This window comes from Streptomyces sp. NPDC048415 (assembly GCF_040651675.1).
GTDB lineage: Bacteria > Actinomycetota > Actinomycetes > Streptomycetales > Streptomycetaceae > Streptomyces.
Map to the genome: position 1 here is coordinate 54459 of NZ_JBEZKJ010000024.1, position 57499 is coordinate 111957.

General features: G+C 71.2%; 49 protein-coding genes and 1 pseudogene (1 of these 50 running past the window's edge). 18 read left to right on the top strand and 32 right to left on the bottom strand.

Going from position 1 to position 57499, the window contains the following annotated elements; all coding sequences use genetic code 11:
• Window positions 1-10: 10 nt before the first annotated feature.
• Complete coding sequence (locus tag AB0D27_RS18320; RefSeq protein ID WP_362509257.1) at window positions 11-643, bottom strand: LysE family transporter; 633 nt, start codon at window positions 641-643, stop codon at window positions 11-13.
• 357 nt (window positions 644-1000) lie between these two features.
• Between AB0D27_RS18320 and AB0D27_RS18325 the strand changes: the two genes are divergently transcribed.
• A complete protein-coding gene (locus AB0D27_RS18325; protein WP_362509260.1) occupies window positions 1001-2203 on the top strand; it encodes a cytochrome P450 in 1203 nt (400 codons plus the stop codon).
• A gap of 18 nt (window positions 2204-2221) precedes the next feature.
• On the top strand, window positions 2222-2416 hold the full coding sequence (locus tag AB0D27_RS18330) for a ferredoxin (RefSeq protein ID WP_362509399.1): 195 nt from the start codon (window positions 2222-2224) through the stop codon (window positions 2414-2416).
• 19 nt (window positions 2417-2435) lie between these two features.
• Here the strand turns inward: AB0D27_RS18330 and AB0D27_RS18335 are convergent, their stop codons facing one another.
• Both AB0D27_RS18335 and AB0D27_RS18340 read right to left on the bottom strand, forming a co-directional pair.
• Window positions 2436-2576 carry a hypothetical protein gene (locus AB0D27_RS18335; RefSeq protein WP_362509263.1) on the bottom strand — a complete coding sequence of 47 codons (141 nt, stop codon included), beginning with the start codon at window positions 2574-2576 and terminating at the stop codon, window positions 2436-2438.
• A 530-nt stretch (window positions 2577-3106) separates the two neighbouring features.
• Window positions 3107-3679, bottom strand: coding sequence for a TetR/AcrR family transcriptional regulator (locus tag AB0D27_RS18340; RefSeq protein WP_362509266.1), 573 nt, complete (start codon window positions 3677-3679; stop codon window positions 3107-3109).
• Window positions 3680-3786: 107 nt separating this feature from the next.
• On the opposite strand from AB0D27_RS18340, the gene AB0D27_RS18345 reads away from it, so the two are divergent.
• Window positions 3787-4245: a nuclear transport factor 2 family protein gene (locus AB0D27_RS18345; RefSeq protein WP_362509268.1), complete on the top strand. Its 459-nt coding sequence runs from the start codon at window positions 3787-3789 to the stop codon at window positions 4243-4245.
• Between the two features lie 10 nt (window positions 4246-4255).
• Window positions 4256-4831: a flavoprotein gene (locus AB0D27_RS18350; protein ID WP_362509270.1), complete on the top strand. Its 576-nt coding sequence runs from the start codon at window positions 4256-4258 to the stop codon at window positions 4829-4831.
• On the opposite strand, the gene AB0D27_RS18355 is transcribed toward AB0D27_RS18350, so the two are convergent.
• The 6 genes from AB0D27_RS18355 to AB0D27_RS18380 all read right to left on the bottom strand — a co-directional run bounded on the left by AB0D27_RS18355 (window position 4809) and on the right by AB0D27_RS18380 (window position 13192).
• Window positions 4809-6410, bottom strand: a complete 1602-nt coding sequence (locus AB0D27_RS18355; protein ID WP_362509401.1) for a phospholipid carrier-dependent glycosyltransferase — start codon at window positions 6408-6410, stop codon at window positions 4809-4811. The two genes, AB0D27_RS18350 and AB0D27_RS18355, sit on opposite strands and share 23 nt — an antisense overlap.
• A 414-nt stretch (window positions 6411-6824) precedes the next feature.
• The gene (locus AB0D27_RS18360; protein WP_362509272.1) at window positions 6825-7751 is read right to left on the bottom strand and encodes an endo alpha-1,4 polygalactosaminidase; all 927 of its coding nucleotides are present in this window, start codon (window positions 7749-7751) and stop codon (window positions 6825-6827) included.
• Between the two features lie 180 nt (window positions 7752-7931).
• Window positions 7932-8783 carry a phytanoyl-CoA dioxygenase family protein gene (locus AB0D27_RS18365; RefSeq protein WP_362509274.1) on the bottom strand — a complete coding sequence of 284 codons (852 nt, stop codon included), beginning with the start codon at window positions 8781-8783 and terminating at the stop codon, window positions 7932-7934.
• Window positions 8784-8849: 66 nt separating this feature from the next.
• Complete coding sequence (locus AB0D27_RS18370) at window positions 8850-9338, bottom strand: universal stress protein (RefSeq protein WP_362509276.1); 489 nt, start codon at window positions 9336-9338, stop codon at window positions 8850-8852.
• 5 nt (window positions 9339-9343) lie between these two features.
• Entirely contained in the window at window positions 9344-10564 is a 1221-nt protein-coding gene (locus tag AB0D27_RS18375) for an arsenic transporter (protein ID WP_362509404.1), read from the bottom strand.
• A gap of 252 nt (window positions 10565-10816) precedes the next feature.
• Window positions 10817-13192 carry a SpoIIE family protein phosphatase gene (locus tag AB0D27_RS18380; RefSeq protein WP_362509279.1) on the bottom strand — a complete coding sequence of 792 codons (2376 nt, stop codon included), beginning with the start codon at window positions 13190-13192 and terminating at the stop codon, window positions 10817-10819.
• Window positions 13193-13448: 256 nt separating this feature from the next.
• Here AB0D27_RS18380 and AB0D27_RS18385 point away from each other — a divergent pair, with 256 nt between their 5' ends.
• Window positions 13449-16544, top strand: a complete 3096-nt coding sequence (locus tag AB0D27_RS18385) for a glycoside hydrolase family 2 TIM barrel-domain containing protein (RefSeq protein ID WP_362509282.1) — start codon at window positions 13449-13451, stop codon at window positions 16542-16544.
• Here AB0D27_RS18385 and AB0D27_RS18390 read toward each other — a convergent pair.
• The gene (locus tag AB0D27_RS18390) at window positions 16455-18002 is read right to left on the bottom strand and encodes a ubiquinol-cytochrome c reductase cytochrome b subunit (protein ID WP_362509285.1); all 1548 of its coding nucleotides are present in this window, start codon (window positions 18000-18002) and stop codon (window positions 16455-16457) included. The genes AB0D27_RS18385 and AB0D27_RS18390 overlap by 90 nt on opposite strands.
• Complete coding sequence (sigJ, locus tag AB0D27_RS18395) at window positions 17999-18943, bottom strand: RNA polymerase sigma factor SigJ (RefSeq protein WP_362509288.1); 945 nt, start codon at window positions 18941-18943, stop codon at window positions 17999-18001. Before sigJ ends, AB0D27_RS18390 begins: the two co-directional genes overlap by 4 nt.
• A gap of 162 nt (window positions 18944-19105) precedes the next feature.
• Here sigJ and AB0D27_RS18400 point away from each other — a divergent pair, with 162 nt between their 5' ends.
• Entirely contained in the window at window positions 19106-20728 is a 1623-nt protein-coding gene (locus AB0D27_RS18400) for a DHA2 family efflux MFS transporter permease subunit (RefSeq protein WP_362509291.1), read from the top strand.
• The gene (locus tag AB0D27_RS18405; protein WP_362509294.1) at window positions 20725-21333 is read left to right on the top strand and encodes a hemerythrin domain-containing protein; all 609 of its coding nucleotides are present in this window, start codon (window positions 20725-20727) and stop codon (window positions 21331-21333) included. The genes AB0D27_RS18400 and AB0D27_RS18405 overlap by 4 nt, the downstream gene beginning before the upstream one ends.
• Before the next feature lie 15 nt (window positions 21334-21348).
• Here the strand turns inward: AB0D27_RS18405 and AB0D27_RS18410 are convergent, their stop codons facing one another.
• Entirely contained in the window at window positions 21349-21807 is a 459-nt protein-coding gene (locus tag AB0D27_RS18410; RefSeq protein ID WP_362509297.1) for an SRPBCC family protein, read from the bottom strand.
• Window positions 21804-22115, bottom strand: a complete 312-nt coding sequence (locus AB0D27_RS18415; RefSeq protein ID WP_362509300.1) for a metalloregulator ArsR/SmtB family transcription factor — start codon at window positions 22113-22115, stop codon at window positions 21804-21806. Before AB0D27_RS18415 ends, AB0D27_RS18410 begins: the two co-directional genes overlap by 4 nt.
• A 119-nt stretch (window positions 22116-22234) precedes the next feature.
• On the opposite strand from AB0D27_RS18415, the gene AB0D27_RS18420 reads away from it, so the two are divergent.
• From AB0D27_RS18420 to AB0D27_RS18435, 4 genes are all read left to right on the top strand, one after another.
• A complete protein-coding gene (locus AB0D27_RS18420) occupies window positions 22235-22651 on the top strand; it encodes an SRPBCC domain-containing protein (RefSeq protein WP_362509303.1) in 417 nt (138 codons plus the stop codon).
• Between the two features lie 69 nt (window positions 22652-22720).
• On the top strand, window positions 22721-23284 hold the full coding sequence (locus tag AB0D27_RS18425; RefSeq protein WP_362509306.1) for a TIGR03086 family metal-binding protein: 564 nt from the start codon (window positions 22721-22723) through the stop codon (window positions 23282-23284).
• A gap of 106 nt (window positions 23285-23390) precedes the next feature.
• Complete coding sequence (locus tag AB0D27_RS18430; RefSeq protein ID WP_362509309.1) at window positions 23391-23636, top strand: hypothetical protein; 246 nt, start codon at window positions 23391-23393, stop codon at window positions 23634-23636.
• 3 nt (window positions 23637-23639) lie between these two features.
• Window positions 23640-24017, top strand: coding sequence for a toxin Doc (locus AB0D27_RS18435; RefSeq protein ID WP_362509312.1), 378 nt, complete (start codon window positions 23640-23642; stop codon window positions 24015-24017).
• A 32-nt stretch (window positions 24018-24049) separates the two neighbouring features.
• Here the strand turns inward: AB0D27_RS18435 and AB0D27_RS18440 are convergent, their stop codons facing one another.
• Entirely contained in the window at window positions 24050-25969 is a 1920-nt protein-coding gene (locus tag AB0D27_RS18440; protein ID WP_362509315.1) for an exo-alpha-sialidase, read from the bottom strand.
• A gap of 942 nt (window positions 25970-26911) precedes the next feature.
• Between AB0D27_RS18440 and AB0D27_RS18445 the strand changes: the two genes are divergently transcribed.
• Window positions 26912-28789, top strand: coding sequence for a ricin-type beta-trefoil lectin domain protein (locus AB0D27_RS18445; RefSeq protein ID WP_362509318.1), 1878 nt, complete (start codon window positions 26912-26914; stop codon window positions 28787-28789).
• Between the two features lie 2 nt (window positions 28790-28791).
• Here AB0D27_RS18445 and AB0D27_RS18450 read toward each other — a convergent pair whose 3' ends face one another.
• On the bottom strand, window positions 28792-29769 hold the full coding sequence (locus AB0D27_RS18450; protein ID WP_362509321.1) for an NAD(P)-dependent oxidoreductase: 978 nt from the start codon (window positions 29767-29769) through the stop codon (window positions 28792-28794).
• Window positions 29766-30935: a lactate 2-monooxygenase gene (locus tag AB0D27_RS18455; protein ID WP_362509324.1), complete on the bottom strand. Its 1170-nt coding sequence runs from the start codon at window positions 30933-30935 to the stop codon at window positions 29766-29768. The genes AB0D27_RS18450 and AB0D27_RS18455 overlap by 4 nt, the downstream gene beginning before the upstream one ends.
• Window positions 30936-31048: 113 nt before the next feature.
• Between AB0D27_RS18455 and AB0D27_RS18460 the strand changes: the two genes are divergently transcribed.
• On the top strand, window positions 31049-32239 hold the full coding sequence (locus AB0D27_RS18460) for a helix-turn-helix domain-containing protein (RefSeq protein ID WP_362509327.1): 1191 nt from the start codon (window positions 31049-31051) through the stop codon (window positions 32237-32239).
• 157 nt (window positions 32240-32396) lie between these two features.
• Here AB0D27_RS18460 and AB0D27_RS18465 read toward each other — a convergent pair whose 3' ends face one another.
• The 6 genes from AB0D27_RS18465 to AB0D27_RS18490 all read right to left on the bottom strand — a co-directional run bounded on the left by AB0D27_RS18465 (window position 32397) and on the right by AB0D27_RS18490 (window position 37427).
• A complete protein-coding gene (locus AB0D27_RS18465) occupies window positions 32397-32918 on the bottom strand; it encodes a hypothetical protein (RefSeq protein WP_362509330.1) in 522 nt (173 codons plus the stop codon).
• A gap of 62 nt (window positions 32919-32980) precedes the next feature.
• Complete coding sequence (locus tag AB0D27_RS18470) at window positions 32981-33661, bottom strand: cyclase family protein (RefSeq protein WP_362509332.1); 681 nt, start codon at window positions 33659-33661, stop codon at window positions 32981-32983.
• Window positions 33661-35244 carry a cytosine permease gene (locus tag AB0D27_RS18475; protein WP_362509335.1) on the bottom strand — a complete coding sequence of 528 codons (1584 nt, stop codon included), beginning with the start codon at window positions 35242-35244 and terminating at the stop codon, window positions 33661-33663. The genes AB0D27_RS18470 and AB0D27_RS18475 overlap by 1 nt, the downstream gene beginning before the upstream one ends.
• 225 nt (window positions 35245-35469) lie before the next feature.
• Entirely contained in the window at window positions 35470-35946 is a 477-nt protein-coding gene (locus AB0D27_RS18480) for a TIGR03668 family PPOX class F420-dependent oxidoreductase (protein WP_362509337.1), read from the bottom strand.
• A 16-nt stretch (window positions 35947-35962) separates the two neighbouring features.
• Window positions 35963-36790 (bottom strand): LLM class F420-dependent oxidoreductase, encoded by an 828-nt coding sequence (locus tag AB0D27_RS18485; RefSeq protein WP_362509340.1) that lies wholly within the window; start codon window positions 36788-36790, stop codon window positions 35963-35965.
• An 85-nt stretch (window positions 36791-36875) separates the two neighbouring features.
• Complete coding sequence (locus AB0D27_RS18490; RefSeq protein WP_362509342.1) at window positions 36876-37427, bottom strand: hypothetical protein; 552 nt, start codon at window positions 37425-37427, stop codon at window positions 36876-36878.
• Between the two features lie 344 nt (window positions 37428-37771).
• On the opposite strand from AB0D27_RS18490, the gene AB0D27_RS18495 reads away from it, so the two are divergent.
• Window positions 37772-38206 (top strand): protease inhibitor, encoded by a 435-nt coding sequence (locus tag AB0D27_RS18495; RefSeq protein WP_362509345.1) that lies wholly within the window; start codon window positions 37772-37774, stop codon window positions 38204-38206.
• 167 nt (window positions 38207-38373) lie between these two features.
• Here the strand turns inward: AB0D27_RS18495 and AB0D27_RS18500 are convergent, their stop codons facing one another.
• The gene (locus AB0D27_RS18500) at window positions 38374-39381 is read right to left on the bottom strand and encodes a Ppx/GppA family phosphatase (protein WP_362509348.1); all 1008 of its coding nucleotides are present in this window, start codon (window positions 39379-39381) and stop codon (window positions 38374-38376) included.
• A 204-nt stretch (window positions 39382-39585) separates the two neighbouring features.
• On the opposite strand from AB0D27_RS18500, the gene AB0D27_RS18505 reads away from it, so the two are divergent.
• Window positions 39586-41163, top strand: coding sequence for a phosphatase PAP2 family protein (locus AB0D27_RS18505; protein ID WP_362509351.1), 1578 nt, complete (start codon window positions 39586-39588; stop codon window positions 41161-41163).
• Window positions 41164-41179: 16 nt separating this feature from the next.
• On the opposite strand, the gene AB0D27_RS18510 is transcribed toward AB0D27_RS18505, so the two are convergent.
• Window positions 41180-42682 (bottom strand): MFS transporter, encoded by a 1503-nt coding sequence (locus AB0D27_RS18510; protein WP_362509354.1) that lies wholly within the window; start codon window positions 42680-42682, stop codon window positions 41180-41182.
• 157 nt (window positions 42683-42839) lie between these two features.
• Here AB0D27_RS18510 and AB0D27_RS18515 point away from each other — a divergent pair, with 157 nt between their 5' ends.
• Window positions 42840-43376 carry an SRPBCC family protein gene (locus AB0D27_RS18515; protein ID WP_362509357.1) on the top strand — a complete coding sequence of 179 codons (537 nt, stop codon included), beginning with the start codon at window positions 42840-42842 and terminating at the stop codon, window positions 43374-43376.
• 4 nt (window positions 43377-43380) lie between these two features.
• Here AB0D27_RS18515 and AB0D27_RS18520 read toward each other — a convergent pair whose 3' ends face one another.
• The 5 genes from AB0D27_RS18520 to AB0D27_RS18540 all read right to left on the bottom strand — a co-directional run bounded on the left by AB0D27_RS18520 (window position 43381) and on the right by AB0D27_RS18540 (window position 50436).
• Window positions 43381-46209, bottom strand: coding sequence for an NHLP bacteriocin export ABC transporter permease/ATPase subunit (locus AB0D27_RS18520; RefSeq protein ID WP_362509360.1), 2829 nt, complete (start codon window positions 46207-46209; stop codon window positions 43381-43383).
• Window position 46210: 1 nt separating this feature from the next.
• Window positions 46211-48433, bottom strand: a complete 2223-nt coding sequence (locus AB0D27_RS18525; RefSeq protein ID WP_362509363.1) for an NHLP family bacteriocin export ABC transporter peptidase/permease/ATPase subunit — start codon at window positions 48431-48433, stop codon at window positions 46211-46213.
• Window positions 48430-49239: an HlyD family efflux transporter periplasmic adaptor subunit gene (locus AB0D27_RS18530; RefSeq protein WP_362509366.1), complete on the bottom strand. Its 810-nt coding sequence runs from the start codon at window positions 49237-49239 to the stop codon at window positions 48430-48432. The genes AB0D27_RS18525 and AB0D27_RS18530 overlap by 4 nt, the downstream gene beginning before the upstream one ends.
• Window positions 49240-49329: 90 nt before the next feature.
• Window positions 49330-49545 carry a type A2 lantipeptide gene (locus AB0D27_RS18535; RefSeq protein ID WP_362509369.1) on the bottom strand — a complete coding sequence of 72 codons (216 nt, stop codon included), beginning with the start codon at window positions 49543-49545 and terminating at the stop codon, window positions 49330-49332.
• A 477-nt stretch (window positions 49546-50022) separates the two neighbouring features.
• Complete coding sequence (locus tag AB0D27_RS18540; RefSeq protein ID WP_362509372.1) at window positions 50023-50436, bottom strand: PaaI family thioesterase; 414 nt, start codon at window positions 50434-50436, stop codon at window positions 50023-50025.
• A gap of 198 nt (window positions 50437-50634) precedes the next feature.
• Between AB0D27_RS18540 and AB0D27_RS18545 the strand changes: the two genes are divergently transcribed.
• A complete protein-coding gene (locus tag AB0D27_RS18545; RefSeq protein WP_362509375.1) occupies window positions 50635-51939 on the top strand; it encodes a S1 family peptidase in 1305 nt (434 codons plus the stop codon).
• Window positions 51940-52046: 107 nt separating this feature from the next.
• Here AB0D27_RS18545 and AB0D27_RS18550 read toward each other — a convergent pair whose 3' ends face one another.
• Complete coding sequence (locus AB0D27_RS18550) at window positions 52047-54197, bottom strand: SpoIIE family protein phosphatase (protein ID WP_362509378.1); 2151 nt, start codon at window positions 54195-54197, stop codon at window positions 52047-52049.
• Between the two features lie 277 nt (window positions 54198-54474).
• On the opposite strand from AB0D27_RS18550, the gene AB0D27_RS18555 reads away from it, so the two are divergent.
• Entirely contained in the window at window positions 54475-55083 is a 609-nt protein-coding gene (locus tag AB0D27_RS18555; RefSeq protein ID WP_362509381.1) for a response regulator transcription factor, read from the top strand.
• 231 nt (window positions 55084-55314) lie between these two features.
• On the opposite strand, the pseudogene AB0D27_RS18560 reads toward AB0D27_RS18555, so the two are convergent.
• Window positions 55315-56823, bottom strand: a pseudogene (locus AB0D27_RS18560) (ABC transporter ATP-binding protein/permease); the annotation flags it as partial.
• A protein-coding gene (locus AB0D27_RS18565) for an ABC transporter ATP-binding protein (RefSeq protein ID WP_362509384.1) crosses the window boundary here: on the bottom strand, window positions 56820-57499 show its final stretch. The gene runs 1090 nt beyond the window's last position; the window shows 680 of its 1770 coding nt (coding positions 1091-1770); the start codon falls outside the window, past its right edge — the gene reads right to left on this strand; its stop codon occupies window positions 56820-56822. The pseudogene AB0D27_RS18560 and the gene AB0D27_RS18565, both read right to left, overlap by 4 nt.

Consider the following 57499-nt stretch of genomic DNA (forward strand, 5'->3'; position numbering starts at 1 on the left):
GGGAGCGTGCTCATGAGTGGGGCACGAGCATCCGAACGGCCAGCACCGTGGTCACCGCGCTCGACGCGAGCGCCGTCACCAGCCGCCCCCGGTGCCCCGTCAGGACCCGGCCGAGCAGGGCGCCGCCCCCGGCGACCAGGAGCTGCCAGCTCGCGGAGGCGGCGAACGCGGCGAGGACGAACATTCCCTGCTCCAGGGGCCGCACCGCCTCGGCCGTACGGCTGCCCAGCACCAGCGCGGCGAAGTAGATGACGGTGGTGGGGTTGAGCAGCGTGACCCCGAGCAGCGTCAGATAGGCACGAGCGGGATGCGGGGAATCCTGCTCGGCCCGGGTGGCGAGCCGTCGCTCGCGGTACTGGCGGAACGCGGTCACCGCGCCCCGCACGGCCAGCGCGGCCAGCACCAGCGCCGAGGCCCAGCGCAGCGGGGGCAGCACCGGCGTCAGCGTGGCCGCGAGCGCGGAGCCTGCGAGTGCGGCGACCAGGGCGTACAGTCCGTCGGCGGTCGCGACGCCCAGCGCGGCGTAGGCGCCGATCCGCAGGGACGTACGAGCGGTGAGGGAGACGAGGTAGGTCGCGACCGCTCCGACGGGCATGGCGATGCCATAGCCCGCGAGAAGCCCCGCGACGAGCGCGGCGGTCACGACCGGGGAAGCGTGGGCTTCCCCGGTCGTCCGGACTGCTGCCGGCCCCGCACCCGACGAGCGGCGGCGGAGGTTGGCGGCAGGAAGGCTTCGATCGTGGACATGCGCAGATCCTGGGGCTACGGATCTGCGCATGCAACCGAATTACGCGGGGGCCATCCTGGAGGAGATCAGGCCATACCCGGGCCACCGGGGCAGCGCTGAGGCGGCGAAGCCCGAGGACCTGGGCGGGGCTCCCCACGTGCTTCGGCCAGATCGGGCGTCCAGCGCATCTGGCCGAACTTCGTGTGGCCGTGTAGGTGCCTGGGGCATCTAATGAAGATCGGCAAGAGGGAACCAGCGCTTGCGAGGTCATCCATGACAAAGCCCCTCACCACAGAACCGATTGCCTTCCCCCAGGACCGTACGTGTCCCTACCACCCACCCACCGCCTACGACCCGCTGCGCGAGGCGCGCCCGCTCACCAGGATCACCCTGTTCGACGGGCGTGGCGTATGGGTGGTCACCGGCCACAGCGCCGCCCGCGCACTCCTGTCCGACCCGCGGCTGTCGTCCGACCGCACCCGCCCGGCCTTCCCCGCCACCACGGAGCGGTTCGCGGCGGCCCGCGCACGCCGCGTCGCGCTGCTCGGCGTCGACGATCCGGAGCACCGCACCCAGCGCCGCGTGCTGGTCCCGAGCTTCACCCTCAAACGGGTCGCCGCGCTGCGCCCGCGCATCCAGGAGACCGTCGACCGGCTCCTCGACCGGATGGAAGACCAGGGCCCACCGGCCGAGCTGGTGAACGCGTTCGCGCTTCCCGTGCCCTCCATGGTGATCTGCGCCCTGCTCGGCGTCCCCTACACCGACCACGACTTCTTCGAGGAACAGTCCCGCAGGCTGCTGCGCGGCCCCGCCGCGGCCGACACGGAGGCGGCGCGCGCGCAACTGGACGCGTACTTCGGCTCGTTGATCGACCGCAAGCGGAAGGATCCCGGGGACGGACTCCTCGACGAGCTCATCCAGGATCAGCTTCGCGAGGGGGCGATGGACCGCCAGGACCTCGTCTCGCTGGCGACGATCCTGCTCGTCGCCGGGCACGAGACGACCGCCAACATGATCTCGCTCGGTACCTTCACCCTGCTCAGGCATCCCGAGCAGCTCGCCGAACTGCGGGCCGACCCGACGCTGATGGCCGCCGCCGTAGAGGAGTTGCTGCGCTTCCTCTCCATCGCCGACGGGCTGCTGCGGGTCGCCACCGAGGACATCGAGGTGGCCGGGAAGACGATCCGTGCCGACGAGGGCGTGGTCTTCGCGACCTCCGTCATCAACCGCGACGCGCACACCTTCACCGAACCGGACGCCCTGGACTGGCACCGCCCGGCCCGTCATCACGTCGCCTTCGGCTTCGGCATCCACCAGTGTCTCGGCCAGAACCTGGCCCGCGCCGAGATGGAGATCGCGCTCCTGTCACTCTTCGACCGGTTCCCCGGACTGCGCCTGGCCGCACCCGCGGACGCCATCGCGTTCAAACCCGGGGACACGATCCAGGGGATGCTGGAACTCCCCGTGACCTGGTAAGAGGCTGCAGGCATGAGCATCGACATCACCATCGACAAGGACGTCTGCATCGGCGCGGGCCAGTGCGCCCTCGCCGCCCCAGGCGTCTTCACCCAGGACGACGACGGATTCAGCGAGCTGCTGCCGGGCCGCGAGGACGGCGGCGGCGACCCGATGGTCCGGGAGGCGGCGCGGGCCTGCCCGGTCTCCGCCATCACGGTGTCCGAGACCTGACGGCCACCAGTCAAGCGGGTCACTTCTCCAAGGCCGCCGGATCGAGCCCACGCAGGCGTACGGGGTCGGCGATCACCTCGTACGCCGTGATCCGTTCGCCCTCGACCGTGAGGGTGAGGGCGATGAGCAGCCGTCCGCGCGGGGCGACGACCAGTCCCACGGTTCCATCGACCGGCGCCAGGTCCGCGTGGCGCGACCGCTCGCGCGGGAGCACGGTCTCCCGCGCCGCGCACCCCTGTCGCCGTGCCCACCGGCACGGCGACGGGATCCGCCCGGCGTACGACATCGGGGTTCAGGACGGCGAGCAGGGCCGAGGTCGCCGCCCCGCGCGGCGCTGAGGAAGGCGTCGATGACATGCCGGTGCCGGCCGAGTTCGGTGCCGGACACCACCGGCGCCCCGCACCTTGAGGCGCGCGCGGCTGGCCGGCTTCTTGGCGGCCACTCGGTTGCGGCCGCCGACGACGGCGATCTCGGCGAAGGGCACCGCGAACAGGTCGTGGAGCACGAACGCGTTCCGCTCGGCCGGACTCGACGTGCCGAGGACAACCAGCAGAGCGAGTCCACGGAGTCGGCCAGTCGGGCCTCATACGCGGGATCGCTCGTGTCGTCGCCTCACCGAACCGGTCCGGAACCCGCTCCCCGACGAACTCCTCCCCGCGCGCGGCGCGGGAGCCGCCTGAGCGCCCGCCCCTATCGCCGGGCTTCCACCAGCAGTCGCGCCGCCTCGGCCGCCTGCTCGGCGGGCTCAGTGCTCCGCGTGATGCCCGCGGTGACCATGGCACCCTCGGCCAGCAGATACAGCTGGTCCGCGACGGAGGAGGGGAGCCCGGCGTTGGCCACCAGGCTCCGCAGATAGTCCTTGAACGCGGCTTTGTGCGCGCTGACCTGGGCGGTGACGCGGGGCGAGGTGGTGCCGAGCTCCCCGTACGCGTTGATCCAGGCGCAGCCGCGGAAGCCGGGCTCCGCGAACCACCGCCGAAGCCAGTCGAAGACCGCCAGGATCCGCTCACCCGGTTCCTCGTGCCGGTCGACATGCTCGGCCAGCCGCTGCCGCCAGCGGATGTCGCGCCGCTCGAGGTACGCCTCGACGAGCCGCTCCTTGGCGGGGAAGAGCTGGTAGAGCCGCTTGAGCGAGACCCCTGACGCTCCGCGGATGTCATCCATGCCGACGCTCTGGATGCCGCGTCCGTAGAACAGCTCCTCCGCGGCGTCGAGCGCCTGGTCCCGGGCGAGGGCCTGGCGCCGGGCGGCCGTGCTGTCCATGCGGGGGGCTCCTTGACGTGAGAACGGTCGTTCTCTACGTTAGCAGTCGGGTGTGAGAACGTCCGTTCTCTCACTGTGGGACCCCGCCCGCGAGATTGAGGAACCTCATGACCGACCGCCCGCCCCTGCCGCCCTTCACCCGTGAGACAGCCGTCCAGAAGGTCCAGGCCGCCGAGGACGCCTGGAACACCCGCGATCCCCACAAGGTCTCGCTCGCCTACTCCGAGGACTCGGTCTGGCGCAACCGCGACACCTTCGTGACGGGCCGCGCCGAGATCGTCGAACTCCTGACGGCGAAGTGGGCGCGCGAGCGGGAGTACGCCCTGCGCAAGGACCTCTGGGCGTTCGACGGCAACCGCATCGCCGTCCGCTTCCAGTACGAGTCGCACGACGCCGACGGGCAGTGGTGGCGCTCGTACGGCAATGAGCTGTGGGAGTTCGACGAGCACGGTCTGATGACGCGGCGCGAGGCAAGCATCAACGACGTACCGATCGAGGAGAAGGAACGCCGGATCCTCGGCCCGCGCCCGGAGGCGGAGCGCGGGGCCTCCTTCCCGGTTCAATAGGGTTGGGCGGGTGAGCGAACGCCCAGAGCAGCCCTTCCTCTACGTCGTCGTCTGCGCGGCGGGCATCGCCGAGGACATCGGCGAACTGATCACCGCGGCACAGGAGCGGAACTGGGAGGTCGGCGTCATCGCCACACCTCAGGGCCTCGGGTTCATCGACGCGACGGACGTCGAGGCGCGGACGGGCCGCCCTATCCGGTCGGCCTGGCGCTCCCCGGGCGACCCGCGCCCTTTCCCTGCCCCCGACGCGGTGGCCGTCGCACCGGCCACCTTCAACACCGTCAACAAGTGGGCGGCCGGCATATCGGACACCCTCGCCCTGGGAACCCTGTGCGAGGCGTACGGCCTCGGTGTCCCCATCGCCGTACTGCCGTGTGTGAACGATGCGTTGGCGGCCCACCCCGCCTACCGCGCGAGCGTCGAGCGGCTGCGCGGGATGGGGGTCCGCTTCGGCGACCCGTACGCCGGGGAGCCGCGACCCGACGGCGGGCGCCCGGAGTTCCGCTGGGGGAGTGTGCTGGACCTGCTGACCCCGCAAGCCACGCCGGCCGTCGAGACTGCACCTAGGGCCGACGGTAGATCGTGATCGAGTGGCCGACGTCGTCGATCGGCCGGCTGGTCCTGAGCAGGGCCTTCAGCCGGTCGTCGGCCTTGGCGACCGAAGTGTCGGACACGACGAGCAGCCCGTGCACCTCGCTCGGCGGTGCCGTGCGCGGATCAGCCGCGTCGATGCCGTAGTACGACGGCACACCGGCGCCCTTGTAGACGAGCCAGACCTTCTGGTGCGGGTAACGCCGGTCCAGGCGGTCGGCGAGGCGGCCGAGGTCCTGTCCCCAGTCGACGTTCGAGTCGTGCAGGCGCAGACGGGTCTTGGACGGCCCGCCGAACGCCTCGTTCGAGTACGGCAGGTAGTACGGGTACGTGCGCAGCGAACTGACGGCCACGAACACGAGCAGCGCCGCCACGGCCACCTGGGCCCATCGCCGTCGCAGGGCCACGGCACCGCCCGCCGCGACCGCCAGGAACACCGGTACGAACAGTGCGTAGCGCACTCCGAGATCGCGGGAGCCGCTCATGGCCACGGCCAGCAGCAGCGCCGGGGGAATGAGGACGTACGGGGCGGCGGGCCGCAGCCGGGGCAGGGCGGTCATCGCCGCGGCTCCGGCCGACCACAGCGCCGGCATGCCCAGCGGTGTCTTCACCAGCAGCGCGGCCGGCAGGTAGTACCAGAGCGAGCCGCGATAGAGCCGGCCGAACAGAAAGCCCTGCCAGGTCGCGTGCTCGAAGCCGAACTGGACGCGCATCCCGTCCCGGTACGGCTGCGGGAAGGGCAGCCAGTCGATCAGCAGCCCGCGCAGTCCGTGGACGGCCGGGAGATCCGCGGGCGCCGTCCAGCGCAGCCGCGGATCGACGGCGAGATACGTGGCCCACACCACGGCGAGGGCCACCAGCGCCATACCGGCCGCGGCCGCCGCGCCAAGCCAAAGGAGCTGCCGCTTCGCGGGGCGCGGTGTCTCTCCGCCCGTGCCGAGATGCGGTGTCCCCGCGCCCCTGCCGAGGCCGCGCGCGTGCCACACCGACGCCACCGCCAGGGCCAGCAGCAGCGGAACAGCGGGCAGCATGCTCATCTTCGTGGCCACCGCCGCCCCGAGCGCCACCCCGGCGAGCGGAAGGTGAGGGAGCGGACGCCGCCGCGCCCGCCACAGCAGCCACACCGACGTCAGCAGGAAACCCGACGCCGGTACGTCGAGGGTGGCCAGTGAGCCGTGCGCGATGACATCGGGCGAGAAGGCGTACAGGGCGAGTGCCACCAGCCCGCCCACGCGTCCGACGAGTTCCCGGGCGAACGCGAGGACGACGAGCCCGAACAGCAGCGTCAGCACGATCACCGGCAGCCGCGCCCACAGCATCAACCGCCCCGGGTCGTTGCCCGACTCGTACAGCAGGCGCCGCCCGAGCGCCGTCTGATCACCCGCGAAGCCGGCGTCGAGGTGCGGGTGGGCGAACACCAGCCCGCTCGCGATGATCAGCTTGCCCAGCGGCGGATGCTCGGGGTTGTAGCGCAGGCTGTGCTGCTGGACGTAGACCACCGCGGTGCCCGCGTACACGGGCTCGTCGATCGTCGGGGTCTGCTCCACGGCCGTCGTGACCATGGCGAACGCCATCTGGGCCAGCAGCGCGGTCACGGCCACCACGAACACCCACCGCCGGTGCCGCCGAAGCCACTCGAATCGCCTGGGCGGCTCCGCACCGCTCACCGGCACGCGGTCCCCGTGCCTGCCGGCCATGAATGTCGCCATGCCCTTTGTTACGTCCGCTCCGTACGAGCCTGCTCATCCGGTGGCACCCGGATTCAGGTGGGGAGTCATGAGTATGCACCGCCACAGCTCCGGATCCGGGTGAGCCACGGCGTCGGTGGCCGCGCGGTAGACGCCGTGGCGTGGCAGAGCCCGGCACGGTGGACGAGGCGGCCTCCCTCCTCGCCGCCCGCCTCTTCCACGGCGGCCCGCCGAACCCGGGCCAGACCGGGCGCCGGTCAACTGGCACGCGTGGCAGTCGCGTGTCGGTGGTGGTCCCGGTCAACGGGTCCTGCGGACATAGTCCGCGCTGCCGGGCGTCGACACCATCACATCGCGGCGCACGATGCTCAGCCGGTTGCCGAAGCCCGAACGGGCCTTGCGCAGACCGCTGTCGGTGTACTCGACGACCACCACCCGGTCGTGGAACGCCTTCGCGTACGCCTCGCACTCGTCGTACTCGCCGCACTCCTCCGCCACCGCGAAATCGAGCCCGGTGCGGGACCTGAGTCCCGCCAGCTCCACGGTGTTCTTCTGCCCGATGGCCAGATGCCGGGCGTGCGCGTGCGCCGACAGCAGGGTGATGAACGCGGTGGCGTCGTCGGCGGTCAGCAGGTGCCGGGAGCGCGTGTAGCTGTCGTAGTTGTCCGGCTCGACCGCGTCGAAGCCCTTGTCGGCGCAGCCGTCGATCCATCGGTCGACGCGCGCGGCCACCCGCTCGCGCTTGGCCGGTGTACGGATGTCGAGCAGCGCCTCGTCCCAGTCCTTGTCGACCACGACCTTGCCGCGCGTGTCCCGCAACAGCAGGTCGGCGGGCCACTTGTCGCGCTCCTCGGGCTGTACCTGGAAGGCGTTCACGTAGCAGATGTTGTAGAGGCCGGGCGCGGGGGACGCCGAACGGTCGCGCGACACGATGCGGACGCCGGAGGGCGGCGGATAGGCGCCGCCGATCTGGTAGTCGAAGCCCGCGTGGAGCGGGGGGAGGCGGACGGCGGTCGGTCTCGGCGTCGGGTCGGGATGCGGCGTCGGCTCCGACGACGTCCCGGGGGCTTTGGTGGACGCCGAGGACGCGGCTCCGGGATGCCCGGACGGGCGGTGCGGCGAGGCCCTGGTGTCCCGCCCCGAGCCACAGCCCACAAGCGTCAGGAGTGCCGTCAGGGCAGCGGCTGCCCCCACACCTCCGACGCGGAGAACCCGCCTGCGGGGCATGTCCGCTCCATCAGTCGCGAGTGCGACCCCGCCTCGGACGCTTCCCGCGATCCTGGCGACTTTGGCCGGACTTGAACCGAGTCCGCTACCGGCTGGGCGCACCTCTGCGTGCCGGGACGCACCACGGCACGCGAGGATCAAATCGTGCGGGCACGCCCGCGTCAAGGCGCCCTGTTGAGGTCAGTGGGGAGTCCGAGGTGCGAACTCCGTGCCGCACGGGCCCGCGCCCTCGCTCTCGGGCAGGGCGACGGGTTCGCCGCTCATCGTGAGCGTCCGGTAGAAGCCGCCGATGCGGTGCGTGGAGCGGCCGACGTAGTGACCGATGAAGGAGCGGCGGAAGCGGTCGGGGCTGCGGTTGGGGCCGGAGCCATGGACGAGGCTGCCGTTGAAGAACAGCACGTCGCCGGGTGCCATGTCGACGGGTACGGCCGTCAGGCCGGGCGGTGGGGGAACGTACTCGCGTGCGAAGGACAGCGCCGCGTCCGCCTCCTCCGGACAGAACAGGTCCATGCGGTGGGTGCCCGGCACGACCTCCAGACCGCCGTTCACGCGGTCGATCGCGTCGCAGGCGATCCAGGCGGCCACACAGGTGCCCGGCTCGACCCGCAGATAGAAGTTGTCCTGGTGCAGCGCCTGACCGCGGGCGCCTGGCGGCTTGAAGTAGAACATGCTCTGCGCGGCCAGGACTTCCTCACCCAGCAGGGTCTCCAGGACGCTCCGTAGCCGGGGCTCGAGAAGAAAGCGCAGTGACAGGGCGTTGATCCGGTGCGGGTGCAGGACGCGGGGGTGGGCGTGCAGCGGGTCGGCCGGACCGTCGCTCTTCGTGGCGCGCGGTTCGAAGTGCCCCGGGATCGGGCCCGCCGCGCGCAGCGCCGTGAACTCCGCGCACAGCTCGTCGATTTCGGCCGCGCTGAACAGGCCGCGTACCACCACGAAGCCGTTGTCCTGGAATTCGGACTCGACACTTGACGCCGACGCCGACGCGGGCCCGGAGTCGGTCCGCCCCGGCCCGCTCTCCTCCGTGACTGTCATACGACCGCGCCTCCTCACCGGTGTCCCGCCTGCCTGTCTCACGCCAGACCGATGCCCCTTTCGCCGCTAAGGATGCGCGGGAGGCGGCGGCAACGTCGTGACGTCCGGTGCCGGCTCGGGCCAGACCAGCAGGACGGGGCAGGGCGCGTGGTCGACGACGAAGCGTCCGGCAGGGCCCAGGCTGCGCGGGCCGAGACGCGCCCGGTCGCCGTCGCGGGCCAGCACGAGCAGATCGGCGCCCTCGGCGGCGGCGACCACCTCCCGCTCGGCACGCCCGGCACGCTCCAGCCTCGTGGCGGGGCGCCCCAGGCGCTCGGCTGCCGTGTCGAGGAGCCGCGCCGCCGACGTGGCACCGAGGGTTTCCAGGCGGTCACCCGGGTCGGGCTCGCCGCGCCCGCGGCCGAGCAGGCCGGCGAAGGCGCCGTGCGCCAGATCGGGCACGCCGGGTTCGGTGACGTGCAGCAGCACCACGTCCGTCGCGTGCGGGACATGACCGCTTACGGCGTCCACACACGCCGGCCACGTTCCTTCGACCACCCAGACGATCACCCGCATACCCATCAGCCTCCGATGACGTGGAGCGAGACCCACAGGGCCAGCACGGCGGGGACCAGTGCCGCGGGCACGGCGATCAGACCGAGCCGGGTGAACTCCCTGAGGTCCACGCCGTGTTCGTGCTGGTGCACGATACGCCGCCACAGCAGGGTCGCCAGGGAACCCGCGTAGGTCAGGTTGGGCCCGATGTTGACCCCGAGCAGGACGGCCAGCACCGCGCCGGGCCCGGACCCGGCGGCCAGCGGCAGCAGGACGAGGACCGCGGGCAGATTGTTGATGAGGTTGGCCAGCACGGCGGCGAGCGCGGCGGTGCCGAGCAGCGCGGGCAGAGCGCTGCCGTCCGGCAGGAGCCGGCCCAGGGCGTCGGCCAGCCCGTTGTCGACCACCGCCCGTACGACGATGCCGAGCGCGAGGACGAAGGCGAGAAAGGACGGTGCGGCGGCCCGCAGCACGGTGAGCGGGGTGGCGCGGCGCCGGACGAGCGCGCGGACGGCGAGCACGAGTGCCCCCGCCGCAGCCGACCACGCCGGATCGATGCCGAGCGCGGAGGCGACGACAAAACCCGCCAGCGTGCAGCCCACGGTGACCAGCGCGAACAGTGGTACATCCGGCGGCTCCTCGGCACTCGGCGCGGGCGCCGCCGCACCCAGGTCGCGGGCGAAGAAATGCCGGAAGACCACGTACTCGGCGCCGATCGCCACCAGCCACGGCAGGACCATCAGCGCGGCGAACCTGGTGAAGCTCAGTCCGCTGGCCGTGAACGCGAGCAGATTGGTGAGGTTGGAGACCGGCAGGAGCAGCGAGGCCGTGTTCGAGAGGTGGGTGCAGGCGTACACATGCGGCTTCGGGCGGGCGCCCATCCGCGCCGCCGTCGCGAACACGACGGGAGTGAGCAGCACGATCGTCGCGTCCAGGCTGAGCACCGCCGTGATCGCGGAGGCGAGCGCGAAGACCGCGGTCAGCAGGCGGCCCGGCCGCCCCGCCGCCCAGCGGGCCATCCACGCGCCACAGGCCCGGAAGAGCCCCTCGTCGTCGCAGAACCGGGCCAGCACGAGAACCGCCGCCAGAAAACCGATCACCGGCCCGAGATGCCCGCTCTCCGCGCGGACGTGGTCCCAGGAGATCGCGCCGGTGGCGACGACCAGCCCCGACGCCGGGACCGCCACGACTGCCTCGGGCCAGTTGAAGGGCCGGATCACCGCGCAGACGAGGACCGCGACGAGCAGGACGACGGAGAGGGCCTCGGCAAAGGGCGAGCCGAGAGCGGCGGCGAGGGTTTCGGCGAGAGGCGTGGAGTGCGAGGCGGGGAGAGTGTCGGCGAGCGGGGTGTTCCGGGCGACGGAGAGCCCTTGGGCGAGCGGGGTGTTCCAGGCGACGGAGAGGCCTTGGGTGAGCGGGGTGTTCAGGGTTCGGTCCTCCGGGGTGAGCGTGGCGCCCGTCCATCACATCAGACGCGGCCGACGGGCCCGATGAGGGCGTCACTCCTCGTCGACGAGCGTCAGCTCCGCCCAGATCGTCTTTCCCTCGGTCGTGTGCCGGCTGCCCCAGCGCTGGGTGAGCTGGGCGACGAGCAGCAGCCCGCGGCCGCCCTCGTCGAAGATCTTCGCCCGGCGCAGATGCGGGGCGGTGTGGCTGCCGTCGGACACCTCGCAGATGAGGGTGGTGGCGTCGTGGATGAGACGCAGCCGGATGGGCGGCTCGCCGTACCGGATGGCGTTGGTGACCAGTTCGCTCACCACGAGCTCGGTCGTGAACGTCGCCTCGCTCAGCCCCCAGGTGTCCAGCTGGTCCACCACCTGCTTGCGGATCGGCGCGACGAGGGCAGGGTCGGCGGGAATGTGCCAGGTGGCCACCTGGGAGGGAGGCAGGCCGTGCGTACGGGCGACCAGCAGGGCAACGTCGTCCGTGGCGCCGCCCACCGGAAGCAGCGCCTGCAGGATCGCGTGACACGCCCATTCCAGGGACTGGGACGATTGTTCCAGGGCTCGTGACAACAGCTGGTGGCCGACGTCGAGATCTCGCCCCGGGCTCTCGACCAGCCCGTTGGTGTACAGCGCCAGCACCGTGCCCTCGCGCAGCTCGAGTTCCACGCACTCGAACGGCAGTCCGCCCAGGCCCAGCGACGGTCCGGCCGGGAGGTCGATCTGCCGGGGGGGACCGTCCGGAGGGACGATGTACGGCGGCGGATGCCCAGCCCGGGCGAGAGTGCAGCGGCGGGAGACCGGGTCGTACACCGCGTACAGGCAGGTGGCGCCGACCTCACCGGTGGTGCCTTCGGGCCCGGCATCCTCGGACAGCCGCACGACGAGGTCGTCGAGGTGGGTGAGCAGCTCGTCCGGGGCCAGGTCGATGTCGGCGAGCGTGCGGACGGCGGTGCGCAGCCGCCCCATGGTCGCCGACGCCTGGATACCGTGGCCGACGACGTCGCCGACGACCATGGCGACCCGCATCCCGGACAGCGGGATCACGTCGAACCAGTCGCCGCCCACCCCGGCACGCGCCGCGGGAAGGTAGCGCGAGGCCGCCTCCAGGGCTGCCGTCCGGGGCAGTGACTGGGGGAGCAGGCTGCGCTGCAGGGCCAGCGCAGTCTCACGCTCGCGGGAGAAGCGCCGGGCGTTGTCGATGCAGACGGCGGCCCTCGCCGTGACCTCCTCGGCGAGCAGGACGTCGTCGGGGGTGAAGGGGTCGGGGCGTCGGAACCGGGTGAGCACCGCGACGCCCAGGGTCTGGCCCCGGGCCCGGATGGGCACCGACATGGTGCCGTGGATGCCGTACTTCGCGACGCGCTCGCGCCGCCGTTTGTCCCAGGCCAACCACTCCTCCAGCGTGGTGGTCGCGTCCGGCGCCACGATCGTCCGGCCGGCGATCAGGGAGTCGGTCTGCGGTGAGGCGACGGGATAGACGTCGACCGCCCCGAGCGTGACGACCGCCTCGGGCGAGCCCGGGGTCACCGATCGATGGGCTGTGCGGCGGAGTGTGATCGGGGCGCTCGGCGGCTCGGAGTGCGGCTCGCCCCCGTGCAGCGGCGGGTCGAGCAGGTCGACGCTGACGAAGTCGGCCAGTGCGGGCACGCAGACGTCGGCGAGCTCCTGAGCCGTCCGGGTGACGTCGAGGGTGCTGCCGATGCGGCGGCTCGCCTCGTTGACCAGCTGCAGTCGCTCCCGGCCCCGGTACTGCTCGGTGAAGTCGTGCGCGGCCAGGCACACGCCGCGCACCCGCCCGTCGCCATCGGTCAGCGGCGCGATCCGAATCAGCCAGGCATGCGCGTGGTCCTCGCCGCCCGACCGCATGTACGTCTCCACATCGCGTCCCTCGCCGGAGACGAGCACGCCGGACATCTCCTCCTCGAGTTTCTCGCTCGCCCGCTTGCCGCCGATCTCGGAGATCCGCAGGCCCCGGATGCGGGCCTCGGGCAGGCCGATCACCTTGGCCATCGCGTCGTTGACCCCGTACAGCCGCAGCCGTTCGTCGTAGATGGCCATGGCGCAGGGCGACTGGGTGAGCACCGCTCTGATCAGCGGATCGTCCTGAACGCAGGGCTCCGCGCCTTCCAGCGGGGTGACCAGAAACCACTCGCCGTCCTGCTCGGCGCGATGGGCGAGCAGCCACACGGACAGAACACGCCCGTCGCGGTGGCGCAGGGGGAGGGTGCCGCTCCAGCGGTTGCCGGGGGGCGCGGACGGCGGCGGGTCACCCGCCCGGTCCAGCAGGTCCGCCGCCGGGCGGCCCTCGACCTCCTCGGGCGTGTAGCCCAGCAGTCGGCGGGCCCCCTCGCTCCAGCGGATCAAGGTGCCGTTCTCGTCGACGACTGCCCGTGCCGTGGCGGCCTCGTCGAGTGGATGGACCGGGCTCATCGTCGCCACTCCATTGCGCACACTCACAGTGAACAAGCGCGTCACTCGCGCTCCAGCCTAGTGCGTGGGCGCCCCACGCACCCCGGAACCACGGAGCGCGGAGCGAAACGATCCGCAAGGTGGATTTCCGGCCGATGTGAGGCGCGGGGCGGAAGTGAGTGCCGGACCCTTGACGGCCGTGTGTGTCATCCCGTCAGAATCTGTTTGTTCACGATCAGTTGTGATGACTTATGGGCCCCGATGAGGGAGAGCCGCCATGACGGTCACTCGAAGATCGGTATTGATCGCAGGAACGGCCGTCCCCGCGGCCGGTGCGCTCACGGGCGCCGCCGACGCCTGGGCGGCGTCCGCCGACCGCGCTCCGGGCCGACGCACCCTCGCCCTGCGCGACGGCTGGCGCTTCGCGCTGGTCAACCCGGGCGGCATCACCGACCCCACGGGCGCGTACGGGGAAGCCGCGCAGCCCGGCTACGACGATTCGGCGTGGCGGGAGGTCGCCGTGCCGCACGACTGGAGCATCGAGCAGACCCCGACCACGGAGCACGGCACCACCAGCGGCACCGGATTCTTCCTCGGGGGCCTCGGCTGGTACCGCACCACCTTCACGCTGCCGCCCGCCCTCGCGGGCAAGCGGATCTCGGTGGAGTTCGACGGTGTCTACATGGACTCGTACGTCTACTGCAACGGCAAGGAGGTCGGCCGCCATCCGTACGGATACACCGGCTTCGCCTTCGACCTCACCGGGCTGCTGCACACCGACGGCACCACCCCCGATGTCATCGCCGTGAAGGTCCACAACCGACTCCCCAGCAGCCGTTGGTACTCGGGCAGCGGCATCTACCGCGAAGCCCGCCTGGTCGTCACCGAGCCGGTGCATGTCCCGCGATGGGGCACGTATGTCACGACTCCGGAGATCACAGCCCAGCGGGCGGTCGTCCGGGCGCGGACGACCGTCGTCAACCAGACCGGCGCCTCGGCCGACGTCCAGGTGATTTCCCGGATCCTCGACCCGGACGGCCGCACGGCAGCGCATACGGCCACGACCGTCACGATCGCCGACCGGACGGACGAGACACACGAACTCACCGTCGATCAGCCCAAGTTGTGGGACTTCGCGACCCCGGGGCACCGCTACACCCTGGCGACCGAGCTGCGTGTCGGCGGCGCGACCGTCGACACCTGCCGCACCCCGTTCGGCATCCGGCAGTTCCGCTTCGACCCGGACGAGGGTTTCCACCTCAACGGCGCCCACGCCAAGATCAAGGGTGTCGACCTGCACCACGACCAGGGCGCGCTGGGCGCGGCGATCAGCATCGACGCCGTACGCCGGCAGATGACCATCATGAAGTCGATGGGCGTCAACGCCTTCCGCACGTCCCACAATCCGCCCTCACCGCAGATGATCCAGGTCTGCGAGGAGCTGGGCATCGTGATGATGGTGGAGGCGTTCGACTGCTGGCGGACCGGCAAGACGGCCTACGACTACGGACGGTTCTTCGACGAGTGGTGCGAGAAGGACGCCACCGAGATGGTCCTCGCGGCCCGCAACTCACCGGCCGTCGTCCTGTGGTCCATCGGCAACGAGATACCCGACTCCACCTCCACCGCCGGGCTCGCCATGGCCGACCGGATCATCGGCGCCGTCAAGGCCGCGGACGACACCCGCCCGCTGGTCATCGGCTCCGACAAGTACCGCCGCGTGCCCACGAAGGGCTCCGCGGCCGACCTCATGCTCGCCAAGCTGGACGGGCTCGGCCTCAACTACAACATCGCCAAGTCGGTGGACGCCCTGCACGCCGCCTACCCGCACCTCTTCCTCTTCGAGTCCGAGTCGTCGTCGCAGACCTCGACCCGCTCCACGTACCAGGAACCGGAGCACCTCAATACCGGCGAGAACCACACCCCCGGCGGGCGCGCCACCTCCTCGTACGACAACAACCTCGCCTCCTGGACGATGAGCGGCGAGTACGGGCACAAGAAGGACCGGGACCGGAAATGGTTCGCGGGCGAGTTCCTGTGGTCGGGCATCGACTACATCGGGGAACCGACGCCGTACGACGTCTTCCCGGTGAAGGCCTCCTTCTTCGGCGCGGTCGACACCGCGGGCTTCCCGAAGGACATGTACCACCTGTTCAGGAGCCAGTGGTCGAGCGAGCCCATGGTCCATCTGCTGCCCATGAGCTGGAACCACGAGACGGGGGACACGGTCGAGGTCTGGGCCTACGCGAACGTCGACACCGTCGAGCTGTTCCTCAACGGAAAGTCCCTCGGCACGCGGGTCTTCGACACCAAGAAGACCACCGACGGGCGTACGTACCTGGAGACCACGGAGGCGACCGGCGACGACAAGACCTTCACCGACGGTCCCTGTCCCGGAAGTTACACCAGCCCGAACGGCAGCGCGGGCAAGCTGCACCTCAGCTGGAAAGTCCCGTACGAACCGGGCGAGTTGAAGGCGGTCGCCCGGCAAGGTGGCAGGACGGTCGCGACGGACGTCCTGCGCACCGCCGGTGCCCCGCACGCGATACGCCTCACCCCGGACCGCACCTCGCTCGCCGCCGACGGGCGTTCGCTCGTGTTCGTGAGCGCGGACGTGGTCGACGCCCGCAGTGTGGTCGTGCCGGACGCCGAGCATCTGATCGCCTTCGACGTAGACGGCGGGTCGATCGCCGGTCTCGACAACGGCAGGGAGGAGAGCGCCGAGCGCTACCAGGCGAGCACCCGAACCGCCTTCCACGGCAGAGCACTCGCCATCGTCCGCTCCGGGACCGAGGCAGGCGCCCTGAAGGTGACCGCACGTGCAGAAGGCCTGCGCACGGGTTCCACGACCGTGCGGACCACTCCCGCCCGGTCCAGGGCGACCACTGCGGCGACGGCGTTCGAGCCCGACTACCCGGCGGCCCCGAACTACCCGTACGCGGACGCCAGTTATTCCGGCCGCTTCGACACCCTCCCCGCCGCCATGCTCGATGGCGACGCGGCCACCGGCTGGTCCAACGCCTTCTACAAGTCGGCGACGGCCCTGCTGCCCGCGTTCAGCGGAGCCCGTCCCGGCGACTGGGTCTCGGTCACCTGGGCGCGCCCCCGCGCCGTCGACCGCGTCGAGGTCTCCTTCACGGTCGACGCCACCCACACCCTGCCCGTCTCGGTCGAGGTCTCGGTGTGGGACGGCAAGCGGTACGTACCGGTGACGGGGGCGGCGGTCGACTGGGCCACCGCGTCCGACACACCGACCGTGATCACCTTCCACGCGACACGGGGCTCACGGCTGCGTCTCGTCCTGACCAGCGGCCACCCGGGAGCCGCCGACGGCGTGGTGCGCATCAGTCGTCTCGAGGTCCCGGCGGGCTGACGGCAGCCGGTGCTCGTGCTCGGTCAGCGTGTGCAGTTCGGCCGGCCCCAGCGGGGTGTGCACCTCGACGTACTCGCCGTGCGGCAGGCGTTTGACGACGCCGGTCGCACGGCCGTGCGCGACCAGTTCGCGGTCCCGCTGCCGCAGCCCCAGACAGACGCGGCGGGTCACCACGAAGACGACGGCGGGCACGACGAACAGCGCGATCCGCACCGTCCAGGTCACGGTGTTGATCGACAGATGGAAGCGTGTCGCCACGATGTCGTTGCCGCCGCCCGCGAGCAGAATCAGATAGAGGCTGATCCACGCCGCCCCGAGCGATGTACGGACCGGCCGGTTGCGCGGGCGGTCCAGCAGATGGTGTTCACGTCGGTCTTGGGTGATCCAGGATTCGACGAACGGGTAGACGCCGATGAGGACCAGGAGCAGCGGGAAGACAAGGACGGGAATGAGTACGCCGAGGACGAGTGTGTGGCCCCAGAGAGTGATCTCCCAGCCCGGCATGACGCGCACGAGCCCTTCCGCGAAGCCCAGGTACCAGTCCGGCTGGGCGCCCGTCGACACCTGGTCGGCGCGGTAAGGGCCGTACGCCCAGATCGGGTTGATGGTCGCGACCGCCGAGATCAGCGCGATGACACCGAACACCAGGAAGAAGAAGCCGCCCGCCTTCGCCAGGTAGACCGGCATGAACGGCGTGCCCACGACGTTGCGTTCGGTCTTGCCCGGCCCGCCGAACTGGGTGTGCTTGTGGTACACGACCAGGATCAGATGGGCCACGACGAGGGCCGCCATGACGCCCGGGATCAGCAGGACGTGGAGCGAGTAGAAGCGGGACACGATGTCATGGCCCGGGAACTCGCCGCCGAACAGGAACATCGAGAGATACGTGCCGACGATCGGCGTCGACAGGAGCGCCCCGTTCACGAAGCGCAGGCCGGTCCCCGACAGCAGATCGTCCGGCAGCGAGTAGCCGAAGAGTCCCTCGAACATGCCGAGGAGCAGCAGCGTCCAGCCCAGCAGCCAGTTCACCTCGCGTGGCCTGCGGAAAGACCCCGTGAAGAAGTGCCGCATCATGTGCGTCAGCATCCCGGCGAGGAAGATCAGCGCGGCCCAGTGATGGATCTGCCGGATCAGCAGTCCGCCGCGTACGTCGAAGCTGATGTCGAGCGTCGAGGCGTACGCCTCGGACATGCGGATGCCGTTCAGGGGGACGTAACTGCCGTGGTAGACCACCTCGTTCATCGACGGATGGAAGAACAGGGTCAGGTATACGCCGGTGAGGACGAGGACGACGAAGCTGTAGAGGCATATCTCGCCGAGCAGGAAGGACCAGTGGTCCGGGAAGACCTTGCGCAGGTACCGCCTGCCGAGGGAATAGACGCCGAGGCGGCCGTCGAACCAGTCGGCGACGCGCTCGCCGGAGGACGCCTGCTCGGCCGGCCGCTCCGTGGTCGTCACGAGCCCTCCTCCTCGGTCTCCTCGTCCCGTCGTACGTGGGCGAGCTTGTCGGGATTGGTGACGATGTAGACGTCGGACACCTGCTCGCCGTCCTGGGTGAGGTCCATGACCATGACGGCGTACGGCGACTCGCCCTCGAACACCACGGCGGAGTCGTCCCCGTTGACCCGCCGGTAGCGGACGTCGAAGCCCGTCCCGCGACGCGTGGCGTAGCCGGCGAGCAGCCGGGCCGCCTTGTCCCTGCCGTGCACCGGCCGCAACCCCGTCCGGTGTGCCTTGCCGCCGCCGTCCGTCCACACCGTGACGTCCGGCGCGAGGATCTCCATCAGCGCCGCGATGTCACCGCCGAGCGCGGCCTCCACGAAGCGTTCGGTCGCCTGCCGGCGTACGCGGGGATGGGCCCGGTAGAGCGGACGGCGGGCGTGCACGTGCTGCCGGGCGCGGTGCGCGAGCTGGCGCACGGCGGCGGGGCTGCGGTCGATGACCTCCGCGATCTCGGTGTGCGCGTAGCCGAACACCTCGTTCAGGACGAACACCGCGCGCTCCAGCGGGGTGAGCGACTCCAGGACCACGAGCATCGCCAGCGACACGGACTCGGAGCGCATGCTGCGGTCGTCGGCGGAGTCGTCGGGGGCGGCCTCGTCCAGCAGGGGTTCGGGAAGCCAGGGGCCGATGTACGTCTCGCGGCGGCGGGTGATGGCGGCGCGGCGGGCCAGCGCGTGGTTGACCGCGATGCGTACGAGGTAGGCGCGCGGGTTGTTGATGCCGTCGAGGGGGGAGCGGTGGGCGCGGCCCGTCCAGGACAGCCAGGTCTCCTGGAGCACGTCCTCCGTGTCGGCGACGGTACCGAGGATGTTGTAGACGATCGCGAAGAGCAGCTCGCGGTGGTCGACGAACACCTGCGTGGCCGCGTCGGTGCCCGGCGCGGTGCTTTGGGACATGCCTTGCCTCCCTTGGTGCGCTCACTACTGCGAGGGCCTGAGGGGGCCCGAATGTGACAGCTGACGGCGAAATGTGACGTACATCTCATGCGGCTTGCCCGGCGTCACACCGGCTCCGACGGCCGCCCTCTTGAACGCGAGTCCGACACAAGGAGAAACATCGTGTTCAAGAAATGGCACGGCCACCCATGGGCGATCCTCATCACGCTCTCTCTGGGGTTCTTCATGACGCTCCTCGACCTGACGATCGTGAACATCGCGATCCCCGACATGGGCCAGGACCTGGACGCCTCCCTCGACGAGATCCTGTGGGTCGTCAACGCCTACACCCTCGCCCTGGCCGTACTGCTGATCACCGCGGGCCGCCTCGGTGACCTGCGCGGCAAACGGAACCTCTTCCTCGCGGGCGTCGCGCTGTTCACACTCGCCAGCCTGGCCTGCGGCCTCGCGCAGGACCCGGCCCAGCTGATCGCCTTCCGCGCGGTCCAGGGCCTGGGCGCGGCGCTGCTCATGCCGCAAACCCTGTCGATCATCGCCGAGGTGTTCCCGGCCGACCGGCGGGGCGCGGCGATGGGCGTCTGGGGCGCGGTCGCGGGGATCTCCGGCGCCCTCGGCCCGATCATCGGGGGCGCGCTGATCACCCATCTCGACTGGCGGTGGATCTTCTTCGTCAATCTGCCGCTCGGCGTACTGGTGCTGGTTCTCGCCGCGGCGATCATTCCTGGTTCGCGGCGCACGGTACGGCACCGCTTCGACACCCTGGGTGTGCTGCTCGCCTCAGGTGCCCTGTTCTGCCTGGCCTTCGGTCTGACGGAGGGGCAGCGCTACGACTGGAACGGCTGGATCTGGTCGCTCTTCGGCGCGGCGGCGGTGCTCTTCGCCGGGTTCCTGGTGCACGAGCGTGGCCAGCAGGCGAAGGATCCGCTGGTCCCGTTCTCGCTCTTCAAGGACCGCGACTTCACCCTGATCAACTTCGTCGGCATCACCGTGTCCTTCGGCGTCATCGGGATGTTCCTGCCGCTGACGATCTACCTCCAGTCCGTGCAGGGCTTCAGCGCGCTCAAGTCCGGCCTTGTGCTGCTGCCCCTCGCCCTCGGCTCGTTCGTGATGGCCGGGCCCGCCGGGATCCTCGCGGACAAGATCGGCGGCAAGTTCATCCTGATGACCGGGCTGCTCGCCTGGGCGGCCGCGCTGATCTGGATCGTGGCCGCCGTCGACGTCGGTTCGAGCTGGACGGCGGTCGCCTTCCCGCTGTTCCTCGCGGGCCTGGGCGCCGGCTGCACCTTCGCGCCGATGGCCACGGAGGTCATGCGCAACGTACCCGCGCGCCTGTCGGGCGCGGCCGCCGGCGTCAACAACGCGCTGCGGCAGGTCGGTTCGGTGCTCGCGGGCGCAGTCGTCGGCGCGGTACTGCAGGCCCAGCTCGCCTCGTCGCTCACCGACCAGGCCCGCCGGCACGCCGTACAGCTCCCCGCCGCCTACCGCGACGGTTTCGTCGGCGCCTTCTCCAAGGCGGAGTCCGACGTCAACGCGCAGCAGTCGGTCGGCGCTCCGTCGGGTCTCCCGCACGACGTCGCCGACCGCATGCGCGACCTCGGCGGCCAGGTCTTCGGCCACGGCTTCGTGGACGCGATGGGGCCCGCCGTCCTGGTTTCCGCCGCGGTCCTGCTGACCGGCGCGCTCGCCTGCCTAGCCGTACGCCGTCACCGCGGCCCGTCCGCCAACCCGCACGCCCTGCCCGTGTACGAACCCGAGCCGACCGAAATGGAGGACGCCACCTCATGAGTATCGACCTCACCGTCATGTACGCCGCCCACGACGCCTTCCGGCGCGACCTCGAACGCCTCGGCAAGGCCGCGGCCGACGGCACCGCCTTCACCCCCCAAGTCCGCGCCGGCTGGGACAACTTCACCCGCCAGCTGCACATCCACCACACCGCCGAGGACAGTGACCTGTGGCCGCGCGTGCAGCGCAAGGTCGAGGGGCGCCCGGCGGACCTCGCCCTCCTCGCGGAGATGGAGGCGGAGCACGCCCTCCTCGACCCGCGGCTCACCGCCGTCGACGCGGCCCTGAAGGACCGGTCTGCCGAACTCCATGCGCTCGTCCAGGCGTTGGCCTCCACTCTCGACGACCACCTCGCCCACGAGGAGGGCAGTGCCCTGCCGCTCATAAAGGAGGTGCTGACGCCCGCGGACTGGGGCGCCTTCACCGGACGTATCCGCGAGACACAGGGGATGCGCGGCGCCGCCGTCTTCGTACCGTGGATCGTCGACGGCATCCCGCCCGCCGACCGTGACGCGTTCCTCCGCGCGCTGCCCCCGCCCGTCCGTGTGCTCAACCGTCTGTTCTGGGAGGGGAGTTACCGCAGGCGCGGACTGTGGAGGGCCTGAGAGTCCGTGGGCGCCTCAGGCGGGCGACTGCTCCATCCAGCTGTCCGGGCCGGGGTCGCCGCCGGGTGCCCGTACGGCGAGCCGGTCGAGGTAGTGCTCCCAGCCCTCCTGGTGCGGCTCGCGGGCCGGCTCGGGCAGCGCGGAGTGGGTGAGCGTGAGCAGGGTGCCGTCCGGTTCCGGGGCGAGCGTGATCTCGACCCGGCTGCTGCCGGGCGGCACCGGGTCGCCCTCGTTCTCCCAGCCCCAGGTGAAGACGATCCGTGTGTACGGCTCGACCTCCTCGAAGCGCCCGGAGGCGGTGGCGTCACCGACGACCCGCATCCGGTACGCGCCACCGGGCGTCGGGTCGAACACGCCCTCGATGCCCTGCCAGGACAGCCAGCGCTGCGAGTCGGTGAAGAAGGAGAACACCGTCTCCGGGCGGGCCTTGATACGCCGCTGTACGACGACGGAGCCGTCGGGGGTGATCGTCACTTCTGCTCCTCCTCCCGCTCGGCCTGTTCGGCGAGCGCGGCCAGGGCGTCCAGCGAGTCGCCCCACATGGACTCCAGATAGGCGGCCAGCGGTCCCATCCCAGCACGGTCCGCCCGGTAGTACCGCTTGGTGCCGTCCTTTCGGACGACGACGAGGCCGGCCTCACGGAGCACCTTCAGATGCTGGGAGACCGCGCCGAAGGTGACGTCGAAGCGCTCGGCGATGTCTCCGGCCGAGAGCTCCTCCTGCCACACGAGCCGCAGAATCGCCCGCCGCCGAGGCTCACTGATCGCCTTCACCTGATCCACGCTGCCTATTTTAGTCATGGCTTGAACTTGCGCCGTTCAGGATTCTATTTTAGTGTCGACTAAAGAAAGAGGTTCGGGGCAATACCGGACACTCGCGACAGACTCCGAGGGGACATCCGATGGCCGACATCGCGATGCAGCTGACCATCGAGGCCGAGGCGGACACCGTCCGCGAAGCCATCGCCACCCAGACCGGCGTACGCGGCTGGTTCACGGCGGAGGCCGAGATAGGGGAGGGCGTCGGCGCGGAGCACGCGCTGAGCTTCCCCGGTGTGCCGGAGCCCTGGCGGCTTCGGATCACCGAGTCCGACGAGCGGCGCCTGGCCCTCACGGGGGAGAACGGCCCGTGGGCCGGCACCACGCAGACGTACGAGATCCTCGACGTCCCCGAGGGTGGCGTCCTGCTGCGCTTCACGCACGCCGGATTCCCGGCCCAGGACGACGCGTACCGCAACTTCACCTACGGCTGGGCGACCAAGTTCACGGCGCTCAAGTCGTACGTGGAGACGGGCAAGACCGCACCCTTTTTCGGCTGAGCCGAGTCTGTCCTTGCTGAGCCGTCCCCTGCCTCGACGGATCAACCCTTCTGAACAGGAGCACCTCCCATGAGTGCTGAAATCGCCGACCAACTCGCCCGCGCCGCCCGCAACCTGCAGGCGCACGCCCAGCAGTCCGCCCTCGCCGGCAAGCGTGAACTTCCCACCCCCTGCGCCGACTTCGACGTCCACCGGCTCAGCGAGCACCTGCTCGGCATACTCGTCATGAGCGGTTACGCCGCCGAGAAGGAACCGCTCCCCGCCGACGCTCCGAAGGCGCTGACCGAGCCGCCCTGGGTGGCGTTCCCGCCGCTCGTCGACCGGCTCGTCGCCGCGTGGGCCGAGCCGCGCGCCTGGGAGGGCCAAACGACCTTCGGGACGGACACCTTCCCCGCGCCGTTCGCCGGGATGATCACCGTCATGGAGCTGACGGTGCACGGCTGGGACCTGGCCACCGCCACGGGCCAGCCGTTCACGGCGGACGACGACGTGGTCGCCACCGCAACGACCGTCGCCGGGCAGATCACCGAGGGCACTCGCGCGGGCGGCGCCTTCGGACCCGAGGTGGAGGCCGCCCCCGACGCCACCCCCCTGGAGCGGCTGCTCGCCCTCACGGGCCGGAAGGCCGCCTGACCGCAGACGCCGACCAGCGCCCGGCCCCGGTGCAGGAGGTACCGGCAGCCGGGCGTGCTGACCTGGTCATATTTACGAGTAAGTACCCTCGCGGTACCGTGAGGACATGCCAGCTCTCAATGTGGAGTTCAGCGACCGCGAGCTAGAGGATCTGCGGCAGATCGCCAAGGAGCGCGGTACGTCGATGAAGGCCCTGGTGCGTGAGGCCGCCGCGGCCGACATCGTGCGCCACCGGGCGCTGCAGGAAGGCGCGGAGGTGTTCCGCCGGTTCTTCGCGGCCCACGCGGAGGAGTTCGCCGCCGCCTTCCCCGAGGACGAATCCCCCGCCAGAGGCGAGGGGCGGGCCGCCTGACCGATGGCTCCCGTCATCCATGTCGACGTGCCCTGGCTGCTCCAGCGCCACGAAGAGGTACTGCCCGACCAGCCCACGGTCAACGACTTCTCGGCGCTCGTCGCCGCCGTGGCCCGCCACCGCGTCGACCCGCCCCGTCTCGGCGTCGACTCCGACCCGGCCTGGCGTGCCGCGGCCCTCCTGCACACCCTGGCCCTGCTGAAACCGTTACCGGCCGCCAACGCCCGCTTCGCCTGCTCGGCGGCGGTCGCGTACATGTTCGTCAGCGGTGTCGGCATCGACCCGCCGTACGGAGCCCTCGTGGACCTTGCCCGCGATCTGATCTCGGGCAAGACGGACGTGTACGGCGCGGCCGACCGACTGCGGTCCTGGCAGATCTGAAAGAACGTCCCGCCTCCCGCAGGGAGGTGTTGTCACCTGGCCCTTCTCGCCGGATTACCCGTGGTACCCGAGCTGCGGACAGTGGCAGGGCCCGCTTGCGTGCGGACGGTGCCGCCGGTGACGGGCAGGGGCCCGGCCGTGAACAAGGCCTCGTTGAACGCCTGGTCACCGGTGGGTGCTCGGCCGACCGGGAATGCCGACACGGCCCGGCCACCGACGATCGACGTGGAGATGTAGTCGCCGACCATGCGCCCTTGGTCAGTGTTCGCGATCTGCGCGAGAGGGAACGGCCCGGTCAGCGTGGTGGCTGTGCTCCAGGAGGATCCGCCGTTGGCGGAGGAAATGTATCCGGCTTGCAAGCGGCACGTGGATGAGGAGCAGTTGGCGACCGGATAGAAGTAGTAGTACAGGCCGATCCTGGTGGTGGTCCCGGAGGTGGTGCGGTCGACGCCGAGGCCGGGGAGGAAATGGTCGACACCGCTCGTGGTGGAGTCGATGGGGACCCGGGTCACCGCTGTCCACGTCGTGCCGTTCGTCGAGGTGGAATAGACGATGTCATTGGCCGAACAGTTGGTGCGGAAGCGGCAGTCGTGCCAGGCGACGTAGATCCGTCCGGCGCCGTCGATCTCGGCGGAGGCAAGTCCCGCGGGAGCACGCAGACCCCCCGCGACGGTGTGGGCGTTGACGGTGGCGACCGGTGAGGTGCTGCTCCAGGATGTGCCGCCGTTCGTGGAATTGAAGGCGCGGATGGAGCTTCCGTTCGCGGAATAGGGCACCACGACGGTGCCGTTCGGCTGGACCAGCGGCTGCCCCCCGAGCCCGCTCGGCGATCCGGAGGGTGAGGTCGGTGCGGACCATGTGACGCCGCCGTCGGTCGAGGTGCTCATCAGGATCCGGTTGCCGGCCGAGTTGTTGTCGGCCTCGATGTAACAGCGCCCGTAGAAAGGGCTGGCTGGAGTGTTGTCGCAGACGACCCACTCCTTGTCGTAGTTCGGGCCGTCGAATCCCACTGCTCTGACGGGGTTCTGCCACGTCACGCCGTTCGTGGAACGGCTGATCGTGACGCCGGCGCCGTTGACGCCGCCGGAGGTGACATTGATGGCCAGGCCGGCGACCAGCCAGGTACCGTGCCGGGCGTCGTACGCGACCGCCGGGTCGGAGGCGCGGGAGAAGGCGCCGCCCTGGTAGACGGTGATGCCCGGAAGGGTGCCGTGCTGCCAGTTCGTGCCGCCGTCGCTGGATGTGCTCCAACCGAGGCCCGAGGCCCCGCCGTTGAAGAAGCGGCCGTTCTGGGCGACCGAGACGACGGTGTTGCCGGCGGCGAACGTGTCGGGCTCGACGACGGTGGCGTGCTGGCTGCCGGAGGTGAACGGGTCGGTGTCGATCTGTGTGAGGCTGGGCGGCGGCGGTGGGGCGGCAGCGAGCTGGACATCGTCGTACAGGGTGTACGTCGGATCTCCGGGAAAGTTGTCGTCGTGGCTGATCAGGCTGAGTGTGTAGCTGTGCCCGGGCGTGACCGTGGTGCTCGCCTGCCGCCAGCCCTGTCCGCTGGTGCAGGTCCTCGGCAGCGGGGTCACGATGGTCCCCGTTGTGTTGTCCCTGAGCGTGGCCGTCGCCCAGTCGTAGGTCACGGTGTCCGGGCAGCTGACGTTGTACCAGAAGGACAACCGCGCCTCCCCGGTGGCCGCGGAGAAGGTCTGGACGATGGAGGAGTCCCCCGAGGTGGGGCTGGTCCCTCCGACTCGGGCGGCATATGTTCCGCTGTGCGCCCCGGCGCTCACCACCGCGGTCGCACCGGTGGACGTCCAGCCGGTCAGGCTCCCGGTCTCGAAGCCGCCGTTGGATACCGCGGCGGCGGCCGGCGGGGCGAGGAGGAGGGACACGAAGCTCATGGTGGCTGTGGCGGCGAGCGCGACGAGGCCACGGGTGCGCAGGGCAGGAGAAATGGACACGAAGAGATCCTGGTCGAGAGGGAAAGGGGAAGGAGTACGACACGGGTGCGTGCACCCCTGAAGAGGTGGCACGCATCGGCCGCGCGGCCCAACCGGTCGTCTCGCCCCGCACTTTCGCCGCTTCGTTCGGCCGCCCTGATACAGGTTGAGGAGACGCGCCGACCCGGAGAGGAGGGGCGGCGTCGTGGCCGCGCGACGTCCACGGCGAGTCCACCGTGTTTCGCCGAGATGCGCTCTCAACTGGTCGCAGAGGAGCCCGGTGTGGGGCTCCTGGCCGGCGTGGGGTCCCTCGCTCAGGCGGCCGTCGCGCACTACCGCAGCCGCCGTACGCCCGGCCGATGAGCGTGACCACCGGCGACACCATCATGGGGGGCTCGATTGCGGGACTCCGTCCAGCCTCGCCTGAGCTGATCGCGGTAGCCCGCAACGGTCCCGCCCTCGGGGCCGCCGACCGAGGGCGGGAGGAGCGGGGCCGGCGGCCGGTTTCGCGCGGGAGAGCCGCCGTCCTGCGCGGGGCCTCCGAGAAGGGCCGGTTCCAGTGGACTACGCGGTGGTGTGCGCCGGGAGCGTGCGCGGGCCACCGGCGTGTGCGCGCGGTTCACACGGGGCGCATGGAATTTCGAAAACCGGTGCGAGCCGGGCGAGTTGACACCGAATCTGACTTTCTTTCAATGGTGCGGATGTTGCTCAAGTGCCTTGTTGGTCATGAGCGTGTTGTGCGAGGGTGAACTCCCTGCGCTTGGTCAATGGCCGGGTCTGAATCGCTGTCCGCCATTTCGGTCTGTCGACGGGCTCAAAAGGCTCCTGACCGACGGTCGCCGTACGGCATTCGTCCCCCGGCCGTTTCCGGCACTCCGTCAAAAGGTACGCACCAATCAGGGCTCCTTTTCGGCGGACAGGAACTTCTGTGTGCCACCTTGCACCTTGGAAGGAACCCGCTCTGTGCACACCCCCCACCCCCCTCGTCCCCCTTATCCGCCCAGTGGCGTTCCCGGCGAATCCGACGACGGTCTCGCCGCGCGGCTGAACGGCCGGCCTCAGAGCGATGCCGCTCATGCCGTAGCCCTGCTGACGGCCCGGCACTGGCAGTCGGCGTACGACTACTCGGTCATCTGCCTCGCTTCTTCGGCGAACGTCGCCTCCATGGTGACAGCGACCTCCTTCCACCAGGTGCTCGCGCGCCTCATGGAGGGTGACTCCGGGCTCGCGCTGCGGCCCCAACTCCTCGTGACCGTCCGGGACACCGTCAAACAGTGGTCCGCGGACGATCGGATATCCGGTGTTCTGCCGGACTTGCGGAAACCCGCGGGGGGCCGCGGTATGCGCGCGGCGAAGTCCATGACGGCCGAAAATCGGAAGCTCGCCGAGCGCTCTTTCCAAGCACTCCCCGGCGTGGCCCGCTGCCTGCTGTGGCACACCGAGGTCGAGGCGGAGCCCATATCCGTACCGGCTGGTCTGTCGGGCATGGATACCGACACCGCGTCGGCCGCTCTTGAGCAGGCCCGTGAACAATTCCGGGAAGGCTGTGTGCGCGCCCACCGTGAACTCGCGCCGACCAAGGAATGCGGCTTCTACAACCGGCTGCTGGACGTGCCGATTCGCCGTGGCGGTGCCTTGCTGCCCGATGTCCAGCAGCATCTGATGGAGTGCGCCTACTGCCGATACGCGGCCGAACAACTCAGCCATTTTGAGGGCGGGTTGGGCGTGCTGATCGCCGAAGCGGTACTCGGCTGGGGCGCACGGCGTTATTTCGACTCACGCCCGGGGCGCGAGGGACAAACGGTGCGCCCCCGGGGCGGGTCCGCATTCGGAGGGAGAAGACAGGGCAGCGGCGAACGGCCCGGCGGTGACGGACGTCCGGGAAGCGGGGGACGCCATCGCCTGCTGTACCAGATCCCCGCCGCGGGCCGCCGCACGGCCCAGCGGCCCCCCAAGGCCCTGCTGACGGGTGCGGGCCTGTCGGCCGCCCTGCTCGCGGCCGTCCTCGCCACCAGCCTGTGGTCCAACGACGACGGCGGCGCCGACCCCGCCGCCTCCACGGGCGCGAGCAGCAGCCGCACTCTGTCACCCGCCCCCGGCTCCCAGGCCCCGCCCGACCTGTCGTCGCCGCCCACCTCGGCGGGACTCCCCACGACCACCGAGCAGACCCGACTGCGCAATCTCGCCGCCGACCTGTGCCTCGACATCCGGGGCGGCAGGGCCAGGGCGGGCGCCGGGACCAAGCTCGCGGTGTGCTCGTCCGCCTGGACCCAGCAGTGGTCTTACGAGGACGACGGCCTGCTGCGCAGCATCGCCAACCCCGAGCTGTGCCTCGACTCGCACGCTGACAACGGTGTCGTCTTCCTGGACCGCTGCGTCGCCGAGGGCGCCCCACGTGACAAGGACGTGCGCTACGACCTCACGGTGAAGGGCGAGTTGCTGCCCCGACGGCACGACGGGCTGGCGGTCACGCCCGCGTCCACGGACCCCGACACCGATGTCGTCGTCAAGGTCCGCGACGGCTCGGACGCGCAGCGGTGGCGGACCGACTCCCCGTCGACCGGGCCCGAGTCGCTGTCGATCGCGGGCACGGCCACGCCCTCCCCGCAGCCCACCAGCGCCCCGACGTCCGTCGACAGCACACCCGAGCCGACGGCCGAGCCGTCCACGGACGTGCCGGCGGACCCGGTGGCCACCCCGTCGGAGACCTACCAGGAACCCCGGGCCGTGACCGTCGGCGACAGCGGCGACGGCGGCGACGGCGGCGACGCGAGCCCGCGGCCCGCGCTTCCGCTGCCCCTGGGCCTTCCCGACATCGTGGACGGGGTAGGCCGCCTGTAGCCCTACGAAACGACGTCCCTCGGCGGCTTGCCGTTGACGAAGTCGGCGGCGTTCTGGACGGCCGCGAGGGCGATCCGGACGAGCGTTTCGCGGGTGACGCCCGCGACGTGCGGGGAGAGCACCACGTTGGGGGCCTTGAGCAACCGCAGGGCCGCGGTGGGCGGTTCGGGGTCGAAGACGTCGATGCCGGCTCCGGCCAGGGCGCCTGCCTCCAGCGCGTCCGCGAGGGCGTCCTGGTCGATCAGGGCGCCCCGCGCGGTGTTCACGACGAACGCGGTCGGCTTGAGCAGCGCGAGCCGCTCGGCGTTCAGCAGGTGCCGGGTCTCCTCGCTGAGCGGCGCGTGCAGCGTGATGTAGTCCGACGTACGCAGCAGTTCGTCGAGTTCGACATGGCGGGCGCCGCCGAGCCGGGCCTCCGTCTCCGCGCCGACGGGCTGCGGACCGGCGTACACGATGGTCATGTCGAAGGCGACCGCGCGCCGGGCGACCTCCTCACCGATGTGCCCGAGTCCGACGATGCCCAGCGTCTTGCCGGACAGCTCGGTGATGGACCCCTGCAGTCGCGGCAGGGCCCAGTCGGCGTCGACGAGGGCGGTGTGCGCGGGGACGAGCTGCTTGGCGAGGGCGAGCATGAGGGCGAAGGTCTGCTCGGCCACGTTCTGCTTCTCGGCGCCGCTGGAGCCGATGTTGCACACCGGCACACCCTGGGCGCGCGCCGCGTCCAGGTCGACGTAGTCGAAGCCGTGGCTGGCGCACTGGATCAGTTCCAAGTCCGGTGCGGCGGCGAGGTGTTCGGCGCTCACCGGGCCGAGGCCGGTGATGATGACATGGGCCTCGCGCAGCGCGACGGGGTCCTCGTCGGTCGTCTCCACGACGGTGACGTGCGCTTCACCGGGGAACACGGTGGCGAGTGCCGCGCCCGCCGTACGGCCCCCGACATGCGGTGAGACGACGGCGAGCACGTTCTTGGGGAGGGTCATGCGGTTTCCTCGATCAGGTCGTCGGAGCTGAGCGTGCCCGGTCCCGCGTGTCCGGACAGGGCCAGCGTGAGGTCGAGCTCGCCCAGCAGACAGCGGATGACGTGCTCGACGCCCGCCTGTCCGTCGAGGCCGAGCCCGTAGGCGTACGGGCGTCCGACGAGGACGGCTCGCGCCCCGAGCGCGAGCGCCTTGAAGATGTCGTCGCCCGTGCGGATCCCGCTGTCGAAAAGGACGGTCAGCCGCTCACCGACCGCTTCGACGACGCGCGGCAGCGCGTCGGCGGCGGCGACCGAACCGGCCACCTGGCGGCCGCCGTGATTGGAGACGACCACACCGTCCATCCCGGCGTCGGCTGCGTGGCGGGCGTCGTCCGGGTGCAGGACGCCCTTCAGGACGATCGGGCCGTCCCAGTTCTCCCGCAGGAATTCGAGGTCGGGCCAGGTCTTTGCGGGGTCGGCGAACATGCCCACGAAGTGCATCACGGCCGCGTTCGGGTCCTCGTGCACCGGCTTGGCCAGGCCCGCTTGGAACGCCGGGTCGGTGAAGTAGTTGGCGGTGCCCACGCCGTGCAGGAACGGCAGATACGCCTGGTCGAGGTCGCGCGGACGCCAGGCCAGCAGGGGAGTGTCGAGAGTGACCAGCAGCGCGGTGAAGCCGGCCGCCTTCGCCCGGTCCAGGAAGCTGCGGGTGACCTCCCGGTCCTTGGCCCAGTACAGCTGGAACCAGCGCTCCGCGTCCCCCATCGCCTCCGCGACCTGCTCCATGGGGGTGCTGGAGGCCGAGGACAGGATGTACGGCACGCCCTGCGCCGCGGCGGCCCGCGCGGCGGCGGACTCCGCGTCCGGGTGCATGATCGAGAGCACGCCGACCGGGGCGAGCGCGAGAGGGGCGGGCAGCGGGCGGCCCAACACCTCGACGGACAGGTCCCGTTCGTGTACGTCGCGCAGCATGCGCGGCACGATCCGGCGCCGGTCGAGGGCCGCCCGGTTGGCGCGGGCGGTGCTGCCGTTGCCCGCGCTGCCCGCCACATAGCCGACGGGCCCGGGCCCGAGCCGCTGTTCGGTCAGCTCCTCCAGCCGCGTCAGATCGGTGGGCAGCCGAGGTACGGCGCCCGTCATTCCGTTCAGATAGATCTCGTACTGGAAATCGGCCCAATGCTTCGCCATCCGTACGTCCCGCCTCTCGTCCCTGAGACCGCGCTGTACGACGTCGATCCTGGCGACTGTGACAAGGCCCGTCCACTGTGGTGCGCACCTCGCGCGGCTGGGATTATCACTCTGTGACAAGCAAGCCCGCCGAGACCCCTTCGGCAGTCAGAGAGCGTGTCCGGCAGGAGATGGTCGCCGACCCGCGCGTCGTGGAGTCGATCGTCGCCGCGGTGCACGCACACGTTCCGGTGTACGCGGCGCTCGACGACAGCCGCCTGCCGGAGGTACGGGCCATCGCGGCCTGGGGACTGGAGCGGCTGCTCCACCTCTGGGTGACCGACGGCACGCTGGGGCCGGCCGACCTCAGGCGGTTGCGGGGCATCGCGGCGGCCCGCGCGGCGGACGGGCGCCCGGTGCAGGCGGTGCTGCGCGCCTACCGGGTGGCGGGCATGGTCCTGACGGAGGAGGTCGCGGCCCGCGCGCCCCGGCTCGCCGCCGCGGACGCCTTCGCGCTCGCCCGGATGCTGCTGAGCACCCTCGACACGCTCTCCGAGGAGATGGCCTCGGCGTACGCCGCCACCAGCGAGGATCTCGCCGCCGACCGGGACCGGGCGCTGCGGCTGCTGCTCGACGACCTGATCGCCGGGCGGCACGCCTCCGTGGGCGCGCTGACCGACCGGTCGGCCCGGCTCGGCGTCGAACTCCCGGACCCTTACTGCCTGTTGGTGGCCGAGCCGCCCGGTCCGGAGCGTCCCGACATGGCCCACGACACGGCGACGGACCTGCTTGAGGCAATGGCGGCTCCCGGCGCCGAGGTCACGTCACTGGCGACGGTACGCGGCTCCCGCGCCGTCCTGCTCCTGCCGGCCGGCGCCACCGCGAGGGCCGAATCGGTCCTGGGCGGGCGGTCCTGGCGCGGCTGCGCCATCAGGGGGGAGAGCCTCGACCGGGTCGCCGTCGCCCACCGCCTCGCCGCCGACGCCCTCGACACGGCGCCCGCCCATGCCCACCGGCCCGGCCGCCTTCTCACGGACGCGGACGCCCATGTCCTCGCCCTGCTCGCCGGACACCCGGCCGCCGCGCCGGACCACATCGCGCGGCTGGTCCTCGGACCGCTCACCGACCCGGCGCAGCGGCACCTGCTGGAGGCCCTCACCGCGTACATCGACACGGGCTCCGCGAACGCCGCCGCCCGCGAACTGCACCTCCACCCCCAGTCCCTGCGCTACCGCCTGCGCCGCATCCAGGAGCTCACCTCCCGCGACCCCCGAAACCCCTGGCAACGGCTCACGCTGGACATCGCCCGCACGATCAGGACGTAGTGTCATCGAACACAGCACCCGAGCGCCCTCGACGAAGTCCACCATCATCCGCTGACGCGCCGAACTCAGCCGCCGCCTCCCCTTGGGCGGCACCGCAGAACGCGACGTCCGCCAGGCGCTCGGCGCGTCCGCGTCGCCGAGGAGGAAGCGCGCCCAGTCACCCCTGATGTCCCCGAGGGCGACCGACTCGGCCACGGGCGCGCCGCTGACGGGGACCGCCGTGCCGTCCGTTGACGGGGACCGCCGTGCCGTCCGTTGACGGGGACCGCCGTGCCGTCCGCGGACGCCAGGACGGGAAGACCCGGTCGCGGGGCAGGCCGCCGACCGCCACCACGGGCACCCCGTGCACCAGGAAGGCCCCACCCCCATGGCGGACGGCCCGGCGCACCCACTCCCGGTGCGCAACGCGCTCAGCTTCCGCCTCGAGCCGCGCCTGAGGCCGTGTTCCCGGCAGTGCGCGTCGAAGAGCGCGCGCAGCCGTGGGACTCACGATCGCCGGCCCCGACGCGGACACCGCCGCCCGCTCCTTCGACCGGCAGGCAGCCCGGCCCGGCAGGTCGACCGCTTCGACGATGCGGGCGGCGACCGACGGGTCGTCGACGCCGAAGGCCGCCGGGTCGATCTCTGCCGGTGAGCGGTTCCCGCTCCACATGCCCAGGTGGCCGCCGTCGACGATCACGAGTTCGCCGGACGGGCAGGTGATGTCGCCCAGTGCGAAGATCGCTCCGATGACGGGGGAGACTACGCGTAGCCCGCCCGGCCCCCTATACGGGCCGTAGCCCGGACCGGGGCGCCGTCCGCCCCCGGGAGGTGCAGGGGGAACAGGAAGACCTCGACCGAGTATCCGGCGGCCTGCGCGGCGGCGACGCGGTCGAGTCCCGTCAGATTCTCGGCGATCACGCCTCCCGCGCCGCACAGGACGCGATGGGCGGCCAGGTCCGGATCGCCGGTGGGGTCCACGCTCAGCGCGTCGACGCCAACGGTGCGGACGCTCGCGTTGAGGAGTGTCTGTGCCGCCTCCGGCGTCAGCCAGGGGTGGCCGAGGTACTGGTCGGTTCCCCAGTACGCCGACCAGCCGGTGGCCAGCAGCAGGATCGCGCCGGGCTGGAGGCGCAGGAGACTCAGCGCGGGCGCGAGCAGGGCGGGCGTGATCGGCGTCCCCGCCGCGAGGCCCCGCACATCCGCCAGCACCGCCGGTCCCGCGAAGCGCTCCAGGGGCAGGGCGTCCAGCGCGGGCCACGCCGAGTTCACGTGGTACGGGGCGTCCACATGCGTCCCGGACTGCGAACCCATGTGCAGCCGCAGCACGTTGACCCCGTCCGTGGCGACGCGCAACGCCCTGTCCACCTCCACCCGCGGGTCACCGGGATACACGGGCATACCGGTGACCAGCGGCACGGACAGATCGAGCCAGGACTCCATCAGCTGCCCTCGACGGCGAGTACCTCCGGTGCGTCGTCCACCGACGCACCCGGCCCGGTGATCGGCGGCACCGGCACGTCGATCGTACGGGCCAGCCGCGTGCCCTCGGGTCCGTACACGGCCCGGGGTTCGGGGAAGAGCCGCAGCAGGGTCAGGAACAGGACGGCGGCGACGGCCAGCGACAGCGGCAGGCTGATGTCGATGCCGTTCGCCAGATCGCCCAGCGGGCCGACGAACTGGCCGGGGATGTTGGTGAACAGTACGCCGATCACCGCGGCAACCCACCAGGCCGTCATGCCCCGCCAGTTCCAGCCGTGCGCGAACCAGTAACGGCCGCCGCGCTGACGGCGGTTGAAGACCTGGAGCGCGTCCGGGTCGTACCAGCCGCGCCGGGTGTGGAAGCCGAGGATCATCACCACCATCCACGGCGTGGTGCAGGTGATGATCATGGTGGCGAACGTCGAGATGGACTGTACGAGGTCGAATCCGAAGCGCCCGACGAAGATGAACGCGATCGACAACACGCCGACCAGCATGGTGGCCTGGACCCGCGACAGGCGCGGGAACACCGAGGAGAAGTCGAGCCCGGTCCCGTACAACGATGTCGTACCCGTCGACATGCCGCCGATCAGGGCGAGCAGACACACCGGCAGGAAGAACCAGCTCGGCGAGATGGCGAGCAGCCCGCCCACGAAGTCGGGGGCCGCCGGATCGACGTACTTCGGGGCCTTCGCCGCGATGATGCTCGCGGTCGCGAGACCGAAGACGAACGGAAGCAGGGTCGCGATCTGGGAGAGGAACGCGGCCCCGACGACCTTGCGGCGCGGCGTGTTGGCCGGGATGTAGCGCGACCAGTCGCCGAGGAAGGCGCCGAAGGACACCGGGTTCGACAGCACGATCAGCGCCGAGCCGATGAAGGACGGCCAGAAAAGTGCCTGCGTCGCCGAGTCGGCCGAGGCGGTGAACACACCGGCGTACGACGGGTCGAAGTCACCGGCGAAGGCGATCGCGCCGAGCAGGAACAGCACCGTCGCCGAGGTCACCGCGATCTTGTTGACGAACAGCATGAACCGGAACCCGTACACGCACACCGCGAGCACCAGTCCGCCGAACAGCGCGTACGCGACGACGTACGACAGCGTGCTGCGCTCCAGGCCGAACAGCCGGTGCGCGCCGCCGACCAGGGCGTCACCGGAGCTCCACACCGAGATCGAGAAGAACGCGATGGCCGTGAGCAGCGACAGGAAAGAGCCGACGACCCGGCCGTGCACACCCAGGTGCGCGGACGAGGCGACCGCGTTGTTCGTGCCGTTGACCGGGCCGAACACCGCCATCGGGCACAGGATCAGCGCGCCGACGACGACGCCGAGGAGCGTTGCCGCGAGCCCCTGCCAGAAGGACAGGCCGAACAGGATGGGGAAGGCCCCAAGGACACAGGTGGAGAAGGTGTTCGCACCGCCGAAGGCGACCCGGAAGAGGTCGAGCGGCGACGCGGTGCGGTCCGCGTCGGGGATGCGCTCGACGCCGTAGGTCTCGACCTCGGTGAGGGACGGCGGCGGTGTGGCGGGGGAGTTCTCGGACAAGGGTGCTCCAGCGAAGTGCCTGTACCCGAAGGGGCGGTGGAGCGCGTCGTGGCGCGGGGAGGGAGGACGGCCGGTGGCCGCCGCTGGGGTGTGCGGCGTGAGCGGATGCCGTCCTCGCGGGGGTCTGCCGACGCTACGGCGGCGCGATGGCGCGGCGCCAGCGGGCGGATCATCCATCTTTCGCGCCCGAGGTGGAGTATTCGTCCATCGCTCGGGGCGCGCGATTCAGCCGGACGAACGGGCCTGCGGCGCGGCGCGCCAGCCGTGCCAACCGTGGACGGTGATCGCGATCACCGGGCCGTCCGGTGGCTCACGCCGGTACTGGGTGTACTTCTCCCGCAGGACGGCGATCGCTGCCGCGTACGCGTGAGGCTCCTGAGCGGTGGCATGGGCCGGGAGCCCCGGTTCCGGCGTGTCGGGCGGCAGGATGCGGGCCTCGCCGTCCGCCCGCACCCACCACAGCCGGTCCCAGTCCTCGTCGTACGCGTCCACGATCAGGCAGACGGCCGGGTGGCCGGCGATGTTGCGCAGCCGCCTCAACCGGAGGGACCGCTTGGGCTTGTGGTCGACGGCGGTGACGATGCCGTCGCCGTGCCCCGCGAACACGACCGGCACCAGGTGGGGGCGTCCCTCGGCGTCCACGGTGGCCAGCCGGGCCACCCGCGCCGCCAGGAACCGGCCGCGCGCCTCCGCCTCCTCCATGTCGGGCACGGTGCTGTCACCGGTAGTCGGACGTGACCTCGGCCAGGTCGTCCAGCGTGCGCAGGGTCTCGTCCTCCGGGAGGGTCGGCAGATACAGCAGGACGCGCTCGACGCCGAGTTCCGCGTAGATGTCGAGGGACTCCCGGTCGTGTCCGGCCGCGTACACCACCACGGCCGGCCGGTCACCGGCCGTCTTGCGCATCTGCTCGATTCGGGTGCCCAGTTCCTTGGGCGGTATCCCGCTGGGCATCCACGCCGACCCGAACTCGGCGACGCGGCCGAAGGCGCGCTCGCTGTCACCCCCGACCCAGATCGGCGGATGCGGTAGCTGGACGGGCTTGGGCCAGCAGTAGACCGGGTCGAAGTCGACGAAGTCGCCGTGGAACTCGGCCTCGTCCTTGGTCCACAGCTCGATGATCGCGCGGATCCGTTCGTCCATCAGGCGGCCTCGTACTGCCGGATCCGTCCCGTGATTGCGCATCTCCTCCCGGTTCCAGCCGGCGCCGACGCCGAACACCGCACGGCCGCCCGAGATCAGATCCAGGGTGGCCACTTCCTTCGCGGTGATGATCGGATCACGCTGGACCACCAACGCGATCCCGGTCCCCAGCAGCAGCTCGCGGGTCGCGGCGGCGGCCGCGCCGAGCGCCACGAAAGGATCGAGCGTGCGGTAGTACATGCGCGGCAGATCGCCGCCGCCCGGATACGGCGTCTCCCGGCTCGCCGGGATGTGGGTGTGCTCAGCCAGCAGCAGCGCGTCGAATCCGCGCTCTTCCAGGGCCGGCCCCAGCGCTGCCGGACCGATGCCCTCGTCGGTGAGGAACGTCGACACCCCGAACTTCATACGCGTCCACCTCGTCTCGTCGAACCCCTGTCGTCACTGTGGCGCGGTACCCCTGGGCAGGACGATCACACGTACGGCGGACGAGTCACTCCTCGTCGGCGGGGGCGTCCTGCGGTTCGGCGTCCGGGCCCTGGGCGCGGACCCGCTGCACGTGCTCCAAGGAGTCGCGCAGTTCGGTGAGCCAGTCGTCGGTGTGGCGCTGCACGAGGCGTACGCACCAGGCGAGGGCGTCGCTGCGGCTGCGCGCGACTCCGGCGGCGATGAGGGTGTCCAGGACCTGGCGCTCGGGCTGGCGCAGCCGGGTCATGACGGGCGCGGCGATGTGCGTGAACAGGGCGCGTTCGCCGCCGCACTCCACACCCCAGGAGACCTTCTTGCCGAACCGGTGTTCCGCCTCGCGGGCCACCGCGACCCGGTCTTCGCGGGTGCGCTCCCGGAATTCCTGGACACGTGCCCGGACGGCCGCCTTCTTCTCGGCGTCCGAAGCCCCCTTGGCGAGCCGTGGCTCGGGGATGCGGCCGATGACGGTGATCTCCTCGCGGTCGACCGTCACCTCCGTCAGGCTCTCGAAGAGATCATCGGGCAGGCGGCCGGCGAACCAGCCGCGCAGCTTCTCGCGTTGCTCGGAAGTAATCATGTAATGACGATTACTCCGTACGTCGGGATGCGCAAGGGGGTGCGGCCGAAGTCCGCCGTGAGCTGAAGCAGGGGCCCGTGAGGCGGTGAAGCGGAATGTTTCAGGCCTATTGCCGAGCCGGGGAAATCTGGCCAGGAGGCCGTCGCCGACGATCAACAACCGCTCAGTTGCGGGGCTTGGACGTTCGAATTCCGTAACTTCGCGCCACTGTTTCAATACTCAAAGTTACCGAAAAGCATGGGGTCGATTGTGTGTTTCCTGTGCGGACTCGGCAGACTCGCGCTCGCCGAACCGGCACTCGACCGAGCCGGTATCGCATTCAATCGAGCGGAAGGATGCACACAATGCCGACCACCGCGCGCTGGGCAGCGACTCTCACCCTGACGGCCACCGCCGTCTGCGGACCCCTCGTCGGGTCCGCCCACGCCGCCCCGAGCCTCGGACCGTCCAGCCTCTACGCACCCTCGGCCCTGGTGCTCACCGTGGGCCACGGTCAGAAGGCGGCCACCGTGACCCCGGAACGGGCGGTCACCCTGAACTGCGCCCCGACGGCCTCCGGAACCCATCCCGCCGCCCCTCAGGCCTGTGCCGAACTCCGCGGAGCCGGCGGCGACTTCGACGCCCTGACGGCCAGGAGCGGAGTCTTCTGTACGAAGTTGTACGACCCCGTGGTCGTCACGGTGGACGGCGTCTGGCAGGGCAAGCGCGTTTCGTACGAACGCACCTTCTCCAACGAGTGCGTGAAGAACTCCTACGGGATGACTGTCTTCGCGTTCTGAGGGACCGGGATCGCGCGGTCTTCGTGAATGTCGATCGAGGTCCGTAACTGGGGAGTGCGGACCCCGTCGCGGGAGCCACGCGATTTCGCACCGGGGGTCGGCCGGACGGAGTGGGGCTGTCGGCCGGCCCTCGGCATATCCGTATGTCCGTAGCCTTACCGGCCCGCTCAGCGCGCCGGGGTGGCCAGACGCAGCGGTACGCCGCCCGCGGGCGCGGGCTCCTCGCTGACGTGGGTGATGTCCGTCCACCAGGAGGCGCCCTCCTCCATGTGCCGCAGCAGGACGCCCTCGCGGATCGCCCAGGGGCAGACGGAGACCTGCTTGAGGCCGGTCAGCTTCATCGCCGTGTGCCCGACCACCGCGCCGGCCAGGCTCTGCGCGGCCCGCGGCGCCGAGATCCCCGGGAGCCGGGCACGTTCCGTGGCGGTGAGACGGGAGAGGCGGTCGACCGCGTCGCGCAGGTCTGCCCGCCGCAACTCCCGTTCCACGAAGGGCCCGTGGCGTCCGGGCGGCGCACCGCACAGCCGCGCCAGCTGCTGGAAGGTCCGCGAGGTCGCCACGGCGGAGCGCGGTCCCTCCCAGCGGATCCTGGCGGCCACGTCCCGCAGTTGATGGCGCACCTTGCGGCGCAACTCCTTCACGCTGTCCGGCGACGGCGGGTCCTGCCCCTCGAAGAACTCGCGGGTCAGCCGGCCCGCACCGAGCGGCAGCGAGGCCACGAAGTCCGGTAAACGGCCCCGCCCGAACGCCACTTCCAGGGAGCCGCCGCCGATGTCGAGGAGCGCGAGCGGCCCCGAGCGCCAGCCCATCCAGCGGCGCGCCGCGAGGAAGGTGAGCTCGGCCTCCACCTCGCCGGGCAGCGTGCACAGCCGTACCCCGGTCTCCGCCCGTACGGTCCGCAACACCTCCCGGCAGTTCGGCGCGTTGCGCACCACGGCCGTCGCGAAGGCCAACGGGCCTGCCGCGCCCCACCGTTGAGCCGTACTGCCCGCCGAACGCACCGCCTCGACCAGCGACGCCGCCGCCTGATCGGGAATCAGCCCCCCGGGCTCGACCCGCTCGGACAGCCGCAGCCGCCACTTCTCGGTGTGCACCGGCAGCGGCACTCCGCCCTCGGCGTCCGCCACCACGAGCCGCACCGTGTTCGACCCCACATCCACCACGCTCACTCGCATGTCCCCTTGAGTACCCCCGCGGTTCGGGGGACACGCCCTCCACGCACGGTGTTGTGACCACCGGTAACCCGTGGGACGGGGGAGGTGCTCGGGCCGCGCGGCTGTGTCGCCTCACCGCGGACCACTGCGCCGCCCGGAGCAGCGACGTCACCGGTCCGAGTCGCCCGGGATGCGGGCGCGGGCGCGGCACCGTAGCCGTGGAGCATGGGCGCACTGGGCGAGCTGGACCGGCGGGTGTTCACCAGGGTGGCCGGGGCGCGGGTGCCCGGAGCAGATCCGGCGCTGCGGCGGCTCAGCCACTCCGCCGACCGCGGCCGGCTGTGGCTGGGCGCGGCGGCCGGGCTCACGGTGATCGGCGGAGGCACGGCAGGACGCGCGGCCCTGCGCGGTATGGGCTCGCTCGCGCTGGCCTCACTGACTGTCAACACGGTGGTGAAGTGGTCCGCCCGCCGACCCCGCCCGCTGCTGGACCTCGTGCCGAGGATCCGGCACCTCGGGCGTCAGCCGCAGACCACGTCCTTCCCCTCCGGGCACTCCGCCTCGGCCGCGGCCTTCGCCACCGGTGTCGCCCTGGAGTCCACGCGCTACGGCGCCCTCGTCGCGCCCGTCGCCGCCGCGGTCGCCTTCTCCCGCGTCTACGTGGGCGTGCACTACCCCGGTGACGTGCTGGCCGGGGTGGCGATCGGTGCCGGGGCCGCCGCGCTCACCTGCCGCTGGTGGCCGCCGCGCGCGGCCGTCCCCGAGCGGGAGCGGCCCGCGGCGCACGCGCCCGCGCTGCCCCGCGGCGAGGGGCTGGTCGTCTTCGTCAACAGCCGGGCAGGCACCGGCGCCCCCGCCGCGCCGCTGCCGCCCGCCGAGCGGCTGCGCGACCTGCTGCCCGGCGCCGAACTGATGGAGTGCGGCCCCGACGACGACTTCGCCGCGCTGCTCGCGGAGGCGGTCGAGCGGGCGGCGGCGACGGGTGGCGCGCTGGGCGTGTGCGGAGGTGACGGCAGCGTCAACGCGGCGGCCCGCGCGGCGGCCGAACGAGGGCTCGCGCTGGCGGTGTTCCCCGGCGGCACCCTCAATCACTTCGCTCAGGACGTGGGCGTGCCGGACTTCGAGGACACCGCGGTCGCGGTCGCCCGGGGTGAGGCGGTGGCCGTGGACATCGGCGTGGCACGCTCGGGAGGCGGGCGGGACGTGCGGTTCCTCAACACCCTCAGCATCGGCCTGTACCCCGAACTCGTGGGGCAGCGCGAGCGCTTGGAGGAGCGGTGGGGCAAGTGGCCCGGCGCGGCCGTCGCGCTCGTGCGGGTCCTGCGTACCGCGACCCCCATCGAGCTGAGCGTCAACGGCCGCCCCCGCAGACTGTGGCTGCTCTTCGCGGGCAACGGCCGGTATGTCCCCGAGGGGTTCGCGCCCGCCTTCCGGCCGCGCCTCGACGACGCGCTGCTCGATCTGCGCCTGGTCGACGGCGACCACACTCTCGCCCGGACCCGCGTCATCGCCTCCGCGTTCGTCGGCGGGCTGCGCCGGTCCCGGGTCTACAGCGCCGAACAGGTTCCTTGGGTGCAGCTGGAGGGCCTGACCGGCGCGGACACCCTCGCCTACGACGGCGAAGTGGTCCCCACGCCGGATCGGTTGAGGCTGGAGAAGGAGGACCGTGCGCTCATCGTGTATCGGCCCGCCGTGACGCAGAGTGAGCCGGCCCAGCAGGGCCGCCTGGCCGCCGGGACCGCCCGTTACCGCGGACGGATGAGGGGCCGCCGTCTCCCTGCGGACGGCGGCCCCTCGGCCTAGTGGGTGATCGGGTCGATCACATGTGGACGACCGGTGCGGCCTCCGGGTCCTGCTCCAGCTTTCCGCGGCGGTAGAGCAGCAGGGCGATGACCGCGCCGGCGGCGAAGAAGCCGGCCGACCACCAGAAGGCGGTCGTGTAGCTCTCGATCGTCGCCTGGGCCTGGACCAGCTTGCTGGTCGCGTCCTTGCCCGAGAGGTAGTTCGTCGCGGCGCTCGCGGCGAGCGTGTTCAGCAGCGCCGTACCGATCGAACCGCCCACCTGCTGCATGGTGTTGACGGTCGCGGAGGCGACACCGGCGTCCTCGGGAGCGATCCCGCTGGTGGCCAGCGACATGGCGGGCGGCATCACCACGCCGAGGCCCGCGCCGATCAGGAGCAGCTGCGGCAGGACGGCGGTGGAGAAGGACGAGCCGACGCCGATGCCGGTCAGCCACGCCATGCCGACCACGGCGACCGCGAAGCCCGCCGGGATGACGGCCTTCGGTCCGATCCGCGGCACCAGGATCGTGGTGGAGACCTGGGCCATGACCATCAGGGCCGCCATCATCGGCAGGAACGCCACGCCGGTCTTCGTCGGGCTGAAGCCCAGGTTGAGCTGCAGGTAGTAGGTGAGGAAGAGGAAGACGCCGAACATGCCCGCGCCGGTGATGAGCACGGTGACGAAGGAGGCGGCGCGGTTGCGGTCGAGCAGCACGCGCATCGGCAGCAGCGGGTGCTTGGCGCGGGTCTGCCACCAGGCGAAAGCGGTCAGCAGGATCCCGCCCGCGATCAGGAAGCCCCAGGTGGCGGGCGAACTCCAGTGGTGTGTCTCGGCGTTGGAGAAGCCGTAGACCAGCGAGAAGAGACCGGTGGAGACCAGGAGCGTGCCCGGCAGGTCGAGCTTGGAGTTCGCCGCGTCACGGTGGTTGCTGAGCAGCACCCAGCCACCGGCGAAGGCGACCACCGCGAAGACGAGGTTCACGAACAGCGTCCAGCGCCAGTCGAGCGCGTCGGTCAGCACACCGCCGAGCAGCAGGCCCACCGCGCCGCCGGCGCCGGCGATGGCGCCGTACACGCTGAACGCCTTGGCGCGTTCCTTGGCGTCGGTGAACGTCGTGTTCAGCAGCGAGAGGGCTGCGGGCGCGAGGAGCGCGCCGAAGACGCCCTGCAGGGCGCGGGCGGTGACCAGCATCCCGAAGCTGGTCGAGGCGCCGCCCAGCACGGAGGCCGCGGCGAATCCGGCGACACCGATCAGGAAGGCGGGCTTGCGCCCGAAGAGGTCCGCTATGCGCCCGCCGAGCAGGAGGAGGGAGGCGAAGGCCAGGGAGTAGGCGGTGACGATCCACTGCCGGTTGCCGTCGGAGAAACCGAGGTCAGCCTGTGCGGAGGGGAGGGCGATGTTCACGATGGTGGCGTCGAGGACCACCATCAGCTGCGCGATGCCGACGATCGCGAGGATCCACCACCGCCGCCTCGACGCGGCTGCGGACGTTGCGTCCGCGGCACCCGTGCGGGTGCCTTCGGTCATGGTCTGAGACATGGGGGAAACACTCCAGGGAAGTCGCTCAGATTGCGTGCACGTAAACGAAACGGTTTCGTACACATCGACAGTTCGAGACTAGACCCTTTTCTGCGAAACGGCAACGTTTCGCTAAGTGGGCTGGATCGCGCGAGTTCTACGAAGGGACTGAGCCACCATGTCCGCCGAGGCCACCCCGCTCACCGGCACCTACCTCACGCTCGACGACGGCCGCCCCGCCGTCCGCTTCAGCCGCACCTACGAGCATCCGATCGACCGGGTCTGGCAGGTGGTGACCGATCCGGACGAGCTGGCCGGGTGGTTCCCCTCCCGCGCCGAGATCGAGCCGCGCCCGGGCGGCACCATCACGTTCAGCGGCGACCCGAACATGCCCGAGTCCACGGGCCGCGTCCTCGCCGTCGACCCGCCCCGGCACCTTTCCTTCGAGTGGGGCGGCGACGAGCTGCGCTTCGACCTCGAAGCCCTCGGCGACAAGCGCACCCGCTTCACGCTCACCAACGTTCTCGCCGCCGAGAACACCGCCGCCCGCAACGCCGCCGGCTGGGAGGTGTGCCTCGCGGCCCTCGACGCGAAGGCGCGGGGCGAGCGCTTCGACGGCCCGCACGCCGGGGCGGCCGCGCCCTGGAAGGAGATCTACCGCGCCTGCATCGCGGCGGGTTTCCCTTCCGGCGCACCGGTGCCGGGGATGGACTGACCGCTCAGGCCAGCTGCCGCCGCACCAGCTCGTGCAGCCGGCCGCCCGTGTCCGCGAGCAATTGCGCGGGCGGCCCCTGCTGGGCGACCCGGCCGTCCTCCATCACGATGACGCGGTCCGCGTCCAGCACCGTGGACAGCCGGTGAGCGATCACCACCCGCGTGGCGTTGAGCGCCCGGGTGCTCTCGATGACGGTGCGCTGAGTCTCGTTGTCGAGGGCGCTGGTCGCCTCGTCGAAGAAGAGGATGCGGGGCCGGCGGATCAGAGCCTGGGCGATCATCAGGCGCTGACGCTGGCCGCCGGAGATCGCGCCGCTGCCCGAGACGATGGTGTGCAGTCCCATCGGCATCCGCTTGATGTCCTCGGCCAGGCCCGCCATCTCGGCCGCCGCCATCGCCTCCTCGGGCGTGCACGGTTCGGTGCCGCAGATGCAGTCCAGGATCGATCCGGTGAACGGCTGCGCATGCTGGAGCACCACACCGCACTGACGGCGCACGGCGGACTGGTCGAGGGCCGCCAGGTCCTGACCGTCGTAGAGCACACTGCCCGAGACGGGCTTGTCGAAGCCGATGAGCAGCCGCAGCAGGGTGGACTTGCCGCAGCCGCTGGGCCCGACGATCGCCACGAACTCGCCCGGCCTGATGTCGAACGACACGTCGTCGAGGACGAGGGGGCCGTCGTCGGCGTACCGGAAGGAGAGCCGCCGCGCCTCGATCCCACCGGACAGCACACCCGGACGGGTGCTCGCCACCCGCACCTCCGGCGTCGCGTCGAGCACCGGTTTGATCTCCTCGTACATCGGCAGCGCGGCCGCCGCCGACACGAACGCGCCGGTGATCTGGGTGACCGAGGTGAGCAGCATCGTCATCGACGTGTTGAAGGTGAGAAAGTCGGCGGCCGACAGCGAGCCGCGCGCCGGGCCCGCGAGCAGCATGAACATCAGCAGGGAGCACAGCGGCAGATACACCGCGCCCATCACCGTGGTCAGGTTCTTGATGCGACCGACCTTCTGCTGGAGCTCACGACTGCGCGCGAACTCGCTCGCCCACGCGGCGTACGCGTAGTTCTCGGCCGCCGCGACCCGCAGCTTGGGCAGACCGCGCAGGGTCTGGAAGGCCTGGTTGTTCAGCTTGTTGCCGAGCACGACCAGGCGCCGCTGCCAGCGCACCTGCCACAGGCCGAGCCCCAGGAACACGCCCGCGATGACGACGAGCATGCCGATCGCGGCCAGCGCCATGGGAACGCTGTACCAGAGCAGCAGACCCAGATTCATCGCGCCGACCGTGCCCGCCTGCGCGAGGGTGGGACCTACGCCCGCGAGGAGCCGGCGGATCGCACTGATGCCCATGGCGGCACTGGCGAGTTCACCGGTCGAGCGGGAGGTGAAGAACTTCGTCGGCAGTCTCAGCAGCCGGTCCCAGACGGCCGGTTGGAGCGTGGCCTCGATCCGGCCCTCCATCCGCAGGATCGTGAGGTTCTGCAGCAGCATGAACGCCGCCGACACGACGCTGGTGACCATGATGGCCAGACAGACCTGCACGATCAGGCCGTGCTGCGCCTTCGGCACGTACTCGCCGAGCACCTTGCCGGTGGCGATCGGGACGAGCGCACCGATCGCCACGGTCACCAGGCCGCTGATCGCGAGGTTGCCCAGATCGCCGCCCGTGCCTTGCAGACAGAACCGCAGCAGCCGCAGCGGGCTCAGCTTCCGCTCGGGCAGCGGACGGTAGAACATCACGGCCCGCGGTGCGAACTCCGCCGCGTTGGCCTTCTCGACCGGAGTCTCGCGCCCCGAGGACGGCTGCACGGCCATGTATCCGCCGCGCCGCCACAGCAGCGCGACCGGCGCACCGGACACGGCGCGGTGGCCGACCAGCGGGCCGATGTTGTCGCGCCACCAGCGCCCGTCGAGGCGTACGGCACGGGTGCGGACGCGTGAGGCGAGCGCGATCCGCTCGACCGGGTCGAGCCGGTCGCTCTCGGTGCCGCTCTGCGCGGACTCGGCGAGGGTGATCCCGGCCGCGCGGGCGACCAGTTTGCAGGCCGCGTACGTGGCGTCCGTGTCGGCCGCCGTCGGGCGCTTCGCCGAGGACTTCCCGATGGAGGCCAGCAGCGTCCGGTCGGCCTGGGCGCGGACGGCCTCGCCCGCCTTGATACCCGCCGCCGTACGGTCCTCGTGGCTGGCCTCCAGCTGCTCGATCCAGCGGTCGAGCGTGGTCAGGAGGCGGTACTGCTGGTCGACCATGCTCTGCCAGACACCGGAGTCCATCAGCAGGTCGGCCGCCGCCTCGGCGCCGTACAGGGAGCCGTACTGCACACTGCCGGGCGGTACCTGCATCCAAAAGACGTCGTCGTCAGTGAGCGCGGCGGCGTTCTCCGTGGCCATCGGCGCCTGGAAGAGGATGGAGAGACTGCGGCCGACGCCCAGGGAGAGGGCGTACTCCAGCGGGCTCGAAGTCGGCGGAACATACTGGGGGTTGCCGTAATCGTCGTACGACCAGGTCTCCGTGTTGACGGGCTGGTACAGCTCGCGCAGCACGATCCGGTGCACGACGCAGTCGCGCAACGGCCGGCCGACGAGCGTGTGCTGGGGTCCCGCGACCGGGCCGAGCAGCAGGGAACCCGCTTCGAGGCGGCCGAGGTGATGCCAGTGCCCCTGCTGGACGGCGTCGACCGCGAACAGGTCCATGGATCCCGCCGCGACCAGCCAGAGGACCTGCGGGCCCTCGAGATCGAGGCGGGTGAGGCCTGAGCAGTCGATCGGCGTGCCCATGGCGCCGAGCGCCCCGAGGACGAGGTCGCCCTCGTGAACGCCCTCGTGAACCGTCGTCATCTCATCGCTCCTTGACCAGCGCGGCGTACGGACCGCCGGCCGCCACCAGGGCGTCGTGCCGCCCGCGTTCCACGATCGTGCCGTGCTGCAGTACGACGATCTCGTCGCTGTCGCGCACGGTGCTGAGCCGGTGCGCGATCACCACACAGGCGCAGCCGCGCTTGCGCAGGTTGTCGATGACGGTCTGCTCGGTCTCCGCGTCCAGGGCGCTGGTCACCTCGTCGAGCACCAGGATGCTGGGCCTGCGCACCAGCGCCCGGGCGATCTCCAGGCGCTGGCGCTGACCCCCGGAGAAGTTCCGCCCGTCCTGCTCGACCCGGCTGTGGATGCCGCCGGGGCGGCGCGTCACCACGTCGTACAGCGCCGCGTCCTCGAGCGCCGCGATCACCGCCTCGTCCGGGATCGACGGGTCCCACAGCGCGATGTTGTCCCGGACGGTCCCCTCGAAAAGGAAGACGTCCTGGTCGACGAAGGAGACGGAGGCGGCGAGCGCGCCGCGCGGGATGTCCTCCAGGCGCTGTCCGTCGATACGGATCGTGCCCTCCCACGGGGTGTAAAGACCCGAGATCAGCCTGGACACCGTCGACTTGCCGCTTCCCGAACCGCCGACCAACGCGACCTGCTGGCCCGGGCCGACCGTCAGCGAGAAGCCGGTGAGCAGCGGCTTGTCCAGCGGGCTGTAGCCGAACGTGATGTTCTCCAGCTCGACATGGCCCTGCAGCCGGCGGGTGGACTCGCCGGTGCCGGAGCGGGCGTAGAGCGGATCGGCCTGGAAATTCTCGACGTCCTTGAGGCGGGCCACATCGGCGGCGAAGTCCTGGATGCGGCCCGCGACACCGTTGAGGCGGGTGATCGGCGCGGTGAAGCGGGTCACCAGCGCCTGGAAGGCGACGAGCAGACCGACGGAGATATGGCCCTCGACCGCGCGCAGACCGCCGATCCACAGGATCAGCGCGGAGTTGAGCGTCGCGAGGGTCGGCGCGACCACGCCCAGCCAGGCGCTCGGCACGCCGAGGCGCTGCTGTTCCTCCAGCGTCGTGGCGTGCTGTCCGGCCCACTTGCGGAAGTAGCCGTCCTCACCGCCGGTCGCCTTCATCGTCTCGATCAACTGCAGGCCGGTGTAGGCGGTGTTGGTGAGCCGGGCGCTGTCCGCGCGCAGCTTCGCGGTGCGGGTCGAGCGCAGCCGGATCACCACCCGCATGGCCACCACGTTCAGCAGCGCCACACCGATGCCGACGGCCGTGAGCTGCGGGTCGTAGGAGTAGAGCAGCACCGCGTAGAGCACGACCACGATCGCGTCCACGCCGGCCGCCGCGAGATCGCGGGCCAGGGTCTCGGCCACCGCGTCGTTGGACTGGAGGCGCTGCACCAGGTCGGCGGGGCTGCGCTGGGAGAAGAAGGTGACCGGCAGCCGCAGCAGATGGCGTAGGAAGCGGGCGCTGGAGAGCGTCGAGGAGATGATGCGGCCGCGCAGCAGATTCGCCTGCTGCAGCCACGTCAGCACCACCGTGAGCAGCACCGATGCACCCATCGACGCAAACAGCACGCCGAGCAGCGAGGTCTGGCCACCGATCAGATACGTGTCGATGTAGGTACGGCTGAGCGCGGGCACCGCGGCGCCGACCGCCACCAGCAGCAGACTCGCCAGCACCGCGGCGGGCATCGTCCCGGAAGTCCCGCGCAGCCGGGCCGGCATGGCCCCCAGCACCCCTGGCTTGCGGCCGCCCTCGCGGAAGTCGGGGCCCGGCTCCATGACCAGGACCACGCCGGTGAAGCTGGTGTCGAAGTCCTCCATCGGCACGAAACGCCGGCCCTTGCCGGGGTCGTTGATGTGTACGCCGCGTCGGCCGAAACGCCGCCCCATGCCGTCGTACACGACGTAGTGATTGAACTCCCAGAACAGGATCGCGGGCGCCCTCACCTCGGCGAGCGCGACCGTGTCCATCTGCATGCCCTTGGCCGTCAGGCCGTAACTGCGCGCGGCCTTCAGCAGGTTGCTGGCGCGCGAGCCGTCCCGTGAGACACCGCATGCGATGCGCAGCTCTTCGAGGGGTATGTGCCGTCCGTAGTGGCCGAGCACCATGGCGAGGGAGGCGGCGCCGCACTCCACGGCCTCCATCTGGAGCACGGTGGGGGTGCGGACGGTCTTCGTCCTGCCCTTGGGGACCGTGCGCTTGGGTGGGGCGGCACGGCGTCTGCCCCGGGTGTCTGGTGCGGTGGTCACGGCAGGAGCCAATCAATGGGGCGCTGATCGGCCAGGCGGATCGAACCCGTGGCCAGGGTCATGGAGGTGAGCGCGTACGGCGGCCCGTCGTGCGAGGACCACTTGAGGCCGCTCTTCGTGCCGGACGAACGGTCCAGGCGCACCAGGACGGCCACCGGCCTGCCCTTCTTCGTGAACTGCTCGCCCAGCTGGCTGTCCCCGAGGAAGGAGGCGATCTGCTGCTGGGTCTGCACGGCCCGGTCGACCGCCTTCACATGGCCGCGCAGCACTCCGTACTGCTGGGTCGGCACCGACTGGACGGTGAGGTCGACGGCGGCGTTCGCGGGGATGGTGGCGGCGCTCTCGGCGGGGACGTACACCGTCGCGTACAGCGGATCGTCGGCCTGGGCGACCTTCTCCACGGCGGCGACGTTCGCGCCGGTCTGGATGATCGCGCCGATGGCGGCGGCGAGTGCGGTGACCCGGCCCGCAGCGACGGTACGGACGACGGCCGTCTGGCCCTGCGCCGTACGGACCTTCAGCACCGGGGCGTTCGCGGCGAGCCGTTCGCCCTCCTTGGCGAGGACCTCGGTGACCTGCCCGGCGACGGGGCTCTGCAGCACGTAGCTGCCCTCCCCGTGCGTGAGGATGGCGGGTGCGCTGACGGTGGACGCGACCGTGCCCGTCACGGCCCAGACGGACGCGGCCGCCATGACGACGACCGTCACGGACAGGGCGAGCCAGCCCTGCGGGCGGGCGAAACGCACCGGAAGGTCGAGCTCTTCGGGCGACTGCAGCTTGGCGAGGGCCTGTTGGCGGAACTGCACGGGACTTCCCTCACCTGTTCGAGAGATTTACGGCATCCGAGAGTCCCGGAACCGGGAAGCGGTTCCGGGACTCAGCGGCATGAGGCGCGATCAGAGACCGGCGACCAGGCCGGTGACCGGGGCGGTGTTCAGGCCGGTCACACCCTCGACGGTGCCGACGGCCGTGCCCACGAGGCCGGAGACCGGGGCAACGCCGTCCACCAGGTCGGTGACGGAGCCAACGGCGTTCAGCGACAGGCCGCCGGAGACGTTGTCGAGGTCGGCGTCCGAGATCTCGGCGGTCTCAACACGGGGGGTGGAGTTCATGATGGAACTTCCCTTCGTATGGATATTCATAAGGGGGGAGCGGCCCCCTCTGGGGGACAGATGACGGCCGCCACCGCGGGACGCGGCCCCCGTTTCCGGGAACCTTGGTGCGACCTCGGCGGTGCACGGATCAAAGCACGGTCGCGGTGCGCGCATCCAATCAACCAGTGCTCTCACCTGGGGACTTGAACGCCCAGGGCAGGCAACCGTGCAGGCGTGCGCACGTCTCGACGGCGAGTTCTTCACATGTGGCGCGGCATTGGTTCACGCATGCCCTTGCGGCCCCGCGGGCGAATGGGACAGTCCCGTCGCAATGGAGCGGAGGGGGGCGTGCGAGTGTGCAGATCCCTCGCATGCGGTGACTTGGTTGCGTATTCGATGTGCAGATTCGCTGAAGCCGGGATTCCGTTCTTGATGGAAGACGGACCGTTACTGATCGGTAGCGGAACGTGCCGTTCGGTGGCCTGCGCGCACCGCTCAGCCCAGTAGCGCGTACACCGTGCTCGCGCGCGCCGCGGCCTCCGCCGCGCCTTCGGCGGTCATCGTGATGTCCGCGAAGGCCATCCTGCGGCCGAGCTTGGTGAGGACCGCCTCGACGAGTACGTCCGCGTCCGTGACCGCCCGCTGGAAGCTGGTGGACTGCTGGACCGTCGTCATCGGGACGAAGCCGCCGCGCGCCGCCGACACCGCGATCACGGTCGCCGTGTCGGCGGCGGCCATCAGCGCCTGGCCCGACAGGGAACCACCGTCCCGGGAGAGCCGCGCGGACCATGGAAGCCGCAGCAGGGCGCGGCGCTCGCCCAGCTCCGCCACGGACAGGCCCAGTTCGAGCACCCAGGGGGCGAAGTGGTCGGCGAGGATCTTGTCGGCTTCGGCGAGGTTCAGCGTCATACAGGGCATTGTTCCCCGGCCCGCTCGGCGGAAAGGCCCGATTGCCTCGCAATCCACGCCTTTGGGCCGGGCCAACTCCTGCCAAGTGCAAAGGCAGTTGAACACCCCACGTGGCTCACGCGTATCAACGGGCATCCAGGCGCCCCCCCAGTCAGCTGCCGGACGGCGGCATCGACCCCGTCCCCAGGAGGTCAAGAGTTGAGTCACAAACGGATACCCAAGCGCAAGGCCGCCCTCGCGGCAGGAAGCGTTGCGGCGCTCGGAGCGGCGGCTCTTCTGCTGCCCAATGCCAACGCGTCCCAGTCGCACTCGGACGACGCCACCCCGAAGACGTTCAAGGCGACCGATGTCACGGACGTGGCCTCGCAGCTCGCCTCCCAACTGGGTGACACCTTCGCGGGGTCGTACTACGACGCCGGCAAGCAGCAGCTCGTCATCAACGTCGTCGGTAACGACAGCAACGTCGTCAACCAGATCGAGAAGGCCGGCGCGGTCGCCAACGAGGTGCACAACAGCACCTCCACGCTCAAGGCCGCCGCCAAGACGCTGAAGGCGGACGCGACGATCCCGGGTACGGCGTGGGCGGTCGACCCGAAGACCAACGAGATCCGCGTCACCGCCGACTCCACCGTCACGGGCACCAAGTGGGACACGCTGACGTCCACGGTCAAGGGGCTCGGCTCGGACGTGGCGACCGTCAAGAAGTCCACGGGCACCTTCAAGACGTTCGTCGACGGCGGCGACGCCATCTTCGGCGGCGGCGCCCGCTGCTCGCTCGGCTTCAACGTCACCGCGAGCGACGGCAGCCCCGCCTTCCTCACCGCGGGCCACTGCGGTGTCGCCGCCGCCCAGTGGTCGGACGCGCAGAACGGCGCGCCGATCGCCACCGTCGACCAGGCCACCTTCCCCGGCAACGGCGACTTCTCGCTCGTCAAGTACGACGACCCGAACACGCAGACCAACAGCGCGGTGAACGTCGGCAACGGCCAGAGCGTCGAGATCACTCAGGCCGCGGACGCCGCCGTGGGCCAGCAGGTCTTCCGCATGGGCAGCACCACCGGTCTGCACGACGGCAACGTCACCGGGCTCGACGCCACCGTGAACTACCCGGAGGGCACGGTCACCGGTCTCATCCAGACCGATGTGTGCGCCGAACCGGGCGACAGCGGCGGCTCCCTGTTCACCCAGGACGGCAGCGCGATCGGCCTGACCTCCGGCGGCAGCGGCGACTGCACCGCCGGCGGCGAGACCTTCTTCCAACCCGTCACGACCGCGCTGGCAGCGGTCGGCGCGACGCTCGGCACCTCGGACGCCGGGGCCGGCGGTGCGGCGGACCCGAGCGCCAGTGCCGGTGCCAGTGACCCGGCGGGCGCCGGCGACCAGAGCGGCGGGGCGGTGGACCCGAGCGCCAGTGCGAGTGCCAGTGACCCGACCGGCGACGCGGGTGACCAGAGCGGCGCCGGCGCGGACGACGGCTCGGGCCTGGTGACGGCGACCCCCTGACGCGGGTGGCCAAGGGCCACTGACCCGGCCGCGAAACAGCGGTACCGGTCGGCAGTGGAGAGGGTCCGGCCCTCCGGCGGGAGGGCCGGACCGCCGCGTGCGATCGCTCAGTCCCGCGCCCGCAGCAGCAGCAGCGCGACATCGTCGAGCCGCTCCCGCGACGCCGTCTCGCCGTGCTGTACGAGACTGTCGGCCAGCTCGTCCAGGGGCTGGTCGCCGGTCTCGGCGAGCCGCCGCCCGAGGTCGGCGAGAGCGTCCTCGATGTCGACGCCGGGGGACTCGATCAGCCCGTCGGTGTAGAGGGCGAGCACGGACCCGGGGACGAGCGGCACCTCCGTCGACGGATACGTGGCCGAGGCGTCGATCCCGAGGAGGGGCCCGCCGGCCAGGTCGAGCACCCTGACCTTGCCGTCCGGCCGCCGCAGCAGGGGCGGCGGATGGCCCGCGCGTGACATGACGGCCACCTCGCGCGCGGGGTCGAGACGCAGATAGAGGCAGCTGGCGAACAGGTCGGTGCCCAGGTCGATCAGCAGCCGGTTGGTGCTCCGCATCACCTCCGCCGGCGTCTGACCGACCGTCGTGTACGCGCGTACGGCGGTGCGGAGCTGCCCCATCAGGCCCGCCGCCGTCACGTTGTGCCCCTGTACATCGCCGATCACCGCCGCGGCCCGGCCGTGCGAGGGCACCAGGTCGTAGAAGTCCCCGCCGATGTCCATGCCCTGGGTGGCGGGAAGGTAGCGCGCGGCCGCCTCGATCGAGGCCAGCGGCGGCAGGGAGTGCGGCAGCAGCGCGGCCTGCAGACCGTGCGCCAGCTGATGCTTGGCGTCGTAGAGCAGCGCGCGTTCCAGAGCCTGGGCGATCAGACCGCTCAGACTCGTCAGTACGGCCCGCTCGTCCGCCGGGAAGGAGTGCGGCCGCTGGTAGGCGAGGACACAGGTGCCCACAGGGCGCCCGGACGCGATGAGCGGCAGATACGCCCAAGCGGCCATGCCGTCGGGCGTGGCGTTGCGGGACGGGTAGAGGCGCTCCAGCTGCTGACGCGACTCGAAGAACGCGGGCACGCCGGTGTTCAGCGCCTGGGTCCCCGGCGTGTGCGCGCTGAGCAGCAGCCCGTCGAAGCGCTCCACGATGTGCGCGTCCGGATAGCCGCGGTGCCCGAGCACGTGCAGGCGCCCGGCCTGAGTACCGAGGACGGCCAGGGCCTGGCTGCCGACGGCCGGCGCGACCTCGTCGGCGACCAGCTGCACCACGTCCTGCACGCCCGCCGCCTCGGTGAGCGCGCTGGCCAGGCTCAGCACATGGGAGATGGTCACCAGGCGCGCGTTGTCGTCGCCGCGCTGCGGTCCCGCGCGCGTCATCTCGGACACCGCGCGGGCCCGCGAGATGCGTACGCTCAGCCCGTTCGTACTGGGATACAGCCGAAACGACAGCCAGTCGCCGGGCGGCCGCAGCGCCACGAACGACGTCACATGCTGGCTGATCAGCGCGGCACGGTAGCGGTCTTCGTAGACCGGGTCGTTGAGCCAGGGCACGGACGCCCACAGCTGGGCGCCCAGCAGCCGGCTGACCGGAAGGCCGAGCAGCTCGGCCGTCGCCGCGTTGGCGAAACTGACCCGCCCGTGCAGATCGAGCGCGCACAGCCCGTACGGCAGCCGCGCCACCATCCGCGCGGCCTCCACAGTGCCGAGCGTGTCGGCCACGCTCCCCGCTGCGGCCGATGTCGGCAGGTCGGGTTCATGGTGGACCCGCTGCTGTTCCTTGGCGGCCCGCTCAAGACGCAGCGCGAGCCGGTCGCAGGCCGTCGTCAGATGCTCCCGCTCCCGGTCGGACAGTTCGGGGGGATGGGAGCCCGGCCAGGTCACATAGACCGCGCCGTACGCGGCGTTCTCCGTCGCCACCGGCAGCGCGGCGAGCGCGAAGGGGTAGGGCAGGACCACGGCGATGCGCGGATAGCGCTGAGCCATCTGGTCCTCGCCGCTGACCCAGACCAGCCGCCGCTCCCGTACGGCGTCGGCGACCGGGATCGGCGCGCTGAGCCCCACCCGCTCCCAGGGCGCGGCGAAGGCCCTGGGCAGCCCCGCCATGACCGCCATCTCCAGGACGGGCTCGCGGGACGCCAGCAGATAGAGCGCGCCGGAGTGGGCGTGGACGTCGTCCAGCATCGCGGCCAGCGTCAGCGACAGCAGCGGCCGTCCGACCGGAACCGGCCGACCGGCCGGCGCCTGCCTGGACCCCTGCCAGTCGGACACGCCGACCACCTCCTCGCAGGGCCGCGCGACAGCTCCCAGGGATAAAGGCTCTCTCCTTGACGCTCATCGCGCACGGCGAGCGGAGCCGCTGGACGGAGACCAGGAATACCCCCCGGGCTCGAAGCCATGCTCCCTGGGTCGAAGCGCGACGCGGCGCGCGGGCGCTCTCCGTGCGCCCCCGCGCACCCTGTTGGCCGGTTCTTCGCGCCCACGAGCGGTCGCATGCGCCAACAATGGGCACGCGCTCACGACAAGAGTGCCGTCGACGTCACCTGGAGGAGCCGATGTGATCCGGGTACTACTGGTGCACGACGCGTGTCTGGTGCGGCAGGTGCTTGCGGAGTGGCTGCGCCGCACACCGGACCTCGGGGTGTACGACACCCCGTGGCGCAGCGCGCCCGGCCGCGTCCGGTCCATAGGCCCGGACGTCTGCGCGGCGGACCTGGACTGCGCCGACTCCTACGGCATCCCGCCGCTCGCCGAGCTCTGCGGGCGCGGCGCGGGCGCCCCGCCGCCGAAGCTTCTCGTGCTTGCCAGTGCGAGCAGACCAGGCCTGCTGAGGCGGGCCGCCGAAGCCGGTGCGCTCGGGTATGTCGACAAGGAGGGCTCGCCGGAGCGGCTGGTGTTCGGGATACGCCGGGTCGCCGAGGGGGAACGTTTCGTCGATGACTCGCTGGGCTTCGGTTTCCTCAAGGCCGCGGAGATGCCGCTGACCCGGCGCGAGCTGAGCGTCTTATCCCTGGCCGCCGAGGGCGCCTCCGTCGCCGAGATCGCCGGCAGCCTCCATCTGTCCCACGGGACCGTGCGCAACTACATGGCGGCGATCACGCGCAAGACTGGGGCCCGCAACCGCGTCGACGCCATCCGCATCTCCCAGGGGGAGGGGTGGCTGTGAGCCCGCCCGCGACCAGCTGCCGATCAGGTCGCGATAGAGCGACGACCGCTCCATCAGATCCTCGTGGTCGCCGAGGTCGAGGCGCTGCCCGTCCATGACCAGCACCTTCCCGGCGCGGCGCGCCGAGCTGATGCGGTGGGCGACGACCACGAGGGTGCCGCCGGGGCGCGCGGCGAAGGCACGCTCCGCGCGTTCCTCGCCCTCCGGATCGAGGTGACAAGTCGCCTCGTCGAGCAGCGCGAGCGGTGCGTACGAGAGATACGCCCTGGTCAGTGCGATCAGCTGGCGCTCACCCGCGGACAGCGCTCCCGGCTCGACCTGGGCCGCCGGCCCGCCCAGCCGGTCCAGCAGCCGGTCCAGCCCGACCGCCTCGGCCGCCGCCCGCAACTCCGCCTCCGGGACGGGATCCGGCCGCAAGTGGCCCAGATTCTCGGCGAGCGTGCCGGTGAAGACGTATGCCTCCTGCGGGATGAGGACCCGGTGCGCGGCGGCCGCGCTGCCGGGCACCGGATGTCCGTACACCTCGACTGTGCCGTGCCCCGGGTCCAGGAGCCCCGCCACGAGCCCGGCGAGTGTCGACTTGCCGATGCCGCTGGGGCCCACGACGGCCAGATGGGCGCCTTGTGGGAGCCGGAGGTGGAGGTTGTCGATGACCGGGGCGGCGGCGGGGCCGTAAGCGAAGGTGAGGTCGCTGACGCGGAGGGCGGGGGCGGCCGGGGGGCCGGGGAGGCCCGAGGGGGTGGGGAGGCCCGAGGGGGTGGGTACGTCGGCCGGGGCGGCCTCGGCCGAGGGGGTGGCGGGCGAGTCGGTCGGCGTAGACGCCGTTTCCGGTGTCAGCCGGCGCAGTACCACCGCCAGGCGGGCGCCGCTTGTTCCCAGGCCATGGACCAGATTCTGCAGGGCCGGCAGCAGGGACTGGGTGACGTAGGCGAGAGCGCCGACCAGTGCGCCCGCGGTGACGCCGTGGTCCAGCAGCCAAGGGGCGCAGGCGAGCAGCAGGACGAGGGGGAGTTGGCCGCCGACGGCGAGGGCCACCACACGCAGCACACCCCAACGGGCCAGCGAGCGCGCCGCGTCGACCTCGGCGTCCACCCGCGCACCCGCGTCTGCGGCGACCCGCTCCTCGGCGCCGCCCGCCGTGATGTCCCGCAACCCTGGGCAGATCGCGGCCAGTTGGACGGCGATGTCCTCGTCGGCCACGAGGAACGCCTCCTGCCTGCGCGCCAACGGCCGTAACGTCAGCGCGAACAGGGTCACCCCGGCCGCGAGCGGAGGCGCGACCACCAGCAGGAGCAGCGGGTCGAGAGAGCACAGCCCGATCAGGGCGCCCGCGGCGGTGAACAGGAACGAGCGCGAGACCATCACCAGACCGGCGAAGGTGTCCCGGGCGATCTCCACCTGCTGTGTGAGCCCGGACAGCGCCCCGCCGTCGCCCTCCCGCACGCCGCGCTCCACCACGCGCCGTACCAGCCGGTCCCGCACCGGCTCCACAAGCGCGGCCACGGCCCCGTACACCCGCCCCGTCCCGTACGCCCCGACGACCACGGCGAGCGCCGCGATGCCGAGCCAGCCAAGGCCGACGTCCGCCTGCCCGGCCAGGAACCCTTCGTCCAGGGCCCGTGCCAGGGCGTACCCCATGAGGAAGGTCTGCCCCGTCTCCAGCATCGACCAGGCGGCGAGTCGTACGGCCACGCTCCACCTGCCGGCCAGGAACCGCAGCCCGCGCCGGTACACCGTCATGAGCCCTCTCCGTCTCCGGCCGCCCCGCTCGGGCCGTTGTCCTCTCCCGCCGAGCCGTCCGGCCCGAACACGCCCCGGTACTCGGCCGTGCGCCACAGCCGCGCATGAGACCCGAGCGCCCGCACCCGGCCCCCGTCCAGCCACATCACCGCGTCGGCTCGTGCCGCCGTGGACGCCCGGTGGGCGATGATCAGCCGGCTGCTTGCGGCGTTGTGGCGGAACAGGGACTCGGCGATGTGGCGCTCGGTGACCGTGTCGAGGCTGGACAGGGCGTCGTCGAGAATCAGCAGCCGGCCGCCCTGGGCGAACGCCCGGGCAAGTCCGAGGCGTTGGGCCTCACCACCGGAAAGGGGGGCGTCGGCGCACGGGGTGGCGTACCCCTCGGGCAGCCGGCGGACGAAGGTGTCGGCGCGGGCGGTGCGGGCGGCTGCGACGACGCGGTCGTGGGAGGGCGTGGGGACACCGAAGCCGATGGTGTTTTCGATGGTGTCACCCAGCAGCGCGGGCCGCTCGAAGGCGTAGCCGACCGCGCCGCGCAGTTCGCTCCGGGCCAGCTCGCGCAGGGGTACCCCGTCGAGCAGGACATCGCCGCCGTCCGGGTCGGCCAGGCGCCCCGCGACCGCCGCGAGCAGTGACTTGCCGGAGCCCGAACGCCCGACCACGGCGAGGGTGGTTC

Excerpts from the sequence above, each read along its gene's own strand:
- AB0D27_RS18325 (WP_362509260.1), top strand. The coding sequence starts at position 1,001 with ATGACAAAGCCCCTCACCACAGAACCGATTGCCTTCCCCCAGGACCGT.
- AB0D27_RS18340 (WP_362509266.1), bottom strand. The coding sequence starts at position 3,679 with ATGGACAGCACGGCCGCCCGGCGCCAGGCCCTCGCCCGGGACCAGGCG.
- AB0D27_RS18345 (WP_362509268.1), top strand. The coding sequence starts at position 3,787 with ATGACCGACCGCCCGCCCCTGCCGCCCTTCACCCGTGAGACAGCCGTC.
- AB0D27_RS18355 (WP_362509401.1), bottom strand. The coding sequence starts at position 6,410 with ATGGCGTTCGCCATGGTCACGACGGCCGTGGAGCAGACCCCGACGATC.
- AB0D27_RS18360 (WP_362509272.1), bottom strand. The coding sequence starts at position 7,751 with ATGCCCCGCAGGCGGGTTCTCCGCGTCGGAGGTGTGGGGGCAGCCGCT.
- AB0D27_RS18365 (WP_362509274.1), bottom strand. The coding sequence starts at position 8,783 with ATGACAGTCACGGAGGAGAGCGGGCCGGGGCGGACCGACTCCGGGCCC.
- AB0D27_RS18370 (WP_362509276.1), bottom strand. The coding sequence starts at position 9,338 with ATGCGGGTGATCGTCTGGGTGGTCGAAGGAACGTGGCCGGCGTGTGTG.
- AB0D27_RS18380 (WP_362509279.1), bottom strand. The coding sequence starts at position 13,192 with ATGAGCCCGGTCCATCCACTCGACGAGGCCGCCACGGCACGGGCAGTC.
- AB0D27_RS18385 (WP_362509282.1), top strand. The coding sequence starts at position 13,449 with ATGACGGTCACTCGAAGATCGGTATTGATCGCAGGAACGGCCGTCCCC.
- sigJ (WP_362509288.1), bottom strand. The coding sequence starts at position 18,943 with ATGTCCCAAAGCACCGCGCCGGGCACCGACGCGGCCACGCAGGTGTTC.
- AB0D27_RS18405 (WP_362509294.1), top strand. The coding sequence starts at position 20,725 with ATGAGTATCGACCTCACCGTCATGTACGCCGCCCACGACGCCTTCCGG.
- AB0D27_RS18420 (WP_362509303.1), top strand. The coding sequence starts at position 22,235 with ATGGCCGACATCGCGATGCAGCTGACCATCGAGGCCGAGGCGGACACC.
- AB0D27_RS18425 (WP_362509306.1), top strand. The coding sequence starts at position 22,721 with ATGAGTGCTGAAATCGCCGACCAACTCGCCCGCGCCGCCCGCAACCTG.
- AB0D27_RS18430 (WP_362509309.1), top strand. The coding sequence starts at position 23,391 with ATGCCAGCTCTCAATGTGGAGTTCAGCGACCGCGAGCTAGAGGATCTG.
- AB0D27_RS18435 (WP_362509312.1), top strand. The coding sequence starts at position 23,640 with ATGGCTCCCGTCATCCATGTCGACGTGCCCTGGCTGCTCCAGCGCCAC.
- AB0D27_RS18450 (WP_362509321.1), bottom strand. The coding sequence starts at position 29,769 with ATGACCCTCCCCAAGAACGTGCTCGCCGTCGTCTCACCGCATGTCGGG.
- AB0D27_RS18455 (WP_362509324.1), bottom strand. The coding sequence starts at position 30,935 with ATGGCGAAGCATTGGGCCGATTTCCAGTACGAGATCTATCTGAACGGA.
- AB0D27_RS18470 (WP_362509332.1), bottom strand. The coding sequence starts at position 33,661 with ATGGAGTCCTGGCTCGATCTGTCCGTGCCGCTGGTCACCGGTATGCCC.
- AB0D27_RS18480 (WP_362509337.1), bottom strand. The coding sequence starts at position 35,946 with ATGGAGGAGGCGGAGGCGCGCGGCCGGTTCCTGGCGGCGCGGGTGGCC.
- AB0D27_RS18485 (WP_362509340.1), bottom strand. The coding sequence starts at position 36,790 with ATGAAGTTCGGGGTGTCGACGTTCCTCACCGACGAGGGCATCGGTCCG.
- AB0D27_RS18490 (WP_362509342.1), bottom strand. The coding sequence starts at position 37,427 with ATGATTACTTCCGAGCAACGCGAGAAGCTGCGCGGCTGGTTCGCCGGC.
- AB0D27_RS18495 (WP_362509345.1), top strand. The coding sequence starts at position 37,772 with ATGCCGACCACCGCGCGCTGGGCAGCGACTCTCACCCTGACGGCCACC.
- AB0D27_RS18500 (WP_362509348.1), bottom strand. The coding sequence starts at position 39,381 with ATGCGAGTGAGCGTGGTGGATGTGGGGTCGAACACGGTGCGGCTCGTG.
- AB0D27_RS18505 (WP_362509351.1), top strand. The coding sequence starts at position 39,586 with ATGGGCGCACTGGGCGAGCTGGACCGGCGGGTGTTCACCAGGGTGGCC.
- AB0D27_RS18510 (WP_362509354.1), bottom strand. The coding sequence starts at position 42,682 with ATGTCTCAGACCATGACCGAAGGCACCCGCACGGGTGCCGCGGACGCA.
- AB0D27_RS18515 (WP_362509357.1), top strand. The coding sequence starts at position 42,840 with ATGTCCGCCGAGGCCACCCCGCTCACCGGCACCTACCTCACGCTCGAC.
- AB0D27_RS18520 (WP_362509360.1), bottom strand. The coding sequence starts at position 46,209 with ATGACGACGGTTCACGAGGGCGTTCACGAGGGCGACCTCGTCCTCGGG.
- AB0D27_RS18535 (WP_362509369.1), bottom strand. The coding sequence starts at position 49,545 with ATGAACTCCACCCCCCGTGTTGAGACCGCCGAGATCTCGGACGCCGAC.
- AB0D27_RS18540 (WP_362509372.1), bottom strand. The coding sequence starts at position 50,436 with ATGACGCTGAACCTCGCCGAAGCCGACAAGATCCTCGCCGACCACTTC.